Annotated in this window: 35 protein-coding genes and 1 pseudogene (1 of these 36 cut by a window edge); 16 read left to right on the top strand and 20 right to left on the bottom strand. The window is 72.8% G+C overall.

Annotation, left to right across the window (positions count from 1 at the left end; translation table 11 throughout):
• Positions 1-110 precede the first annotated feature (110 nt).
• Complete coding sequence (locus tag AB0L25_RS15855; RefSeq protein WP_500172534.1) at positions 111-737, bottom strand: MFS transporter; 627 nt, start codon at positions 735-737, stop codon at positions 111-113.
• Between the two features lie 204 nt (positions 738-941).
• On the opposite strand from AB0L25_RS15855, the gene AB0L25_RS15850 reads away from it, so the two are divergent.
• The 4 genes from AB0L25_RS15850 to AB0L25_RS15835 all read left to right on the top strand — a co-directional run bounded on the left by AB0L25_RS15850 (position 942) and on the right by AB0L25_RS15835 (position 8,405).
• Positions 942-1,361: a hypothetical protein gene (locus AB0L25_RS15850; protein WP_500172532.1), complete on the top strand. Its 420-nt coding sequence runs from the start codon at positions 942-944 to the stop codon at positions 1,359-1,361.
• 143 nt (positions 1,362-1,504) lie between these two features.
• The gene (locus tag AB0L25_RS15845; RefSeq protein ID WP_500172530.1) at positions 1,505-4,813 is read left to right on the top strand and encodes a protein kinase domain-containing protein; all 3,309 of its coding nucleotides are present in this window, start codon (positions 1,505-1,507) and stop codon (positions 4,811-4,813) included.
• A complete protein-coding gene (locus AB0L25_RS15840) occupies positions 4,813-7,107 on the top strand; it encodes an AAA family ATPase (RefSeq protein ID WP_500172528.1) in 2,295 nt (764 codons plus the stop codon). The genes AB0L25_RS15845 and AB0L25_RS15840 overlap by 1 nt, the downstream gene beginning before the upstream one ends.
• The gene (locus AB0L25_RS15835; RefSeq protein WP_500172526.1) at positions 7,107-8,405 is read left to right on the top strand and encodes a protein kinase domain-containing protein; all 1,299 of its coding nucleotides are present in this window, start codon (positions 7,107-7,109) and stop codon (positions 8,403-8,405) included. Before AB0L25_RS15840 ends, AB0L25_RS15835 begins: the two co-directional genes overlap by 1 nt.
• Before the next feature lie 39 nt (positions 8,406-8,444).
• Here the strand turns inward: AB0L25_RS15835 and AB0L25_RS15830 are convergent, their stop codons facing one another.
• Positions 8,445-9,122, bottom strand: coding sequence for a hypothetical protein (locus AB0L25_RS15830; protein ID WP_500172524.1), 678 nt, complete (start codon positions 9,120-9,122; stop codon positions 8,445-8,447).
• Positions 9,123-9,239: 117 nt separating this feature from the next.
• On the opposite strand from AB0L25_RS15830, the gene AB0L25_RS15825 reads away from it, so the two are divergent.
• Positions 9,240-10,628 carry a phospholipase D-like domain-containing protein gene (locus tag AB0L25_RS15825; RefSeq protein ID WP_500172522.1) on the top strand — a complete coding sequence of 463 codons (1,389 nt, stop codon included), beginning with the start codon at positions 9,240-9,242 and terminating at the stop codon, positions 10,626-10,628.
• Positions 10,629-10,897: 269 nt separating this feature from the next.
• Here the strand turns inward: AB0L25_RS15825 and AB0L25_RS15820 are convergent.
• Positions 10,898-11,047: pseudogene (locus AB0L25_RS15820) on the bottom strand (LysR substrate-binding domain-containing protein); the annotation flags it as partial.
• A gap of 42 nt (positions 11,048-11,089) precedes the next feature.
• Entirely contained in the window at positions 11,090-11,272 is a 183-nt protein-coding gene (locus tag AB0L25_RS15815) for a hypothetical protein (RefSeq protein WP_500172520.1), read from the bottom strand.
• 176 nt (positions 11,273-11,448) lie between these two features.
• On the opposite strand from AB0L25_RS15815, the gene AB0L25_RS15810 reads away from it, so the two are divergent.
• From AB0L25_RS15810 to AB0L25_RS15795, 4 genes are all read left to right on the top strand, one after another.
• Positions 11,449-12,597, top strand: a complete 1,149-nt coding sequence (locus tag AB0L25_RS15810) for a serine hydrolase domain-containing protein (protein ID WP_500172518.1) — start codon at positions 11,449-11,451, stop codon at positions 12,595-12,597.
• An 11-nt stretch (positions 12,598-12,608) separates the two neighbouring features.
• The gene (locus tag AB0L25_RS15805) at positions 12,609-14,081 is read left to right on the top strand and encodes an MFS transporter (protein WP_500172516.1); all 1,473 of its coding nucleotides are present in this window, start codon (positions 12,609-12,611) and stop codon (positions 14,079-14,081) included.
• Positions 14,082-14,176: 95 nt separating this feature from the next.
• Positions 14,177-14,674, top strand: a complete 498-nt coding sequence (locus tag AB0L25_RS15800) for a carboxymuconolactone decarboxylase family protein (protein ID WP_500172514.1) — start codon at positions 14,177-14,179, stop codon at positions 14,672-14,674.
• Between the two features lie 166 nt (positions 14,675-14,840).
• Positions 14,841-15,908 carry a glycoside hydrolase family 25 protein gene (locus AB0L25_RS15795; protein ID WP_500172512.1) on the top strand — a complete coding sequence of 356 codons (1,068 nt, stop codon included), beginning with the start codon at positions 14,841-14,843 and terminating at the stop codon, positions 15,906-15,908.
• An 88-nt stretch (positions 15,909-15,996) separates the two neighbouring features.
• Here AB0L25_RS15795 and AB0L25_RS15790 read toward each other — a convergent pair whose 3' ends face one another.
• Positions 15,997-16,608 (bottom strand): TetR/AcrR family transcriptional regulator, encoded by a 612-nt coding sequence (locus AB0L25_RS15790; RefSeq protein ID WP_500172510.1) that lies wholly within the window; start codon positions 16,606-16,608, stop codon positions 15,997-15,999.
• Between the two features lie 182 nt (positions 16,609-16,790).
• Here AB0L25_RS15790 and AB0L25_RS15785 point away from each other — a divergent pair, with 182 nt between their 5' ends.
• The 3 genes from AB0L25_RS15785 (at position 16,791) to AB0L25_RS15775 (ending at position 19,240) form a co-directional block, all read left to right on the top strand.
• On the top strand, positions 16,791-17,624 hold the full coding sequence (locus tag AB0L25_RS15785; protein ID WP_500172508.1) for a TauD/TfdA dioxygenase family protein: 834 nt from the start codon (positions 16,791-16,793) through the stop codon (positions 17,622-17,624).
• Position 17,625: 1 nt separating this feature from the next.
• On the top strand, positions 17,626-18,213 hold the full coding sequence (locus AB0L25_RS15780) for a nuclear transport factor 2 family protein (RefSeq protein ID WP_500172506.1): 588 nt from the start codon (positions 17,626-17,628) through the stop codon (positions 18,211-18,213).
• Between the two features lie 85 nt (positions 18,214-18,298).
• Positions 18,299-19,240, top strand: coding sequence for a TIGR03564 family F420-dependent LLM class oxidoreductase (locus AB0L25_RS15775; RefSeq protein ID WP_500172504.1), 942 nt, complete (start codon positions 18,299-18,301; stop codon positions 19,238-19,240).
• A 15-nt stretch (positions 19,241-19,255) separates the two neighbouring features.
• Here AB0L25_RS15775 and AB0L25_RS15770 read toward each other — a convergent pair whose 3' ends face one another.
• From AB0L25_RS15770 to AB0L25_RS15755, 4 genes are all read right to left on the bottom strand, one after another.
• The gene (locus AB0L25_RS15770; protein WP_500172502.1) at positions 19,256-19,516 is read right to left on the bottom strand and encodes an AMP-binding enzyme; all 261 of its coding nucleotides are present in this window, start codon (positions 19,514-19,516) and stop codon (positions 19,256-19,258) included.
• Positions 19,517-19,654: 138 nt separating this feature from the next.
• Positions 19,655-20,545: a class I adenylate-forming enzyme family protein gene (locus AB0L25_RS15765; protein WP_500172540.1), complete on the bottom strand. Its 891-nt coding sequence runs from the start codon at positions 20,543-20,545 to the stop codon at positions 19,655-19,657.
• Between the two features lie 220 nt (positions 20,546-20,765).
• Complete coding sequence (locus AB0L25_RS15760) at positions 20,766-20,900, bottom strand: hypothetical protein (protein WP_500172500.1); 135 nt, start codon at positions 20,898-20,900, stop codon at positions 20,766-20,768.
• Entirely contained in the window at positions 20,897-21,238 is a 342-nt protein-coding gene (locus AB0L25_RS15755) for a MarR family transcriptional regulator (protein ID WP_500172498.1), read from the bottom strand. The genes AB0L25_RS15760 and AB0L25_RS15755 overlap by 4 nt, the downstream gene beginning before the upstream one ends.
• A gap of 20 nt (positions 21,239-21,258) precedes the next feature.
• Here AB0L25_RS15755 and AB0L25_RS15750 point away from each other — a divergent pair, with 20 nt between their 5' ends.
• The gene (locus tag AB0L25_RS15750) at positions 21,259-21,534 is read left to right on the top strand and encodes a GNAT family N-acetyltransferase (protein ID WP_500172496.1); all 276 of its coding nucleotides are present in this window, start codon (positions 21,259-21,261) and stop codon (positions 21,532-21,534) included.
• A 31-nt stretch (positions 21,535-21,565) separates the two neighbouring features.
• Here AB0L25_RS15750 and AB0L25_RS15745 read toward each other — a convergent pair whose 3' ends face one another.
• The 3 genes from AB0L25_RS15745 to AB0L25_RS15735 form a co-directional block, all read right to left on the bottom strand.
• On the bottom strand, positions 21,566-22,132 hold the full coding sequence (locus AB0L25_RS15745; protein WP_500172494.1) for a hypothetical protein: 567 nt from the start codon (positions 22,130-22,132) through the stop codon (positions 21,566-21,568).
• Between the two features lie 325 nt (positions 22,133-22,457).
• Positions 22,458-24,182 carry a S8 family serine peptidase gene (locus tag AB0L25_RS15740; protein WP_500172492.1) on the bottom strand — a complete coding sequence of 575 codons (1,725 nt, stop codon included), beginning with the start codon at positions 24,180-24,182 and terminating at the stop codon, positions 22,458-22,460.
• Positions 24,183-24,573: 391 nt separating this feature from the next.
• A complete protein-coding gene (locus AB0L25_RS15735) occupies positions 24,574-25,482 on the bottom strand; it encodes a TetR/AcrR family transcriptional regulator (protein ID WP_500172490.1) in 909 nt (302 codons plus the stop codon).
• Positions 25,483-25,569: 87 nt separating this feature from the next.
• On the opposite strand from AB0L25_RS15735, the gene AB0L25_RS15730 reads away from it, so the two are divergent.
• Together AB0L25_RS15730 and AB0L25_RS15725 are read left to right on the top strand one after the other, a co-directional pair.
• Positions 25,570-26,514 carry an ATP-binding cassette domain-containing protein gene (locus AB0L25_RS15730; RefSeq protein ID WP_500172488.1) on the top strand — a complete coding sequence of 315 codons (945 nt, stop codon included), beginning with the start codon at positions 25,570-25,572 and terminating at the stop codon, positions 26,512-26,514.
• The gene (locus tag AB0L25_RS15725; RefSeq protein WP_500172486.1) at positions 26,511-27,329 is read left to right on the top strand and encodes an ABC transporter permease; all 819 of its coding nucleotides are present in this window, start codon (positions 26,511-26,513) and stop codon (positions 27,327-27,329) included. The genes AB0L25_RS15730 and AB0L25_RS15725 overlap by 4 nt, the downstream gene beginning before the upstream one ends.
• Before the next feature lie 44 nt (positions 27,330-27,373).
• Here AB0L25_RS15725 and AB0L25_RS15720 read toward each other — a convergent pair whose 3' ends face one another.
• Complete coding sequence (locus AB0L25_RS15720; RefSeq protein ID WP_500172484.1) at positions 27,374-28,198, bottom strand: MerR family transcriptional regulator; 825 nt, start codon at positions 28,196-28,198, stop codon at positions 27,374-27,376.
• A 321-nt stretch (positions 28,199-28,519) separates the two neighbouring features.
• Between AB0L25_RS15720 and AB0L25_RS15715 the strand changes: the two genes are divergently transcribed.
• The gene (locus tag AB0L25_RS15715; RefSeq protein ID WP_500172482.1) at positions 28,520-30,130 is read left to right on the top strand and encodes an alkaline phosphatase D family protein; all 1,611 of its coding nucleotides are present in this window, start codon (positions 28,520-28,522) and stop codon (positions 30,128-30,130) included.
• A 77-nt stretch (positions 30,131-30,207) separates the two neighbouring features.
• Here AB0L25_RS15715 and AB0L25_RS15710 read toward each other — a convergent pair whose 3' ends face one another.
• The 7 genes from AB0L25_RS15710 to AB0L25_RS15680 all read right to left on the bottom strand — a co-directional run.
• Complete coding sequence (locus AB0L25_RS15710; protein WP_500172480.1) at positions 30,208-31,647, bottom strand: arabinose isomerase; 1,440 nt, start codon at positions 31,645-31,647, stop codon at positions 30,208-30,210.
• Complete coding sequence (locus tag AB0L25_RS15705) at positions 31,644-35,405, bottom strand: glycosyl hydrolase (protein ID WP_500172478.1); 3,762 nt, start codon at positions 35,403-35,405, stop codon at positions 31,644-31,646. Before AB0L25_RS15705 ends, AB0L25_RS15710 begins: the two co-directional genes overlap by 4 nt.
• Positions 35,402-36,229: a carbohydrate ABC transporter permease gene (locus tag AB0L25_RS15700; protein WP_500172476.1), complete on the bottom strand. Its 828-nt coding sequence runs from the start codon at positions 36,227-36,229 to the stop codon at positions 35,402-35,404. Before AB0L25_RS15700 ends, AB0L25_RS15705 begins: the two co-directional genes overlap by 4 nt.
• A 52-nt stretch (positions 36,230-36,281) precedes the next feature.
• Entirely contained in the window at positions 36,282-37,238 is a 957-nt protein-coding gene (locus AB0L25_RS15695; RefSeq protein ID WP_500172474.1) for a carbohydrate ABC transporter permease, read from the bottom strand.
• Between the two features lie 3 nt (positions 37,239-37,241).
• Positions 37,242-38,522: an ABC transporter substrate-binding protein gene (locus AB0L25_RS15690; protein ID WP_500172472.1), complete on the bottom strand. Its 1,281-nt coding sequence runs from the start codon at positions 38,520-38,522 to the stop codon at positions 37,242-37,244.
• A 109-nt stretch (positions 38,523-38,631) separates the two neighbouring features.
• A complete protein-coding gene (locus AB0L25_RS15685) occupies positions 38,632-41,343 on the bottom strand; it encodes an alpha-L-rhamnosidase (RefSeq protein WP_500172470.1) in 2,712 nt (903 codons plus the stop codon).
• Between the two features lie 455 nt (positions 41,344-41,798).
• Positions 41,799-42,334, bottom strand: the 3' portion of a protein-coding gene (locus tag AB0L25_RS15680; RefSeq protein ID WP_500172468.1) for a DeoR/GlpR family DNA-binding transcription regulator. The gene runs 256 nt beyond the window's last position; the window shows 536 of its 792 coding nt (coding positions 257-792); its start codon lies off the right edge, out of view; the stop codon is at positions 41,799-41,801.

The following is a 42,334-nucleotide window of genomic DNA, read 5'->3' as shown; positions in this document are numbered from 1 at the left end:
TGTCCCGGCGAGCTTCCGCCGGCCTCCGACCCGGACCTCGTCGAGCGGGCGGCCGCCGCGAAGGCCGCGCTCGGCGACCGCGTGTTCGTGCTCGGTTTCCGTTCCGACGGTCAGCGGCCCTTGGCCGTCTCGCGCGGTGCCGCGGGCGCCGGCTCCGGCGATCGGCGGGGCATCCGCAGCGTGACGGCGGTCGGCCCGGCTCCGGCGAGCGCGATCAGGCCGGCACCGACGAAGGCGGCCGGGAAGCCGTCGGTGAGCGCGGGCAGGTTCCCCGGTTCGTCCGCGCCGAAGGAGGCGGCGACGGCGGTCATCGCGGCCAGCCCCAGCGCCGACCCGACCTGGTAGCCCGTGTTCACGATCCCGGACGCGAGCCCGCCTTCCTCGGGCGCGGCCGCCGACATCGCGGTGCCCGGCGAGGGGATGAAGGCCAGCGACATGCCGAGCGCCGCGACGAGCGAGGCCGGCAGCACGTCCACCCAGTACGACCCGTCCGGACGGACGAGCGCCGCGCCGACGCCCTGCAGCGCGCGGCCCGTCAGCTCGACGGCCACGGTCCCGGCCGCGCCCGCCACGGCGGATCCGGCGAGCAGGACGACCCGGCCGGCGGAGAACAGCCGTCGTGCCCCGAAAAGGTCGGAGAGCCGTCCGCCGAGCAGGAGCAGGCCGCCGAAGGCGACGACGTAGGCGTTGAAGACCCACGACAGATTCTCCTGCGAGAAGCCGAGGTCCTCCTGCATGCGGGGGAGTGCCACCCCGATGCCGGCACCCGCTGCTCGCCGGGGCGTCGCGTCGACCGGTACGGCTGAGCCCGGCGGGAATTATCGGCCGGATGTCACATTCGGGGCGCGAAAAGTGTCTTTAGGGGGACCGCGCGTGCCCCGGGCCATGCGATGCCAGGGGAATCCGCGAACACCGTCTCGCCGAACGTCGAGGAGTAGACGATGTCGTCGCCGTCCGCCCGCACCGCCGCCGCCCGTGAACCGGCCGCGTCCGTCCCGCCCCGCTTCTACGGGCTGCTGAAAGCGTCCACCGCCTTCGTGGCGGCCTGCATGCTGCTCCAGGGAATCACCGCAGGTCAGTTGCTGGACGGCGCCGAGAACGGGAGCGAGATCCACCGGAACGCGTCCGGCATCCTCGTCGTCGCCCTCCTCGTCACGATCGTCGCGGCGTTCCTGGTGCGGCGCGGCGGCGGATCGGTGCGGCCGCTCGTCGCCGCACTGGCGACGGCCGTGTTCACCGTCGTCCAGTTCTCTCTCGGCGAGAACGGTGCGACCGCCGTCCACGTTCCGCTCGGCGTCGCCCTGATGGGCTCCGGCGCCGCGCTGGTGGCGCAGGTCTGGGGCCGGCGCGACGGAAGGTGACGCCCGCCCGGCCGGGAGGCGAGGGCCGGTGAACGCCGGATGGCGCCGCGATGACGTCTTGGATCGGCCCGCTCCGCCGTGAACAACTTCCCGAACATCGTCGTCTATTTGAGGGGTCGGACGGACGAACCGGGAAGGGAGCCATGGGGATCGACGGGCCGCGGTGGCGGACGGGCGATGTCATCGACGGGCGCTACCGGGTGGTGGGGCTGCTCGGCCGGGGCGGCATGGGTACGGTCCACCGCGTCCGGCACCTGGACTGGGGCGTCGACCTGGCGATGAAGTCCGCCAGGCCGGAACTCCTGGACGGCGGCGCGGGCGAGAAGCGGTTCGTCGACGAGGCGCAACTGTGGGTGGGGCTCGGGCTGCATCCCAACGTGTGCACGTGCCACTACGTGCGGACGGTCGACGGCGTGCCGCTGGTCTTCGCCGAGTACCTGCCCGGCGGCAGCCTGGCCGGGCGGATCGCGGACCGGAGCCTGTACGCGGGTGAGCGCGCACTGGACGGCGTCCTGGACATCGCCGTCCAGATCGCGTGGGGCCTCGACCACGCGCACCGGAGCGGCCTCGTGCACCAGGACGTGAAACCGGCCAACGTGCTGCTCGACGGTGACGGGGCGGTCAAGCTGACCGACTTCGGGCTCGCGCGGGCGTTCACGGCGCCGCCGTCCGAGGTCCCGGTGCGCGGCGCGCGGGATCACGGCACCGGGGAGACGAGCGTCCTGGTGACCACCGGCGGGATGACCCCGGCGTACGCCTCGCCCGAGCAGGCGGCCGGACGGCCCGTCGGGCGGCGCAGCGACGTGTTCGCGTTCGCGGTGGCCGTTCTGGAGATGTTCACCGGCGGTGTCACCTGGATGGTCGGCCCGGCCGCGACCGAGGCGCTGGCCGCGTACCGGCCGGAGCCGGGCCTGCCCCGGCTTCCCGATGACGTCGCCGACCTGCTCGCGCGGTGCCTCCGGACGGACCCGGCCGGACGGCCGCGCTCGATCGGCGACGTCGCGGAGGCGCTCGCGGGGATCCGCGGGCGCCTCACCGGCGGGTCCCGTCCGGCTCCGCGCGAGGTGGACCTGCGCGCCGACGAGCTGAACAACCGCGCGCTCTCCCTGCTCGACCTGGGGCGGGTCGCCGCGGCCGTGCAGGCGCTGCGGCAGGCGTTGGGCGTCGATCCACAGCACCCCGCCGCGAGCTACAACCACGCGCTGCTGACGTGGCGCGGCGGCAGGGCGACCGATGAGGACGTCCTCGCCAGGCTGGAGGGCATCCGGACGGACGGCGCGGACTCGCCGGAGGTGCGCGAGCTGATCGCGCAGGTCCGGACGGAGCGGGGGGAAGGGGACGCGCGGGACGCGGAGGGCGAGGCCCGCCCGCTGCCCTGGGCACGGCGCGACGGCGGCGTGGCCGCGCTGCTGTTCACCGGCCGGGCCACGATCGCGCTGAGCCGTCCAGCAGGGGGAAACGGGGGCGCCATCCGGGCTGTCAGCGGCGGCCCGGACGGTCTCGTCCAGTCGTGGGACCTCGACTCCGCGCGGCTGATCGGCGGCCTGCACGGCCACACCGGCAACGTCGTGTCGGTCGACGTGACACCGGACGGGCGCCGCGCGATCTCCGCGTCGGAGGACGGCACGGTGCGCGTCTGGAACCTCGACGAGAGCCGCTGCCTGCACGTCTTCGACGTCCCGCCCCCGGACCCCGAGGCGCCGGACGAGCGCGCCCTGCACCGGGCCACGGCGGCGCTGAGCGCGGACGGCCGCTGGGCCGTCTGGGGCTGCGGCGGCACCTACGTCTACTGGAATCTGCGGACCGGACGTCAGGGCCCCCTCGCCACCGGATGGAGCGGCGGCCGGGTGAGCGCGGCGGCCGCCGCCGACCGGATGGTGCTCGAGCTCGACCACCGGATCCGGGTCGTCGACCTGTCCGGCGGCGCGCCCGCGCTCGGCCGGGCCGTGGACGCATCCCTGCTCGCCGCGCTGCACCTCAGCCCCGACGGGAACCTGCTGGTCGCCGCCGAAGCGAGGGGCCCGATCCAGGTCCACGACCTGACCGGCGGCCGGAGCCCGGTGACGCTGCGCGGGCACCAGGAGAGGGCCACCGCGCTCTCGCTGAGCGCCGACGGGCGCCACCTGCTGTCCGGTTCCGAGGACGAGACCGCGCGGTACTGGGACGTCCGCACCGGCCGGTGCCTGCGGACGTTCCGCGGCCACCGGGCGTCCGTGGCCGCCGTCCTGCCGCGCGCGGCGGACGGCACCGCGCTGTCCGTCGGCAAGGACGACACGGTCCGGACGTGGCGGCTGCCGAGCGGCCGGCGTGCCGCGCTGCACCTCAGCCGTCCGCGCCCGGCGGCCGAGCTGGGCCGGGCGGAGGACCGGGTGCGGGACATGGTGGCGGGGGCCGGCCGCGCGCTGGCGGACGGCCGGGACGCGGAGGCGCTGCGGCTGCTGGGCCGGGCGCGGGCCGTGCCGGGCCACGAACGCGACCCGGCGGTCGTCCGCGCGTGGCGCCGCGCGGGCGCGTCGGCCGTCCGCACCGGGCTGCGCGGAGCCTGGCAGGTGCGGGAGTTCCCCCTCGAGTGGGGCCGCTCGCTGGTGCCGGTGGGACGGTCGGGCGCGCTGGCGCTGGGCGGCACCGGCGGGCACATCACGATCATCGACGCCGCTGGGAAGGGCGCGCCGCGCAAGGTCCGGGCGCACGGCCGCAGTGACCGGCACCCGGCGGTCGTCCGCATGCTGGTGGCGAGCGACGACGGCGGCAGGCTGCTGTCGGCGGGCGAGGACGGCGTGCTCCGGCTGTGGGACGCCGCGACCCTGGAGTGCCTGCGGACGCTCCCCGTGGACGCAGACTCGATCGCGTTCGGCGACGGCGCGACCCGGGCCGTCACCGGCGGCCCCGACGGCATCGGGCTGTGGGACCTGGACGCGGGACGGCTCGTCCGGTCCGTGCCCGCGGCTGGCGCGGCCGTCCGGGATCTGTGCTGCCATGGCGGTACGGCCTTCGCCGTGCGGAACGACGGGCGGCTCGGCGCCTGGGACCTGGCCGGCGGGCGCCCGCTGTGGGAAGTCGAGGGTGACGCCCACGGCGTCTGCGTCAGCTCGGACGGCCGGCTGCTCCTCTGCTGCGGCGGCTACGGGAACGAGCTGTCGGTCCGGGACGCGGCGACGGGGGAGCCGGTCCGGAGGTTCGATCCGGCGGCGGCGGGCGACCACGAGCCGACCGGCGCGCGGTTCTTCCCCGACGGCCGGTTCGCGATCTCGACCGGTGAGGACGGTGCGGTGCGCCTGTGGGACGTCGGGAGCGGAGAGTGCCTGCGAGTCCTGGAGAAGGATCGCGACCGGCTCTGGCGCGCGGACGTCCTGCCCGGCGGCGACGAGGTCTTCGCGTGGGGCGGCGACGACGTCGTCCGGTTCTGGGCGCTCGACTGGGAACTCGCCGCGCCCGAGTCGGCGGGGGCCTGATGCGCAACGGGATCAGCGTGTCGGTGATGATGGGGCTCGCGGCGCAGGAGGCGAAGCGAAGCGGCGCGCCCTCGGTCGGGCCCTGCCACGTCCTGATGGGGGCGACCAAGCTGGCGAGGATCGACGTGAAGCTGGTCAGCAGATTCGACCGGGCGCAGCGGGACGAGCTCGCCGGTGTGGCGCGCGTCCTGCAAGCCGCCTTCGCCGACGCGGGGCCGTCCCCGGACGTCCTGCGCAGGACGCTGCGCGTCGCGCATCTTCGCGTGGGCGCGATCCCGTCGCCGCGCGGCGCCGCGCCCCCGGCCGACCCCCTCGTCACGGCGGCGGTGGAACGGGGGCGGGAACGCTCCGGCGGCCGGGCCCTCGAGGCGGACGAACTGCTCTACGAGATGCTGACCGACCTGCCGGACTGCTGCCGGGAAGTCTTCATGGACCCGTTCGGCATCGCCGACCCGGTCGCCGCCCTCTTCCCGAACGGCCGTCCCGCCGGCCCGCCGAAGGAGGCCGCACCGGACGGGCGCGCACCGAAGCGGAACGAGCCGAAGAAGGACGAGCCGAAACGCGACCGCGCACCACGCCCCGAACCGAAGCCGGAGCCGGTCGCGACCCCCTACCTCGACAAGTACGGCCGGGACCTGACCCGGGAGGCCCGCGAGGGCCGGCCGCCCGAGCTGATCGGGCGCCGCGCGGAGCTGCGGAGCCTCGCGCGGGTGCTGGTCCGGCAGCGCAAGCCCAACGCCGTCCTGGTCGGGCCCGCCGGGGTCGGCAAGACCGGGATCGTGGAGGCGCTCGCCGCCCGCCTCGCCGCGCCCGGCGCGCCGCCGGACCTGGCCGGTTCGCGCATCGTGGAGATCTCCATGTCGACCCTGCTCGCCGGGGCGAAGTACCGGGGCGACTTCGAACGGCGCCTCGGGAAGGTGCTGAAGGAGGCGGAGGCGTCGCCGGAGGTGATCCTGTTCATCGACGAGTTGCACACGGTCCTCGGGGCGGGCCGCAGCGGGCCCGGCGACGCGGCCGACATCCTCAAGCCCGCGCTCGCCCGCGGCCGGGTGCGCTGCGTCGGCGCGACGACGCCGGAGGAGTACGCCCGCCACATCGAGCGGGACTCCGCGCTGCGGCGCCGGTTCGAGGTCGTCTGGGTCGAGGAACCGAGCCCCGAGGAGGCCGTCACGATCCTGCGGGGCCTGCTCGGCGGGCTCGCCGAACACCACGGGGTGCGCATCGAGGACGACGTGGCGCGCGCGGCGGTCGACCTGGCCGTCCGGCACCTGCCGCACCTGCGGCACCCCGACAAGGCCATCGACCTCGTCGACGGGGCCTGCGCGGCCGCCCGGATCCGCACGCTCGGACCGGACGTGCCGGGCGAGGCGGCGCTCGTCCGGGCCGAGGACGTCGCCGCGCAGGTCGCCGAGCGCGCGCGGACGCCGATCGAGCCCGCGGCGTCCGGCGAGGCGGACCGGCTGCTGCGGATGGAGGCGCACCTCGCGCGGCGGGTGATCGGGCAGGACGAGGCGGTGCGCGAGGTCGCCGAGGCGGTGCGCGCCGCCCGGGCCGGGCTCGGCGACCCGCGGCGGCCGATCGGGGTCTTCCTGCTCGCCGGGCCGACCGGGACCGGCAAGACCGAGCTGGCCAAGGCCGCGGCGGAGTTCCTGTTCGGCGACGAGCGCCGGCTGGTCGCCGTCGACATGTCCGAGTACCAGGACCGCTACACCGTCAACCGGCTGCTGGGCGCCCCGCCCGGCTACGTCGGGCACGACCGGGAGGGGCAGCTCACCGGGCCGCTGCGCGAGCACCCGCACAGCGTCGTCCTGTTCGACGAGATCGAGAAGGCGCACGAGCGGGTCCTCGACGTCCTGCTGCAGATCTGCGACGAGGGGCGGCTGACCGACGCCCGCGGCCGCCGCGTCGACTTCACCGAGACGCTCATCTTCCTGACCAGCAACCTCGCCGACCCGGCGGAGCGGCTCCGGCCGGAGCTGGTCGGCCGGCTCAGCGGCGTCATCGCCTTCCGCCCGCTGGACGCCGCCGCGCTGGGCCGCATCGTGGACAAGCTGATCGACCGGGTCCGCTCCAGGGGCGCCGCCGTCGAGCTGACGGACGCCGCCCGGCAACTGCTGGTGTTCCTCGGCCTGGACAGCCCCTCGGGCGTCCGGACGATCGAGCGCGCGATCGAACGGGAGATCGTGCGGCCGCTCGGCGGCGCGCTGCTCGCCGGACTGTTCCGGGAGGGCGAGCCGGTCCGGGTCGACGCCGCCGGCGGCGAACTCGTGCTGCGCGGCGCGGAGGCGTCCTGATGGCGGCGAGCGTGAGCCTGACCGTGGTGGCGGGCGGGCCGTCCGGACCGTCCGAGTTCGTCTTCACCGAGCGCACCACCCGCGTCCTCGGCCGCGCCTCCGACTGCGACCCCCGGCTGGACGGCGACGGGCGGGTGTCGCGGCACCACTGCCTCCTCGACGTCAACCCGCCGCAGGCGCGGATCCGCGACTTCGGCAGCCTCAACGGCACCCGCGTCAACGGCGTCAAGATCGGCCAGCGGGCCGGGACCCAGACGCCCGAGGAGGGCGCGCGGCTCGCCTTCCCCGAGCACGACCTGGCCGACGGCGACGAGATCGAGATCGGCGGCTACACGCTCCGCGTCGGCGTCCGGGGGAACCCGACCAAGGTCCTGCACCACTGCGTCCGGTGCGGCCTCGAAGTGCCCGCCGACGCCGGCGACCAGGTCTGCCCGGACTGCCGCGCGGAGCCGTCCGCCATGCTGGAACTGCTGCTCGAGCTGGCGGGCAGCGGGGAGCGGCGGTCGATCGCCGGCCTGACGCTGCTGCGCGAACTGGGCCGCGGCGGCATGGGCGTGGTGCACCTCGCCCGCGACGCGTCCGGCGCGGAGGTGGCGCTGAAGCTGATGCTGCCGAGGGCCGCCGCGGACGACACCGCCCGCCGCCGCTTCCTCAACGAGATCGAGCTGACCCGGTCACTGCGCCACCGGCACATCACCGAGCTGTACGACGCCGGGTTCGCGGACGGCGTCTTCTACTTCACGCTCGAGTACTGCCCCGGCGGCGGCGTCGACAGGCGCGGGAAGATGCCCGTGCACGAGGCGGTCCCGCTCGTCCTGCAGGTACTGGACGCCCTGGAGCACGCCCACGGGAAGGGCGTCGTGCACCGGGACCTGAGCCCGTCCAACATCCTCCTCTCCGGCGGGGACGCCAAGGTGTGCGACTTCGGCCTGGCGAAGGCGTTCGACGCGCACGGCCTGAGCGGGCTGACCCGCACCGGCACGACGGCCGGCAAGCCGTACTTCGTTCCGCGCCGCCAGGTGGTGAACTTCCGCGAGGCGTCCCCGGAGCTCGACGTGTGGGCCGCCGCGGCGTCCCTGTACGCGATGCTGACCGGCCGTCCGCCGCGCCGATTTCCCGCCGGCGCCGACCCGTGGCTGCACATCCTGCAGTCCGACCCGGTGCCGATCCGCGAGCGGGCGCCCGCCCTGCCGTCCGGTCTGGCCGAGGTCGTCGACCACGCGCTCACCGAGCGTCCGCGGATCGGCTTCCAGACCGCGCGCGAACTCCGCCGAGCCTTGGAACCGTACGCGGGGTAGCCCGCCGTCCCCGGGCGACCCGTGAAGGGGCTCGCGGGTTCACGGCGCGGCCCGCTCGGGCGTACCGACCCGATCGGCCGCGGACGAACGCGTGCGGATCAGGACGAGGCCGTACCACGCGATCCAGCCGACCCACAGCAGCCATCCGGCCAGACCGAGGAGGCCGGGGTCGTCGAAGACCGCCGGGAGCAGGACGGCCGAGGCGAACTGGAGCCCGGCGGCGGCGAAGCCCAGGACGGCGTGCGCCAGCGACCATGCCTCGCCGCGGCGCCGTTCGACCGGCCACAGCGCCGCGGTCGCGGCGGCGCCGATCACGGTCGCCAGCAGCCACACGAACGGACCCGTCGCGCTGGTGAGCCGAACCATCCCGCTGCGGTCACCGAAGAAGTCGGCGACCTCTCCGGTGGGTGCGCCGATGAGGGGAAGTCCGGCCGGGGCGAGCACGAGGTTGGTGCCCAGGAGCAGGGCGGCGAAAGCGATCGCGGCCCAGCCGCCGATACGGGAGGCAACATCGACGTCTACTCCACCTTCGTCAACGAACGCCGCTGGACGCCCGACCGGATCGAACAGTGGTGGCGAGACGCACTCCCACGCGAACTGCTCAAGGAAAACGCGGCCCGGTAACCCGACGGCGTCCCGAAAGCATCGAATTGTTCTGACACAATCCCGCGCGCCGCTTTGGCGATCCCGACCGAAAGGGCAGGGCTCGCCGGTCATGAGTGACCGCGGTCATGACCGGCAGTCCTCATTCGGTCAAGATCTTGCCGTCGTCATTCGGATGGTCGACGCTCTGGTGGTCGCCACACGCCCGCCGTCCGACCGAACGGAACCTCCATGGCCATCAGATCATCGGTTCGGGCCCGCGGGGGCATGCGCACCGCAATCGTGACGGCCGCCGCGGCGGCGTTGCTGCCGACCGCGGCTCCCGCGAGTGCGGCCGCCCCGACCCCCGCCGCTCCGGCCGCCGCGCCCACGCCCATCGATCTCAGCCTGGTGGACGACTACTCGAAGTTCACCGAGGACGACAACACCGCCATCGCGGCCCACGCCAAGGCCCTCATCGACGCCGCGCCGAGCGGCGCCAACCTCCGGCTGCCGCTGTACTACTTCACCCAGCAGAGCATCGTGGACGCCCTGAAGAACGCGCGCGTCCGCGGCGTCAAGGTCAAGATCGTCATCAATGGCAGTGAGATCGGGATGCCGCAGTACAAGAGCCTGACGGCCCCGTTCGAGCCCTCGCCCGGCGCGGCGAAGATCAAGCTGGACGTGGTGACCTGCGGTCAGCGGGTCCAGGACGCCGCGGGCGGTTTCCCGACCCAGAGCGGCCGTTACATCTCCGACCGCGGTTGCATCGCCGACCGTCAGCGGGGCGATCACTACTCGCGCATGCACAACAAGTTCATGACGATCGACAAGGTCGAACTGTCGGGCGGAGGCATCGCGCAGAACGTCGTCTACGTCGCCTCGGCCAACCTCCACGAGTGGACCTCCTACGAGAGCGCCATCACGGTGCGGGACCAAGGGCTGCACACGTTCTATGCCAAGTACTTCGACGACATGTACGCGCTCGCCACGGGGAACCTGGAAGAGGACAACCACAACTACGGAAAGACCCGCAAGACGGCCGACGGAAAGTACGAGCTCTACACTTTCCCGCGCAAGGAGGCCGACGGCCAGGCCTTCACCAGTGGCTCCAGAGATCCGGTCGTGGCGAAGATCAAGGCGGCCGAATGCTCGCCCGACACCACCACCGACGTCATCAACGTGGCGAACGCCAGGGTCGCCCGGGCGCCGGTCGCGGACGCGCTGATCGCCGCGGGCAAGCGCGGCTGCACGGTCCGGGTGGTCACCGGCGACACCCGGTACAAGGACGAAGAAGAGACCGACCGGACCTATGAGGCGGTCCGGAAACTCGCGAACAGCCAGTACATCACCGGCGGCGTCAAGGTCTGCGGGCCGGAGAACGGCATCGCCTGGATGCACGAGAAATTCATGCAGATCAGCGGGGGAACGTCGGCCGGGCTCTACGTGGGCAGCCACAACCTCACCTATCAGGCGCTGCGCCAGCAGGACGAGAACATCCTCCGGATGGTCGACTCTCCGCTGAACGCGGGCTACACCCAGCGTTTCGAGCGGCTCCACGCCTACTGCCCGCCGGTGCTGCTGACGCCGGACGTCCTTTCCGGTGGGGCGGAAGCCGGCGCTGTCGAAGAGGTCTGGTAGCGGGACCGCCGATCAACGTGCGTCGTGCGGCGGCGACGACGTGCGCGGGCCGGGGTCACTCTCGGGCGGCGAAGTCGGGCGGGGCATAGGCGACGTCGGGGCGCCTGTAGTAGCGCATGACCTGCGCGCCGACGAGGAAGGCGCCCCGGCCGGCGCCGATGAGGGTGAGCACCTCGTTGAACGTGGCGGCCGCCCGGCCCGCCTCGATCGGCCGTCCGGCGGGGGGGTGCGGGGGTCGCAGTCTTCTCGCGCATTAGCGTCGGCCCGGTGGCGATGCCGTGTTCGTCGATCGGGAACGATCCCAGGACGATGTCGATCTCACCGTCGCGCAGCCACTGCATGGGGTCGACGATCTGCGCCTCGCGGAGCCGGACGTCGCAGTCGGGGTGACGTTCCCGGAACGGTTCGGCGGCCCCGATGAGCCGGGCGGACCTCCTCGTACAGCCGTTGCCCGACCGCGGTCAGCTCCACGCGACGGCCGGTGCGGGTTGAACAGCGGCACGTTCGTCCGGCGTTCGAGTTTGGCGATGGTCTGGCTGATCCGGGCGGGTGGACACGTGCAGCCGCTCGGCGGTGCGCCCGAAGTGCAGTTCCTCGGCCAGGGCGAGGAACGCCTCCAGCTCATGTCTTTCCAGCATGGCCACCCTCGTTAAGTCTCGCTTCACGATCCTTGCGCAGGTGCTCATTGATGCCCCCTCGTCCGGAGCACGAGTGTGGACCGCATCGACGAACCGGACGGCGACCGCGAGGGGCGCCCGGTCACACTCGCGGCGGCTCGTTCGTCATGGCTGCGAACCCAACGACGAAGCGGAGTGGAAAGATGGGCGATACCGAGATTCACGGCACGGTGGCCGACGGTTTCGAGGCGGTGCGCGAGGAGTTCGCCGCCGTGGTGGCCGAGGAGGACGGCGAGTCCGGCGCGCAGCTGTCGGCGTACGTCCGCGGCCGGCGGGTGGTCGACCTGTGGGCCGGGGACGGGGTCGCCGGCGACACCCTGACCGGCGTCTACTCCTCGACCAAGGGCGCGGCCACGCTGGTGGCGGCGCTGCTGGTGCAGGACGGCGCCCTCGACGTGGACGAGCCCGTGGCGCGGCACTGGCCGGAGTTCGCCGTCGCGGGCAAGGACCGGATCACCCTGCGGGACGTGCTGTCGCACCGGTCCGGGGTGATCGGCGTCGACGGCGGTCTGACGGCGGCCGAGCTGGCCGACGACCGGGTGATCGCCGAACGGCTCGCGGGGCAGCGTCCGTACTGGCGCCCGGGCACGGCCTGCGGCTACGGCGGGTTCGTGTCGTTCGCGATCCTGGGGGAGGTGGTCCGCCGGGTCACCGGGCGGACGCTGCAGGAGACCTTCGAGGAGCGGATCCGCGCCCCCTACGACCTCGACATGCACCTCGGCCTGCCCGCCGACCTGGAGGACCGCTACCGGGAGATCCGGCCGGGTCTGGCGAGCCCCGAGGAGCTCGCCGCCTTCTGGGCGAACGTCCCCGGCCCGCACAGCATCACCGGGATCGGGTACGGCCTCGATTCCACCCCGCCGCTGGACCAGGTCGGGTTCCTCAACACCCGGCGCGTGCGCGAACTCGGCCAGGCGTCCGCGGGCGGCGTCGGCAACGCCCGCGGCCTGGCCGCCATGTACGCGGCGGCGGTGTTCGGGCTGGACGGCCGCGCGCCGCTGCTCAAGCCCGACACCATCGGCGAGTTCGCCATGCTCCACTCGACGGACGGCGACCTGGTGACCGGCCCGCAGGGCCACTACGCGCTGGGCTTCCAGGCCAAGGGCCTGCGCTACCCGTTCCTGAGCGCGCTGTCGTTCGGTCACGGCGGCTCCGCGGGCGCGGAGTCCTTCGCCGACCCGCTCCACGGCATCGCGTTCGGCTACACGCGCCGCCGCTTCTCCTTCAACTGGTCCTACCCCGAACACGACCGGCTGGCCGCCGCCGTCCACCGCGCGGCCACCGCGTCCTGAGGAGTTCCCCGATGACCTCGCACGCTCGATCCCGCCCGGATGGGGGCGGGAAGACGAACCTCGCGCTGGTGGTGATCGCGGCCGCGCAGCTGCTGATCGTGATGGACGGCACCATCGTGACCGTCGGCCTGCCCGTGATCGGCTCCGGCCTGGGCATCGCACCGGCCGATCTCGACTGGATCCTGACGTCCTACGCGCTGGCGTTCGGCGGGATGCTGCTGGCCGGCGGCCGCGCCGGGGACCTGTTCGGCCGCCGCCGCCTGTTCCGGGCCGGGCTGGTGGTGTTCCTGCTGGCCTCCCTGCTGGGCGGGATCGCCCAGGACGGCGCCACGCTGATCGCCGCGCGCGTCCTGCAGGGCGTGGGCGGTGCGATCATCGCCCCCGCCGCGCTGTCGCTGCTCGCCGACACCTTCCCCGCGGGCCCGGAGCGCAACAAGGCGCTGGGCGTGTACGGGGCGATGGGCGGCCTGGGCTCGGTGGTCGGCCTGCTGCTGGGCGGCGCGCTCACCGAGTACCTGGGCTGGCGCTGGATCATGTTCATCAACGTCCCCATCGCGCTGGCGGTGCTGGTGGGAACGCTCGTCCTGGTCCCGGGCACCCGGGAACGCGGCGGCATCGACCTGCCCGGCGCGATCACCGTCACCCTCGCCCTCGGCTCCCTGGTGTACGCGATCAACCGGGCCGGATCCGACGGCCTGGCCGACGGCCAGACCCTGGCCTTCGGCGCCCTCGCCCTGGTGCTGGGGGTCGCGTTCGCCGTCATCCAGCGCAGCGTCCGCGCCCCGATGCTCCCGGCCGGGGTGCTGGCGGACCGCGGCCGGCTCGGCGCCAACCTGGTCATGCTGCTGATGGGCGCGGGCCAGCTGGCCACCTTCTACTTCCTCACGCTCTACATGCAGTCGATCAAGGACTACTCGCCCATGGTCACCGGGCTGGCCTACCTGCCGTTCGCGATCGGCATCGGCATCGGCTCCGGAGCCGTCGGCCCCCGGCTGCAGGCCCGCACGTCCCCCCGCACCGTCCTGGCCGCCGGCATGGCGGTGGCCGCCGCCGCGATGGTCTGGTTCAGCCTGCTCACCCCGGACCAGAACGCCCTCGCCGTCCTCCTGCCCGCCCAGCTGGTCGCGGGCATCGGCCTCGGCATCGGGTTCGTGGCCGCCACGATCGGCGGCGTCCAGGACGTCGCCCCCAAGGACTCGGGGATCGCCTCCGGCCTCATCAACACCAGCCAGCAGATCGGCGGCGCCCTGGGCCTCGCCGCCCTCGCCAGCGTCGCCGTCACCGCCACCGAGGGCCGTCCCGCCGGGACGCCGCTTGCGGAGGCGCTCACGCACGGCTACACCGCCGGCCTGCTCGGCGCGGCCGCGTTCTACCTGGCCGCCGTTCTCAGCGCCGTCGTGCTCATGCGGCCGCGCTCCGACCGCGACCGGCCGTCGACCACGCCCGAGCAGACGGCCGAGAAGGCGGCCGTCCCCGAGCGGTGACCCGGCCGCGGACCGGTGCCGATCACCGGTCACATCCAGACCCCGCCGACCGTCAGAGATGCGACGCATCACTGAAGACCGAAAGGAAACCCGTCATGACCACCACCACGATGAACGAGTCCGAGTCCCGGCTGCCCAACCCCGCCGTGCTCGTCCCCGAACTGGGCCAGGTCGGCCAGGCGCTGTTCAAGGCCGTCGGCAACGGCTCGATCCCGCAGACCACCATCGGCCTGGTGCAGCTGCGCGCGGGCCAGCTCGTCGGCAACACCTACCTGACCGTCCTGCACACCGGGAACCTGCGCAAGGCCGGCGAGACGGAGGAGCGCATCACCGCCGTGGCGTCCTGGCGGGACGCGCCGTACTTCACCGACGCCGAACGCGCCGCGCTGGCCCTGGTGGAGGCCGTCCTCACCCCCGCCGCGCACGGCGAGCGCGTCCCCGACGAGCTGTACGCGCGGGCGTCCGCCCACTATGACGACAAGGCCCTCGCCACCCTCACCATGGCGATCGGCCAGGTCTGCTTCTTCATCCCCCTCGCCCTCGTCGGCAAGCCGCTCCCGGGCGTTTCGCCCGCCGAGCAGTGGAGGCGGTGACCTGACCGTCCGCTGAACACGCCTGCCTGTGCGGCCGCCCCACCGGGCGGCCGCACAGGCAGACCTGTCTCGGACGGCCGCCGATTCACCGAGTCGTCACCCGCCGTCGTCCGGTAGGCGGGATACTGCCCGTTCCGGATCCCCTTCCGACCCTCAGGAGGCATCGTTGATCTACGGGGTGGACGTCGCGAGCTACCAGGGGAACCCCGACTGGAAGGCCGTCTACGCCGACGGGATCCGGTTCGCGTTCTCCAAGGTGACCGAGTCGACCGGTTACACGAACCCGACCTGGGCCCACAACCGCGCCGGGATGCTCGCCCTCGGCGGCGGCTTCCTGCCGGGCGCGTACCACTTCCTGCACGGCGGGGACGGCGCCGCCCAGGCGCGGTACTTCCTCGATAAGGCCGGCGACGTGTCCGCCTTCGCCGTCGCGCTGGACGTGGAGGCGTCCGGCGCGGACGCGGCGACCGCCCGAGCCTGGGTGGCCGAGTTCAAGGACCGCACGGGCGGCCACCCGGTGATCGGCTACTACCCGCGCTGGTACTGGGAGCAGACCGGACGCCCGGACCTGGGCTTCTTCGACACGATCTGGCAATCGCACTACGTGTCCGGGACGGGATCGCCGGAATCGCTGTACGCGAAGGTGCCCGCCTCGTGGTGGACGTCGTTCGGCGGAGAGCCGATCTCGATTCTGCAATTCACCTCCAGCAGCACGGTGCAAGGCATTTCGGGCCGCTGCGACGCCAACGCCTACCGCGGCGGCCTCGCCGAACTCAAGGCGCTCGCCCTCGGGCAAGAAGACGACATGCCCGAATATGTGAGCGTCGGGACGACCGCCCCGCAGGATCTCCCGCCGAACGAGTGGGTCACCGTCGACTTCGGCAAGGAGTACGCCGACGGTTCGCACCACCACGAGGACCAGGGCGGCCCGTCGATCGTGATCGGGCCCGCCCGCTACGCGCTGATGGCGAACATCCGTGTCACCGGGCTGCCGAAGGGCGTCGCACTGCAGGCCCGCGCGATCGAGAACGCCGAGGACGGGTCCGGGTACGAGGCCGGCCCGATCGCCGAGTACACCGCGAGTGACGGCGACACGTTCGTCCACTACGCACTTCCGGCCGACACCGTCCGGGCCGGTCACCGCGTGCGGTTCCAGGTCGTCCAGTACGGGACGGCGCCCGCCCGGATCGTCGGCGGTACCGCGAAGGCGTTCGCCTGGCCGGATCGACGGTGAGAGAAAAGGATCGAAGAGCTCCCCATCGCCCTGTGAGGCTGAGCATTCCACGAACCGGGGCGAACCGCTGGGACGATCGGCCGTCCGTTCAGGGGTTCGGGGACGTGGCCTCGCGGTCGGGACGGAGCGGTGAGGTGCGGGCCAGGTAGTCCTCGATGAGTGCGAGCACCTCGTCGTGGCCGTCGGTGATGCCGATCGCGCCGTCCATGGACAGGATGCGGGCGAGCGCGGCGGCCAGGACGGTCACGGCTGCGGGGCTCGGCCCGCCGGGGACGCCGCCGGGCCGGTCGCCGCGGACCCGCTCGATGATCTCCTGCTGCCGCAGCCGGAACCTGCGGGTGTAGTCGGCCAGTTCGGTGCGGACGGCCGGCCGGTGGTTGGCCAGGGCGATGAACTCGACGGTCAGGGCGCTGTTCTGGGGCTCGCTGCTGACCTGCCACAGGGCGCGCAGCGGATCGTCGGCCCGTGCGGCGTCCTCCAGCCGCCGGAGGGTGGCCTCGGCGCCGCGCCGGAAGACGGCCAGGAACAGTTCGTCCATCGTGCGGAAGTGGTAGTAGACGAGGGCCTGGTTGACGCCCGCCTTCGCGGCGACCTTGCGGGTCGTGACCGCGGCGTACCCCTCGTCCAGCATCAGCCGCGTCGCCGCCTCGAGCAGTGCGGTCCGGGTCTTGGAGTCCCTGGCCGGTGGGGTATCGCTCATGTCGCCCTCGATCGCGAAGTGGGACGGATCCGCCGGTGCGCGGCACCACGGTCACTGTATCGGGGCCTTGACCCGGGCGATGGGCCGGTGTTAGGCATGTGCCTAAGAAAGGTTTAGGCGACTGCCTAAGAAGGCGATGCCCCTGCCGGGCGCGTCCGTCGCCGGCATCTGAGAGGTGAGGGATGACCGTGAGGTTCACCGCGCTGGAGCCGTTCGGTGTCGAGGTCACCGGCGCGTCCGGCGGACGGCTGGTCGATCGGCGCGCCGCGGACGAGTGCCGGGCGGCCCTGGAGGAGCACGGGGTGGTGGTCTACCGCGAGCTCGACATCGGGGACGACGACCTGGTCGCCTTCACACGGCTGCTGGGGGAGCCGCTCGTGGCCAAGACCAGCGAGCACCGGCATCCCGAGATCGACACGATCACGCTGGACCCGGGGAGGACGAACGCCGCGCTGGCGGCCATCCGGCGGGGCAACTTCCACTGGCACATCGACGGGGCCACCATCGACGTTCCGCAGAAGGCCACGCTGCTCACCGCCCGGGAGGTCGACCCGGCGGGCGGCGACACCGAGTTCGCCAACACCTTCCTCGCCTACCGGGAGCTGCCCGAGGCGGAGAAGGCGCGGCTGGACGGCCTTCGGGTGGTGCACAGCTTCGCCGCGGCGCAGCGGCGGGCCAACCCGGACGCCTCCGAGCGGGAGGTCGCCGCGTGGGAGCGGGTCTCGTCCAGGATCCACCCGCTGGTGTGGACGCGCGGGAACGGGCGCAGGTCGCTGCTCGTGGGCGCCACCGCGGGCGAGGTCGTCGGGCTCCCGGCCGAGGACGGACGGGCGCTGCTCGACCGGTTGACCGCATGGGCGACGCAGCCGCGCTTCGTCCTGCGGCACCGCTGGCGGCGGGGCGACCTGGTCATCTGGGACAACACCGGGATGCTGCACCGGGCCATGCCGTTCGAGCCGACGTCCCGGCGGCTGATGCACCGCACCACCCTCGTCGGTGAAGAGGCGGTGGCCTGAGATGACCGGCGAAGAGTTCGAGGCGCTGCGGCGCGACGTCCGGTACCTCAAGGACCGGGCGGAGATCCTGGACTGCGTCGCCCGCCACGCGCGCGGCTGCGACCGCCACGACGAGGACCTGATCGGCAGCGCCTACCACCCGGACGCGGCGGACGAGCACGGGTTCGCCGTCAACTCCGGCGCCGACTACGCCGCCTGGGCCAATCCCGCGCACGCGACGACGTCGCGGACGCACCTGCACAACATCACCACCCACACCTGCGAGATCGACGGGGACGTCGCGCACTGCGAGAGCTACTCGCTCGTCGTGCTGCTGGGCAAGGACGGACGCACCGCGCAGATCATCAACGGCCGCTACCTCGACCGGCTCGAGCGGCGGGACGGCCGGTGGCGCATCGCGCTGCGGCGCTCCACCGTCGAGGCGATGTTCACCGCCGACGCCTCGGTGCTGAAGTCGTCCTTCTTCACCGGCCAGGGATATATGAGGGGCACCCGCGACACCGGCGACCTGTCCTACCGGCGCCCGCTGCTGCTGGACGACCCCGCCCCGGCCCGCTGGTCGGACGAGGCGGGGGAGAAGCCGCGATGACGGGTCCCCGCCGCGGAACCTCCCTGCCCCCGACGACGCCCCCGACGACGCCCCCGACGACGCCCCCGACGACGAAGGACTCCCCATGCGCATCGGCCTGACCGGCGGCGCCGCGACCCCCGACAAGATCATTGAGCAGGCGAAGCGGGCCGAGGCCGACGGCTTCGCCTCCCTCTGGTACGCCAGCGTCGTCACCGGCGACCCGCTGGCCCCCATGGCCGCCGCCGGGCGGGAGACCTCGGCGATCGAGCTCGGCACGGCCGTCCTGCAGACCTACCCCTGCCATCCGCTGCTGCAGGCCAACCGCGCCGCCTCCGCCGCCGCCACCATGGGACGTCCCGGGCTGACCATCGGCATCGGCCCGTCCCACGAGCCGATGGTCCGCGACGTCTACGGCATGTCCTACGACCGGCCCGGCCGCAACACCGAGGAGTACATCCGGATCCTCACCGCCCTCCTGCGCGGCGACGACGTCGACTTCCAAGGCGAGGACTGGTCGACCCGCAGCGCCGGCCGGATGGCGCCCGTCACCCACCGCGTGCCGGTGCTGCTGTCGGCGCTGTCGCCCCGGCTGCTGCGCGTGGCCGGTCAGTACGCCGACGGCACGATCCTGTGGATGGCGCCCGTGAAGGCGGTCGCCGAGCACATCGCGCCCCGCATCCACGCCGCGGCGACGGCCGCCGGACGTCCGGCGCCGCGCATCGTGGCCGGGCTCCCCGTCGCCGTCCACGACGACGTCGCCGAAGCCCGCGAAGCGGTCGCCGCGACCGCCGGAGCGTACGCCGGGATGCCCAACTACCGGCGCGTCATGGACCTCGGCGGCGCGTCCTCGCCCGCCGAGGCCGCCCTGGTCGGCGACGAGACGTCCGTCCGCAAGCAGCTCCAGTCGCTCCTGGACGCCGGAGCCACCGACATCTGGGTCAACATCGTCGCCGTCGGTCCCGACCACGCCGCCTCCCGCCGCCGCACCCGCGACCTCCTCCGCGAACTCGCCACCCCGCCCGACCGGCAGGCGGCGGGCACCTGAGCGGGCGGCGGCGCGTCACGCGGGGGACGCGGCGCGGAGGCGCAGTTCCCGTTTGAGGATCTTGCCGCTGGCGTTGAGGGGCATCTCGGGCAGAACGGTGACGGTCTCGGGCACCTTGTACTTGGCGAGCCTCGCCAGGCAGCGGGCACGGATGTCGTCCGGGGTGACGGCGGCGCCGTCGTGCAGGGTGACGTAGGCCGCGACGGTCTCGCCCCAGTGGTCGTCCGGGCGGCCGACGACCGCGACGGACGCCACCCCGGGGCAGTCGGCGATCACCTGGTCGTCACCGGCCCGGCGTCCCGGCGCTCGCGCTGGGTGGCCGACGGGCCGAGCACCGCGCGCCCTCCCGGGCTTCCGCCCCGTGGACTCAACGTGTCCTCCTCGTCCGTCCGAATACGCTCGCGAACGCGCGTCCTACTCGCGCTCGCGGAGTTCACGCTTGAGAATCTTTCCACTGGCGTTCGTGGGCAGCGAGTCCACGAGCCGGAACTGCGCGGGCACCTTGTACTTGGCGAGCCTGGCCGCGCAATGGGCCGCGAGCTCCTCCTCCGTCACCCGGGATCCCGGGACGACCTGGACCCAGGCCCGGCCGATCTCGCTCCAGTGGTCGTCGGGGACGGCCACGGCGGCGCTCTGCACGACGGCCGGATGCTCGGCGAGGACCGACTCTATCTCGATGGGATAGATGTTCTCCCCGCCGCGGACGATCATGTCCTTTTTCCGGCCGTGCAGATACAGATAACCGTCCTCGTCGAAATAGCCCATGTCGCCGGCGCGGAACCAGCCGCCGCGGGTCGCGCGCTCGGTTTCCTCCGGCATGTCCAGGTAGCCGTCGAACAGCATGTCGCTCCGGGTCGCGATCTCTCCGACCTCGCCGGCGGGGACCTCGTTGAGGTCGTCGTCGACGATCCGCAGCGCCACCCCGTACGCCGGCCTGCCGATCGAGGCGAGCAGCTCCGGGCGCCCGTCGAGCGCCCGGCGATGCTCCTCCGGGCTCATGACGGCCTGGAGCCCGGCCTCCGTGCCCGCGCCGAACGCCTGCAGGAAATCGCACCGGAACGTGTCCATCGCACGGCGCAGAAGCGCCGGGGACATCGCCGACGCGCCGTAGTACATGAGTTCGAGCCGCTCGTACTCGTGGTCGTGCACGTCGTCGAGCTGCAGCAGCATGCTGATCATCGTGGGGACCGGGAACACCGCCGTGAGCCGGTCCGCCGCGAGATGGTCCAGCGTCACCCGCGGGTCGAACTGCGGGACGATCAGCGACGTCGCGCCGCGCGCGATCCCGGCCAGCAGGCCGCAGATGCCGGTGATGTGGAACGCGGGCGCCGCGGTGTAGCGGACCTCTCCCGGACGGAGCCGGGTACTCGATGATCTGCTCGGTGACGATCGCCTTCATCATGCGCTTCGCGCAGTGTCAACGAACGCGTCGACGTCGGCGAACGGGCGACGCGCGGGCGCGGCTGCTGCGAGCAGCCGCCGTAGAGCCGGCTCGAAGGGCTCGCCGAGCCCGGAGCACCTCGTCTCATCGACCGGGCGTCTGCGAACGCAGGCGGTCCGCGTGCCGCGACTGATTGTCCAGCGCGCGATGCGGAAACGTCTCGATGACCTCCAGTTCGGCGGCGGTGAACCGGCGCAACTCGGTCAAGGCGTCGGTCACGATCGGCCCCCAGATTCTTCCTCCTCGGCGGCTTCGTGCGCCCGGTCGGTCAGGTGGACCAGGACGCGCCGCCGGTCCGCGGCGTCGCGTACCCGCCGAGCGAGACCGGCCCGCTCCAGCCGGTCGATGGCGGTGGTGGCCGCACCTCCGGTCAGTCCGGCGGCGACCGCCAGTTCGCTCGCGGTCAGCGGGCCGCGGGCGGTCAGCCGGCTCAGGCACCGCAGGTCGGTGCGGTTGACGCCCAGGCGCCGGGCCGCCAGCTCATCGATCAGATCGGTGGCGTCCCGCAGCTCCTGGACCGCCCGGGCGATGGCGCCGACCGTAGATTCCTTTGACAATCTAATCCTTCGACGGCTCGATGTTCGTCCACACCGTGATGACCGCCCGCGGCCCCGAAGGCCGCGGCGTGGGCTCGATCCTGCTGGCCCACGCCGAGCACCTCGCCAGAACGCACGGCGCCCCCGCCCTGGCCCTGGACCACTGGGCGGACAGCCCCGAACTCGCGCGCATCTACGACGAGCACGGCTACGTCACGGTCGCCGAATACACCGACGGGCACGAGGGAAACGCCGTCCGCAACCTCGTACGCGTCCGCCGCCTCGATATCGGAAAGTTGCACCCTTCGGCGTCCTGACCCATAAAAGCCGCTTCATCACCCTTCGGTGTCAGAAGCTCGACCATATGGTTTCGATGTTCAGGACTCGGTTGCTCCGCCGCATCAGGACTCTTTCCGTGGCGGCGAGAATGCCGGCGGAGAGCAGGACGGCGTTGAGCCACGGCGGCAGGCTGACCGGGGACCTGAACGATCCGACATGGTCGGCGACCAGCGAAATGCCGGTGACGATCTCGAGCGCCTGCGGGACGGCAAGGACGAGGTTGACCACCAGGATCGCGATGGCGAGGGCGCCGATCGTCCGGCTCAGCCGCGGATGCCGGCGGGCCAGCCTGCCGCGCAGGTCTTCGGCGGTCCCGGCCACCGGGGTGAGAGGCCGTTCCGGGCCGGAATCGAGGACCAGGTGCGCCCGCGTGACCCCGTACATCGAGGCCTTGACCTCGATCGTTCCGTCCGGGACCGCGAACGCCGCCGGGACGTCGCTCTTCTCCTGCCAGGCGCCGTCCAGGTACAACTCGGCCACCCAGCCGACGTCCTTCATGGTGACGTCCACCGTCCAGGTGCGGCCGGGACCGTCCGGCCCGTCGTGGACGATCGTGTAGAGCGAACGGTGGAGCATCTCTCTGCGCCGGAACGGGCGGAGCCGTCTCCCGTCTTCCGCACCGTCCTGCTCGGGCGTGGACGTACTTCGGCGGAAGAGGCCCATGAAGCGATCCACAGTCCCTCCCTTCCTGCCGGAGACACGGCCTTGAAGCGCCAAGCCGAACGCCTTCGAGCGTCGGCGGCGTGTGCTCGCTGCGTTCTTCCCCGCTGAGCACGCCGGTCACCTCCCGCCCGGGGACGAGCACGACCATCGCCCATGAAGCCGCTCGGTTGCCCCAGGCAAAACCGTGGCCCCCGACCTGGCGGGTCGGGGGCCACGGGCGCGGTTACGGACGGACGGGTCAGCGCCTCACGGCGTTGAACGCGTCAACGATGCCCGCGCCGTAAAAGCCGTTGTGGCGCTTCGAGCCCTCGCAGGCGTGCGTGGCCACGACTTCCTCGAACGAGCCGTCCGCCTGCTTGACGTACCGGGTGTAGGTGTACGAGCCGCTCGGCGGGCACGCGGTCGCGGTCGCGGTGCGGGTCAGGATCGACCGGACGGCCGCCGGGGGCAGGGTGAGCCCGCCGTTGGCCCGGTCGCGCTTGCCGTACCTGCTGACGATCAGTGCCGCGACGCCCGCCGCATGCGGCGAGGCCATCGAGGTGCCCTGGATCGACTGGTAGTACCCGCAGACGCCGCCCTTGCAGCTGCGCACCACCCGCGGGGTGTTGGGCGTGCCGTCGGCGTTCAGCTCGCCCCGCTCGCGCGCGATCGACTCGGGGTAGGCGGCCCAGATGCCGGCCTTGTCGTCGATCTTCCGGTCGGCGGTGTCGTACTTGTCGCCGCCGGGAGCGGCGACCGCGATGTAGCCGTTGCCGTAGCTGGAGTAGTAGGCCTTGCGCTCGCTGATGCCGGTCGAGGAGACCGGGATGACGTGGTCGCCTTCCCCGGGCAGCGAGAGGCAGCTCGGCGGGATCGTGCGCTCGTAGGGCTGCTCGCCGGGCTCGGACGCGAAGTCCGGGCTGGTCGCGTCGATGTTGGTCTTGGTGTAGTCGATCGCCTCGTTGCCCGCGGCGCCGACCAGGGTGACGCCGTGCCGGTGCGCGAAGTTCAGCGCCCGGTTCGCCGCCTTGATGATCGTCTGCTGCTCGGCCTGGTCGGCGGGGGAGTCCGCCGGGTTGTTCGCGCAGTTGAAGAGCCACGGGTCGATGTAGTAGCTCATGTTGACCACGTCGATGCCGTGCTTGCCCGCGTAGGTGAGCGCGTCCACCGTGGGCTGCAGGAAGAAGTAGCCGGAGTCCTGGCCCGCGCGCAGGTTGACGAGGGACACCTCGGGGGCGACGCCGGCCATGCCGAGACCGTTGCGGGGCGAGGCGATCGTCGAGGCGACGTGGGTGCCGTGCTCGTTCTCGTCCACGTCCGCCGGGTCGTTGCAGGACTTGTCCGGCTCGTCGGCGCAGGGACCGTCGACCTCCGCGCCGTTGGCGTCGACCGGGACGTCGGTGGTGAAGTTGCGGCTCAGCGCCCGGTTGAAGTTGGGCTCGATGTCGGGGTGGGAGCCGTCGATGCCGGTGTCGATGACGCCGACGGTGACACGCCGGTCACCGGGCTCGACCCTGTACGAGCCCTTGGCCGTGGCGTGGATCTGCTTCATGTCCCACTGCAGGCCGGCGAGGGGCTCCTCGCCCTTCTTCGCGCCCTTGACGGCGGTGCTGCCGGTGGTCTGGCCCCGGCCCTCCTTCTCCACGGCGAACTGCTCGGTGACCTTCCCGGTCTTGGGAGCCCGGCCGATCACCCGGTTGGCGGCCGCGCCGTCGAGGGCGCCCTGCCGCCGGGCCTGCGCCGCGAATCCGGTGTCGGTGGACCGGACGGTCGCGACACCGACGTCGGTGTTCTCGCGGACGATCGTCCCCCCGGCCGCCTCGACGGCGGCGCGGGCATCGGTGAGCGAGACGCCGTCCTTGTAGAGGACGACGTACTCGGAGGCTTGGCCGGACGCCTGGTTCGGCAAGGCCGAAGCTGGAACCGCCAGCGCGGTCGTCGCGGTGACGACGGCGCAGGCAGCGATGATCAAGGTACGCCGCAACGCACAACCTCCTGGCAAAAGATGGCGATACGCCCGAAATATGGGGGCGAGCCAGGAGACGTTACGGCGGTGACTGTTGAGGCTTGCGTACGGATGTATAACGAAATGAGGGAGTTTCGGTTCGGGTGTCGGACGGCCGGCGCGTGCGCCTCGCCGGCACCGGCTCGGACGGTTCGACGATTTCTCTGAGGCCCGCCGATTTGTGTCCGTTGCCGGGGGCTATGGTCCGCTTTTGCGGAGGTCGTTGATCTTGATTACAGGGCCAAGACACTTTTCGGCTGCATTCCGCCGCACCTTGTTTCGCGGCTCGTCGAGCCCGCCGCACGGCCTGGACGCGGGACCGTCCTGCTGCTCCGCGAGGCCATCGGATTCTGATCCGCCCGTCGGCGGGTCACTCGGGGGAGCCGGTCTCCTGCCGGGTGCGGTAGGCGCGCTGCCTGCACGCCCGCGAGCAGTACTTGCGGGGACGTCCGGTCGCGGTTTCGGGGACGGCGGCGCCGCACACGGGGCACGCGGGTGCGTCCGTAGTTTCGTCACCGGCCCTTGTGACGAAAGTTTCGTCACGGGGGTCGGGCGGCCCGCCGGGTGCGGAAAGGGCCGCGGCCAAGCAGTCGAGGACGCGCTCGAGCCCGTACCGGAACTGGTCATCGTGGTTCAGGTGCGGCTGGCGCGCCTCCAGCACGATCTTGCTGAACATCGGGTACTCCCCGCTCTCCACCAGCTGCCGGACGTGCGGGGAGTGCCGCGCCATCCACTCCGCCGCGGTGAGGCCGCTGCGGCGGACCTCTTCGGCCTGGCTCACCTCCCCGCGGGCGGCGCTCTCGACGTAGCCGGTCAGGATGGACAGGAGGCTGAGGCTCTCGTCGATGGAGACGTACGGGTCCAGGACCGCCATCACCCGTTCGATCAGGCGCAGCTGGTTGGGGCCGAAGCCGGGCAGCGACCGGTGCGCGGTGGCGACCCACGGGTGCCGCAGCCACATCGCGCGCAGCCCGTCGGCGTAGCGCGTCAGGTCGGCGCGCCAGTCGCCGGACGGCACGCCCTCGAGGTCGATCTCGCCCTGCAGCCGGTCGGCCATGAGCTCGACCAGGTCGTCGCGGCTCGGGACGTACCGGTACAGCGACATCGCGCCGGCGCCGATCTCGGCGGCGATCCGGCGCATCGTGGCGGCCTCGAGCCCCTCGGCGTCGGCGATGCGGATCGCGGCCTCGGTGATCTGGGCGCGGCTGTAGGCCGGCCGCGGCCCGCGGGCCGGGCGCTCGGGCCGCATCCAGATGTTCACGTACTCGGTGTCGGCCACTCGTGCCACCTCCCCGGTTGCGTACACGGTATCCAGTATCTTACGCTGCCCGCCATAACTGCTTACACGGTACCCAATGGAGGGATCATGGCGGATCCGATCGTGGTGGCCGAGGGACTGCACAAGTCCTTCGGCGACACCCACGCGCTGCGCGGCCTGGACCTGAGCGTCCCGAGAGGGACGGTCTGCGGGGTGCTCGGCCCGAACGGCGCCGGGAAGACGACCGCGGTGCGCATCCTGGCGACCCTGTCCGACCCCGACGCCGGGCACGCCCGCATCGCCGGACACGACGTCGTCCGCGAGGCCGACGAGGTGCGCGCCCGGATCGGGCTCGCGGGCCAGTACGCCGCCGTCGACGAGAAGCTCACCGGCCGCGGCAACCTGCGCATGTTCGGGCGGCTCTACCACCTGTCCCGCCGCGAGGCGCACCGGCGGGCCGACGAGCTGCTGGAGCGCTTCGGCCTGACGGACGCCGCCGACCGCCGGGTCGCCGGCTACTCCGGCGGCATGCGGCGCCGCCTCGACCTGATCACCAGCCTCATCCTGCGCCCCGAGGTGCTGTTCCTGGACGAGCCGACCACCGGCCTGGACCCGCGCAGCCGCGGCGAGATCTGGGACACCGTCCGCGAACTGGTGGCGGACGGCACCACGGTCCTGCTGACCACGCAGTACCTGGAGGAGGCCGACCGGCTCGCCGACGACATCGCCGTCATCGACCACGGGAAGGTGATCGCCACGGGCACCCCCGACGAGCTGAAGGCCACGATCGGGGACCGGCTCGACGTCGTCCTCGACGACCCCGGCGCGCTGCGTCCGGCGGCGGTCGTCCTGAACGCCCTGGCCGGGACCGACCCCGCGATGACGGGCGCCGACCGGCTCAGCGTCGCCCTGCCCGGCCCCGGCGTCCGGCTCGCCGACATCGTCCGCGAGCTCGACCGCGCCGGGGTCGCCGCCGCCGACGTGAGCCTGCGCCGTCCCACTCTCGACGAGGTGTTCCTGCGCCTCACCGACCGCGAGGAGCCCGTCCGATGACCGTCCTCACCCCGCCCGCGGGCCGTCTGCGCTGGACGGTCGTCGACGGGCTGACCCTGATCGGCCGCGAGCTGGGACGGCTGCGGCAGGAACCGGGGGAGATCGTCGCCGCGCTGATCTTCCCGGCCGTCATGGTGGTGCTGTTCGGGTACGTGTTCGGCAGCGCGATCCAGGTGCCGGGCGGCGGCGACTACCGCGAGTACCTCATGCCCGGGCTGTTCGCGATGGTGACCTTCACGGCGATGATCGGCGTCACGACGCGGGTGGCCGCCGACGCCTCCCGCGGCGTGATGGACCGGTTCCGCGCCATGCCGATGGCGCGGTCGGCGGTGCCGTTCGGGCAGACCGGCGCCGACCTGGTGACGGGCCTGCCCGCCCTGGCGATCATGGTGGGGGCGGGGCTGCTGGTGGGCTGGCAGCCGCACCGCGGCCTGCTCCCGGCGGCGCAGGCCTTCCTGCTGATGATGCTGCTGCGGTACGCGCTGAGCTGGGTGGGCGTCTACGTGGGGCTGATGGTGAAGAACGACCAGATCGCCGATCAGCTCGTGCCGCTGTTCCTGCCGTTCACGATGCTGTCGAACTCGTTCGTCCCGACCGACGGCATGCCCGCGTGGCTGCGGTTCCTCGCCGACTGGAACCCGGTGAGCGCGCTCACCGCGGCCGCCCGCGAGCTGTTCGGCAACCCGGGCGTCCCGTCCGGGGACGTCGCCTGGCCGCTCGCGCATCCGGTGGCCGCCGTCCTGCTCTGGTCGGCCGCACTGCTGGTGGTGTTCGTCCCCCTGTCCGTCCGCACCTACAAGCGCAAGGGCCGGTAAGGAGCGGTCGCGTGCCGCCCGGACGGCCGATGTCCCGAGCGCGATCACGGGACGGACGTCGCGCCGGGCGTCCGGACGCGATCGGTGCCGGCGGTTCGGGTTCCCGGGCCGAACAGGTCGGTGAGCATGGCGGCCCCTTCGCCGGCCGCGCGCACTTCGAGGTGCAGTTCGGGGCCGTCGAGATCGAGGCGGAACCCGAAGAACGGGCAGCAGCGCTGCTCGGCGGCGGCCAGCGCCGCGATGCCGGCGGCGCGGTCGGCGGGCAGGGTGAACCGGACGCCGTCGTCGATCTCCTGCCGTACCGCACCGTCGATCAGCCGCCGCCACCGGGCGACGCGCTCTGCGAGGTCGCCGCCGTCCAGCGAACAGGCGACGGGGGCGCGCCGCCGGCGTTCGACCTCGCCTTCGGGGACGTGCCGACCGGGCGGGAAGGCGACGTCGACGGGACGGGAACCCGGGGCATCGGGGGCGAGGACCCCGCACTCGGAGTCGCAGGGGCCGGGGCGGTCGGGCAGCGAGTCCAGGTGTCGCAGGGCCCGGTGCAGGGTGGCGGTGAAGGCGGCCAGCTCGGCGGCACGCGCCTCGGCGTCGACGATCCGGGCGGCGACGCGCGGCCGCAGGTCGGCCTTCACGTCCGAGCAGGCGCCCGACTCCCACACCCCCAGCAGCTCGGAGACCTCGTCCAGCGGCAGCCCGAGGTGCTTGGCCGCGCCGATGAACGCCAGGCGGTCCACCGCGTCCTCCCCGTACAGCCGGTACCCGGCCGGGGACCGCTCGGCGGGCAGCAGACCGGCCGACTCGTAGAACCGCAGGGTGGTGGCCGGGACGCCGGAGCGCTCCGCGAGCCGGGAGATCCGCATCGTGCTCATGGGCCGACGGTAAACCTTCCACCCGGCTCGAAGGTCAAGCCCCGCGCGATGCCGTCCCGGCGGCGTCGCGGTTCCGCCGCTTCAGGACGTCCGGGACGCGGCGCCCGGGCGGCCGGTGAAGCGGTGCGGTCGTCACGGGGCGTGTGGGACCGGCGACTGATCCGTTCACGGCTTGTTCACATCTAGCACTGCGATGTTCGCAAAACAAGTCGTTAACTTTGTGGTCGTTCTGTCATACGATCAGCGCTGGCCGGTCGCCGTCCCTTCCCGTCCCCCGACGGAAGGGCCCCGTGCTCCACCCCCGAAGTGCAGGAGGTCCGAATGTCTTCGCATGCCGCCCCGTTGTCCCGGCGCAGGTTTCTCGGATGGGGCGGGGCCGGTGCGGCCACCGTCCTGCTCGGCACCGGCGCGCTGGGCGCGACCGCCGCGCACGCCTACACGCTGCGCAAGTCCGGATTGTTCACGCTGGGCGTCGCGTCCGGCGACCCGTCACCGGACGGCTTCGTGCTCTGGACCCGGCTGGCGCCCGAGCCGTTCGCCGCCGACGGCAAGGCCGGGATGCCCGACCGCCGGATCAAGGTGGAGTACGAGGTGGCGCGGGACGAACGGTTCCGGCAGATCGCACGGCGCGGTGAGGCCGTCGCCTCGCCGGAGCTCGGGCACTCGGTGCACCCGGAGATCTCCGGGCTCGCCCCCGGACGCGAGTACTTCTACCGCTTCCGCGCCGCCGGGGAGATCTCGCCCGTCGGCCGCACCCGCACCATGCCCGCCGCCAGGTCGATGCCGGACGAGCTGTCGTTCGGCGTCGCGTCCTGCCAGGCCTGGCAGGACGGGTACTTCACGGCCTTCGACCACATGGCCGACGAGGACTTCGACCTGATCCTCCATCTCGGCGACTACATCTACGAGTACGAGATCACCGGCAACAACCGGCGCGGGGTGAGCGTCCCGCCGCAGTTCGGCACGGAGACGTTCGACCTGGCCCGGTACCGCCTCCAGTACTCGCTGTACAAGTCCGAGGAGCCGCTGCAGAGGGCGCACGCGCAGTGCCCGTGGATCCACACCCTGGACGACCACGAGGTCGTGAACGACTGGGCCGACGACACGGTCATCATGGGTCGCGACCCCAACCCCGACCCGGCCGAGTTCGCCGCCCGTAAGGCCGCGGGCTTCCAGGCCTTCTACGAGAACCTGCCGCTGCGCCGCGCCCAGCTGCCGTCCGGGCCGGACATCCGGCTGCACCGCCGGCTGTCGTACGGCAGGCTCGCCGACCTCACGATGATCGACACACGCAGCCACCGCGACATCCAGGCCTGCTCGTACGGCAACGGGACGGGCCGCTCCAGCTCCTGCGACGAGCGTCTCGACGCCTCCCGCACCATCCTGGGCGCCGAACAGCGCCGCTGGCTGCTGGACGGCTTCGAGCGGTCGCGGGCCCGCTGGCAGATCCTCGGCAACCAGGTCCCGATGACCGAGACGGACTGGGACTCGGGTCCGGGCAAGGAACTGTGGGTCGACCCGTGGGACGGCTACGTGGCCGACCGCAACAAGGTGTTGTCGGCCGCGCACGAGCACGGCGTGCGGAACCTGGTCGTGCTCAGCGGCGACCGCCACCAGAACTACGCCGTGGACCTCAAGCGGGACTTCGACGAGCCCGGTTCGCCGACCGTCGCCACCGAGTTCGTCACGACGTCCGTCACCAGCGGCGGCGACGGCGCCGACATGGACGACCTCGGCCGCAGGTTCCTCGCCGCGAACCCGCACATGCGGTTTTACAACGCCCAGCGCGGCTACATCAGGGTGAACGTCGGCCGCGATCGCTGGCGCAGCGACTTCCGCGTGCTGCCGTACGTCACCAGGCCGGGCGCGCCGGTCTCCACCCGGGCGTCCTTCGTCGTCGAGGACCGTAACCCGGGGGTCCAGCCGGCCTGACCGGGCACGCCGGCGCGCGGCGAGCGTCCGTGGGCGGGAGGTGGGGGCCCGCCGGCCCCCGCCTCCGCCCCGTCGGCTCAGACCTCGCGGAAGGGGATGCCGAGGAGGTCCGCGGCGGCGCGGTAGTCGCCGGTGCGGTGCCCCAGGGACAGGGACCAGTGATGCCCGATGCCGGTGGCCGACCAGTCGTCGACCCATTCCCCGGGGTCGCGGCCGAAGTCCACGCGGCTGGTGGTGTTGCCGATCTCGAGCAGCGGCCCCGGCACGACGGTGCCCTCACTGGCGATGAACGCGAGGGTGCCGTCGCGGTCCTGGCCCACGCCGAGCAGCGTGACGGGGCCGTGGCGCACGTCGAACTCGACGGAGACCCCCCAGCCCCGCTTGCCGTGGTACACGCCCAGGCCGCGCAGCAGCGGGTCGCGGCTGGCGACGGCCAGGTGGGCCGGGCCGTCGTGACCCATCTCGACGACGCCGTCCTCGAAGTTGAGGGACTGGATCTCGCAGAACGAGCCACCGGCGCCGACGACCTGGGTGACGAGCTGGGCGACGGACGTGCGCAGCTCGTACTCGCCGGTCGCGGGCAGCCCGCGGGCGGTCAGCAGCGACGCGCCGAGGATCATCCCGGCGCCGAGGCGCTCGTGCAGCTCGCCGTCCAGGCCCCGGTGGTAGTAGGCCAGGCTGTCCAGCTCGAAGTCCTCGACCAGCCGGTCGAGCCCGACCGAGACGCGGGCGCCCCAGGCGAAGTCGTCGTCGTTCACGCTCGGGTCGAGCGTGAAGACCTGCCGTGCGAGGTCCATTCTGGCTGCGGCCTCGGCGTCGGTGACCTTCTCCACCCGCTGGCGCAGGTCGTCGAACTCCAGCACCTCGACGTGGCTGCCGAACGTGGCGGGCAGCAGGGTCAGGTCGGTGGAGACGTCGAGCATGCCGGGGTACAGGTGGCCCATGAGCCCGTGGCGGGCGTGGCGCAGCGCCGCGCGGATCTTCGCGGCCTGGATCCACCGCCCGATGCGCGCCCACGCCGACTCCTGGGAGAGGTGGCCGGACACCGAGCGGAAGGGGATGCCGGCCCGGCGGAACACGTTGCCGACCTCGGGGACCGCGCACTGCCCGCAGTAGGCCAGCCAGTCGCCGGTGTCGAACGTCGCGTGGTCCATCTTCTCGGTCGGCTGCAGGTCGATGACCAGCACCGGGGTGTTCGACCGCTGGGCGATCGGGAGCACCATCGAGCTGGTGAGGTACGTCGTGAGGAACATGACGATCAGGTCGCAGTCGGCCTGCCGCAACCGCTCGGCGGCGGCCGCGCCCTCCTGGGCGTCGGAGATGAACCCGACGTCGGTGACCTCGGCGTCCATGTCCCGGAACCGCTCCGAGACGCGGCGGGCCGATTCCCGCAGTTGCGGCAGCAGGCCGGGGAACTGGGGCCAGTACGTGCCCAGCCCTCCGGCCACCAGGCCGATGCGGGCCTTGCGGCGGACGACGGGCGGCAGCAGGGTGCGGTCGGTGATCGCCTCACTCATCGGGCTTCTCCTCGTTCGGTGCGCTTCGCGGGCCGGGAGGCCCGGGCCGCCGTTCTCGGTGACGAAGGACGTGCGGTCACCTTCTCGGTGACGCGGAGGACGACCGGGCCCAGCAGGCCGGTGGTCCGCTGGCCCGCGAAAACGAAGTGGGTGGGGCTGGTGTCGTCCAGGTACGGGGCGAGGGTGCCGTAGACGACGATGTCGATCTCGTTGCGACCCTCGCGCAGTGCGGTGCCCAGGTCGAAGACGTACGGGGCGCAGATCCGGACGCCCGCCGGGGTCCCGTTCACGGTGACCTCGGCGGTGCCCCGGACGCGGCCGAGGTCGAGTTCGGCCGGTCCGGGGGCGGCGTCCAGGTCGAGGGCGCGGCGGTAGCGGACGCCGCCGCTGTACCCGGCCAGGCCCGTGTCCTCCCAGTCGCCGAGTTCGATGACGCCGGGGCCGACCTCGAACCGGACGGGTCCGGCGAGCGCGGCGCCTTCCCGGTGCCCGGGGTCGGTGCGCAGGCGTATCTCCGCGGTCCCGGCGGGCCGGTGGTCGCCGGGCAGTTCGAGGTCGACGGCGCCGTCGGCCCAGGTGGGCCGCAGCGCGATGCCGTCCAGGACGACGCCGGTGACCTCGGCCCGCGCGGTGAACCGCATCCGGGTCGCGCCCGGGGGCACGGTGCAGCGCAGCCACTCGGTGCGCCGGCCCGCGCCCGGAACGGCGAAGCCGGTGGGCAGGACGGTGCCGCCGTCCTCCCGGTCGTCCAGCCAGCCGGCGGCGGGGAGGGGGTGCGGGCGCCGGTGCAGGTGCAGGGCCGCCGGGTCGCCGTGCTGGGCGCGCCCGGCGACGACCCGCACCGCGGCCCCCGCACGGGTCGCCCGCCAGCCGGAGCCGGAGACGACCGGGCCGTCCACCAGGACGCTCGCGGGCGTCCGGTCCTCGGTGAGGACGACGGTGAGCCGCGAGCCGGTCCCGCCGGGGAGCGTGTAGCGGCCGACCCGGGGGGTGTCCTGTTCGGCGTACGGTTCGAAGCCGCCCTGGCGGCCGATCTCCACGCCGTCGACCAGGACCCGGCACGCGGCGGCGGACGCCACCTGCAGGACGCCCGCGCGGCCGGCCGGCAGCCGCGCGGTGAACGCGACCTCCGCGCCGGGGCGCGGGTCGCCGGTCGCGGTCATCCATTCGGGACGCGCGCAGCCGTCGGGGTCGGTGGTGACGGACAGGTGGCCGCGCAGCCGCAGGTCCTCCTCCGGGACGAGCCGCACTTCCAGCGTGTACTCGCCGGCGGGGAGCCGTGCCTCGGAGACCGCCAGGTACCCGTGGTCGTCCACGGGAACGACCTCTCCGTCCAGGACGACGGTCTTCGCGGCCGGGGCCCCGATCACCAGGTGGCCGCCCGGGGACGGCACGGTCATGCGCGTTCGCACGACCACCGGCCGTCCCGCCCGGGCCGGGCCGAAGTCGAGGAACTCCTCGGGCACGTGCCCCTTGGGGCCGAGGACGGCTCGGTGGATCGGGTCCTTGTGGATGCCCCTGGTGTCGGAGTAGACGACCGGCCGCCACTCGTGGCCGGTGTCGGTCCAGACGGCGTGCGGGCCGAACGTCGCGTGGACCGGCTTCCAGTCCTCGGCGGACGGTTCCTCGCCGGCCCGGTGCGACAGCCGCCAGCTCTCCAGGACCGGCATCTCGCCGCGGGGCCGGGCGAAGTCGCCCCAGGTGTTGTCGAGCGTCGGCACCAGTTCCATGTCCCAGGCGGAGCCCAGGACGATCTCGCGGCCGGGGCGCTCGGACGGCGGCGGCGGGGCGCCGTCCCCGTCACCGGGGAAGATCAGCAGGGCGGCGGGGGCGTCGTCGAACGGGACGATCACGTCGACCGACGACGGCCCCTGGATCGTCGGGAGGGGCCGCGGTTCGCCGCCGAAGGGGCCGGCCAGGAAGGCCGGTCCCGTGACACCGTGGACCCGCACCCGCATGTCCCGGTGGTAGCGGCCGGGGTCGAAGTCGTAGGCGACGTCCAGCCAGCCCAGGTCGATGCCGCGCTCGTCGGGGCTGCCCACCGACACGCGGCTGGCCATCGACGCGCTCGCCGTCACGAACACGACCGTCGCGCCGTCCACCTCGCGCACCAGGGCGGGCACGGGGGCCTCCACCCGCCGCGCGTCCCGCAGGACGGGCGCGAGGGAGCCGGCGTCGGCGACGGTCTCGACCAGGGACGCCAGGCGGGCCACGGCCGCGTCGGCCTCGGGATCGCCGACGCCGAGCCGGGGCGGCGGGCCGATCGCGACGACCCGTCCACCGGCCTCGATCAGGTCGAGGAGGCGGCGCGCGGTGTCGCCTTCCAGCACCGTGCACGCCGGCAGCAGCACCGTCCCGTAGGACTCGCCGGCCACCGCCAGCCGCCCGTCGCCGACCACGGCGCGCTGCACGGAGTCGTCGTCCACGACGTCGGCGTCGATCCCCGCCCGGTCCAGGACGCCCGGAACCATCTGGAACCAGGCCATGTCGCCCACCAGTGCCCGGTAGGTCTCCTGGGCCTCGGCGGCGAAGGAGTCGACACCGTCCAGCCGCGATCCGGCCTGGGCGGTCGCCGTGGGGAACAGGACGGCCACGTCGCACACGTGCCGCCCCAGCGACAGGGCCGCGCACAGCCGCGTCACGGCCTCGGCGAAGACGCGGTGGTGCCGCCAGTAGGGCTGGCGCCAGTCCGTGGAGGGCGGCGCCCACTCCCACCAGCCGGCCTTGGTGGTGTAGTAGGACGCGTGCGGGTTGTAGAGCGTGGCGCCCGCGCGCAACCACGGAAGGAGCCAGTCGAAGGTCTCTTCCAGCGTTCCGCCCCACCCGCTGGAGTGGAACGCCTCGATCCACACCCGGTCGCGCCCGTACAGGTGGGCGAGGGACGAGTGCACCCGCGCGTCACCGTGATGGTCGGAACCGGGGGCGCCGAACCAGCGATGGGTGCGGGCATAGTCGGCGTAAAGCCGGACGCCGTCCACGGGGTGCCCGGCGCGCGCGGGATCCTGCTGGTCGCAGCCGTGCATGAGCCCGTGCCGCCGGTGCCATTCGGCCAGCGGGCGGAAGAACGCCTCCTCGGCCAGTTCTCCCCGGGTCAGGTGGTAGTCGCGACGAACCCGCTGGTCCGCCTCGTCCCCTCCCTTCCACAGGGACGGCAGGTGCGGCGCGAGGTCGTAGCCGCGGCGGGCGGCGAACTCCTCGGCGAACTCCCGCGTCCAGGTGGGGATCGACGGCAACTCGTCCTGGAAGGAGCCGACGATCGCGGTGCCGAGCCGATGCCCCAGCCGCCGCTCGTACTCGCCGTGGACGCGGTCCAGCAGAGCGGCGCACGCCTGCGCCGACAGGTAGTCGAAGCCGCGCGCGGAAACGCCGCCGTCCCGGTCGAGCCACTGCCCGGCGTACGCGGGGACGTCCCGGACCAGGCGGGCCTGCAGATCGGCGCCCGAGAACCCGAGCTGGTCGTAGAACCAGAGCGAGACGCCCAGCTCCAGGGCGTCCTCGCAGACGCCGTCGAGCAGCTCCCACCACGCGTCGGTGAAGAAGGCCGGCTCGTCGGCGTCCGCGCCGAACATCGGACCGGACGGCGCCAGGTTCAGGATCACGAGGTTGTACACCCCGCCGGAGGCGAACCGCTCGAGCTGGTCGCGCAGGCGCCGCCGGTCCAGCTTCTCGCCGCTCCACCACCAGATCGGCGCGGGGGAGTGGCTGCGCGGCGGCGCGTCCAGCACCGCCCGCAGCCGCCGCGGGATCGCGGCGCTCATCCTTTCAGCCCGCTGGCGAAGCCCTTGATGACGTACTTCTGCAGCACCAGGAACACCACCAGGATCGGCAGCGAGGCCAGCACGAGCCCCGCGAACACCAGCCCGTTGTCGGAGACGTACTGGCCGACGAACGCGAAGATCCGCACCGGCACCGTCTCGCGCGTGGAGCCGCCCAGGTACAGCAGCGGCGTCAGCAGGTCGTTCCAGATGAACACCGCGTTGAGGATCAGCACCGTGCCGGTGATCGGCCGCAGCAGCGGGAACACCACCTGGGTGAACGCGCGGAAGTGGCCGGCGCCGTCGATCAGGGCCGCGTTGGCGTAGTCGGACGGCAGCGCCCGGACGAACCCCGTGTACAGGAAGATCGTGAAGGGCAGCTGGATGCCGGTGTAGAAGATGATGATCCCGGGATAGCCGCCGAGCAGCCCGGCCGCGTCCACCATCTTGAACAGCGGGATCATCCCGAGCTGGAACGGCAGCACGATGCCCAGCAGGAACAGCATGTACATCCCGTAGCCCAGCCGCGTCACCTGCCTCGACAGGTGGTAGGCGGCCAGCGAGCCGATCGCGATCAGCGCGATCAGGCTCACCACCGTGATGACCGTGCTGTTCATCAGCGCGGGGCCGATCTCGGCGCGCGTCCAGGCGTTGGCGTAGTTGTCCAGGTTGGGACTGGACGGCGGCGCCAGCGGCGACTCGGCGATCTGCCGAGGGTCCTTGAACGACATCGTGATCAGCGCGTACACCGGGAACAGGAAGGCCACGGCGGCGGCGATCATCACCAGCTCCAGGCCGAAGGTGCGCAGCCCGTACCTGGGGTTCATGCTGTGTCCTTTCCGAGGGCGGCCCCCCAGGCCGTCCGAACGGGTCCGCCGCTCATGCCGAGACCTCCCGGCCGCGCAGGTAGTAGATCTGCACCATCGACACCGCGGCGACGAACAGGGCGAGCACCAGCGCGATCGCGGTGCTGTAGCCGTAGTTGCCGAACACGAACGCCTGCTTGTACAGCACCGTGGACAGCGTCTCGCTGGCGTACCCCGGGCCGCCGTTCGTCGCGGCGTACACCTGGTCGAACAGCTTTAGGCCGCCGATGGTCGACAGCATCAGGTTGATGGTGACGGCGGGCGCCAGCAGCGGCCAGGTGACGTGCCGGAACCGCTGCCACCGCCCCGCGCCGTCGATCATCGCCGCCTCGTGCAGCTCCTCCGGGACGCCCTCCAGCCCGGCCAGGAAGATGACCATCGAGTAGCCGGCGAACTGCCAGATCACCATGCCGGCCACCGACCACAGCGCCAGCCCGGGGTCGCCGAGCCAGTCCTGCCGGAGCCCGCCGAGGCCGACCGCGCCGAGGATGCCGTTGATACCGGCCTCGGGCGCGGGGTTGTAGATGTACTTCCACAGGAACGCCACCATCACCGGGCTGACCACGGCCGGAGCGAAGAAGATCACCCGGAGCACCGACCGCGACTTGATCCTGGTGTGCACGCCGAGCGCGAGCACCAGCCCGATGCCGTTCTGCACGAACACGATCGCCACGGTCAGCAGCAGCGTGTTGACCAGGGACCCGCGCGCCGCCTCGTCATCGAACAGCCGGGAGAAGTTGTCCAGGCCGATGAAGTTGCGCTCGCCCAGGCCGTTCCAGTCGGTGAAGGCGTACACCGTGCCCGCGACGGCCGGGTACAGCACCACCAGCGCGTACACGGCCAGGGCGGGGGCGGCGAACCACCACGGCGGGGACAGGAACCGGCCGCCGCGCCGCCGCCGCCGGGCGGGCGGGGCCTTCGCGGTGCCGGTCTCCTTCGCGGCGGGGGCGGAACCGAGGGTGGAGGTCACGACTCAGGACTTCTTCCGGTAGGTCTCGTCCAGCTTGGCCAGCGCCTTCGGGACGGTGGTGCGCCCGCCCAGCAGTTCCTGGACGACGGCGAAGTGCGCGGGCTGGACCTCGGCGTTGGGCCAGGCCTGGTCCATGAACGGCACGGCCTTGCCGCCGTCGACGAACGGCAGGAACGACTCCAGCGCGGGGTCGATCTTGGAGGTGCCGTCCCGGGTCAGCGGGACGCAGGCCACGGCCTCGGCCCAGGTGTTCATGTTCTTCTGCTCGCCGAGGAACTCCACGAACGCCTTGGCCTCGTCGAGGTTCTTGCTGCGCGCGCTGACGCCCAGGCCGACCACCACGCCGGCGGGGATCCAGCACTGCTTCTCGTCGTCGGCGCCCGGCACCGGGAACATGCCCAGGTCGTCCGGGCCGGCGGCCTGCTTGCGGAAGTCCGGCAGCACCGCCGACACCTGGATCGCCATCCCGGCCTCGCCGGTGGCGACCATCGCCGTCTGCTGCTCGAAGGTGGTGCCGTTGGGGTTGTCGTTGAAGAACCCGCGCTTCTGCAGCTCCAGGTACATCTCGAACGCCTGCGCCCAGCCGGAGCCCGCGAAGTCGGCCGTTCCCGCCTTCATCTGCTCGTCGAACCGCGGGTTCTTCGCGTAGACGGTGGACGGCACCAGCGCGTAGGTGATCAGCTGGGTGACCCACTGGGTCTGCGCGCCCAGCGCGATCGGCACCTTGCCCTTGGCCTTGATCTTCTCGCAGACGTCCAGGAACCCGCTCCACGTCGTGGGCGGCTCCACCCCGGCGTCCTGGAACACCTTCTTGTTGTAGACGGCGCCGATGACGCTCGATCCGGCGGAGTAGACGAAGGTCTTGCCGTCGTTCTGGAAGGCGGGCTTGAGCGTCTCCGGGATCCGCTTGGTCCACGCCTGGTCGCTGAGGTCGGCGAGCAGCCCGGCCTGGGAGATCTGCACCATGCTCATCGCCGAGCCGTTGCCGGGGAACACCACGTGCACGTCCGGGGCGTTGCCCGCGCCGAGCCGGGTGCGCACCGAGGTCTGCACCTGGTCGGTCGGCGCGAACGAGGTGTTGAACTCGCTCGCGGTGTAGGCCTTGACGAGCGCCTCCAGGGCCTTCTGCTGGTCGGCGACGCCGACGAGCTGGAGCGTTCCGGCGCCGCCGCCCGAGCCCGAGGTCCCGCCGCAGGCCGCCAGCGCGCCCATGGCGGCGACCCCGCCGGTCAGCCCGAGGAAGCCGCGGCGGCTGAGAGAAGCTGTCCGAAGCGACGATGTCATGAGTCCTCCTCGAACCCCGCGGCCCTGTGCCGCGAGGGATCCGGCGGCCCGCGCGGGCCGCCGCAGGTGCCGCGGCCGGTGGCCGCGGCGGCCGTTCCCGCCGAGTCGGCTAGGGGACGGCGCTCGCCGGGACGTCCGCGGTGAAGCGGTAGTCACCCGAGGTCACCCGGCACAGGAGCGTTCCAGGCCCGGTGCCGAGGACCGTGACCCCGGCGGCGTCGGCCACCGGCGTCCCGCCCTCGCGCACGCTCGCGGGATCACCGGTGGGCACGTGGACGGTCGCGGTCGCGCCGGGCGGCACGCCCACCTCCAGCCGCAGTTCGCCGCCCGTCCGGCTCCAGGCGGCGCGGACGGTGCCGCGGACCGACTCGTAGGAGGCCCGGGCCCACTCCAGCCCGCCCGGACGGGGACGTATCAGCAGCTCGCGGTAGCCGGTGGAGCCCGGCGCCTGAGCCAGCCCGGCGACGCCCTGGTAGAGCCATTCGCCGACCGATCCCAGCGCGTAGTGATTGAACGAGTTCATGGCGGGGGCCTGGAACCCGCGCTCCGGCGTGTAGCCGTCCCAGCGCTCCCAGACTGTGGTCGCGCCGTGCCGCAGCGGGTACAGCCAGGACGGCGGGTCGGTGCGGCGCAGCAGCGCGTGCGCGAGGTCGGGACGGCCGATGCCGTCCAGCACGGGGGCCAGCAGCCCGACGCCGAGGAAACCGGTGCGGGGGCCGGGGCCGGCGGCCTCCACCAGCGCGGCCAGGCGTGCGGCGGCGCCCGGCACCAGCTCCTCGGGCAGCAGGTCGAACGCCAGCGCCAGCAGGTAGCCGGTCTGGGTGTCGCCTTCGATCGCGCCGTCGGCGGAGACGAAACGCTCGTTGAACGTCTTGCGGATGTGCGCGGCGAGCGTCCGGTACTTCGCGGCGACGTCGTCCCGGCCCAGCACGCCGGCCGCGCGGGCCGTGATGTCGGTGCTGCGGGCGAAGTAGGCGGTGGCCACCACCTCGCGCGGCGTGGGGGTCGGCGCGAGCCAGTCGGCGAAGTGCGGGCCCACGCGGTTCCGCCACACCAGGTCGGGGTTGTGACGGTGGACGAAGTCGACCCAGGCGCACATCGCGTCGAGGTTGCGCTCCAGGAACCGCTCGTCCCCGTACGTCCGGTACAGGTGCCAGGGGACCAGGACGCCCGCGTCGCCCCAGCCGGGCGCGCCCTGGTCCGCCACCCCGGCCAGCCGCGGCGCCACGTTGGTGAAGCAGCCGTCGGACGACTGGGCGCCGCGCACCTCGCGCAGCCAGCCCTCGAAGAACGCGGCGACATCGGCGTTCAGGCACGCGGTCGGCAGGAACACCTGCGCGTCGGCGAGCCAGCCGAGCCGCTCGTCCCGCTGGGGGCAGTCGGTCGGGACGGCGACGAAGTTGGAGCGCTGCCCCCAGCCGATGTTGGCGTGCAGCCGCTCGATGTCGGGATCGGAGCAGGCGAAGTCGCCCGTCCAGGGTGTGTCGTTGTGCAGGACGACGCCGGTGATGTCGGCGCTCGGCAGCGCGGCGAGCCCGGTCACCTCGGCGTAGCGGAAGCCGTGGTAGGTGAAGCGCGGCTCGAAGACGACCTCGCCGCCGCCCCCGCCGCCGACGAGGACGTCGGTCGCGTCCGCGGTGCGCAGGTTGTCGGTGTAGAGGGCGCCCTCCTCGTCCAGGACCTCGCCGTGCCGGATCACGACGCGGGCACCGGCGGGGAGGTCGCGGACGGTGAGCCGCACCCGGCCCGCGAAGTTCTGCCCGAAGTCGACCAGATGGCGGTCGCCGCCGACACGGGTGACGGCGCGGGGCGCCAGTTCCCGGACGGCGCGGACGGGCGGCGCGACCGACGCGGTGAGCAGGCCGTGGTCGGTGCCGGTGACCAGGGCGGGCGGCCAGTCCTCACCGGCGAAGCCCGGACGGTCCCAGCCGGGGGTCTCGCGGCGCAGGTCGAGGCACTCGCCCTTCAGCAGGTCGGCGTACCTCAGCGGCGAGCGGTGGGTCCGCCATGTCGCGTCGGTGCCGATGACCTCGTGGCGGCCGTCGGCGTGGTCCAGGTGCAGCTCGGCCAGCAACTGCGGGAAGCTTCCGTAGTGGGCGCCGAGACGGCGCGGATCGAACCCGACGAAACCGCTCCACCAGCCGTCGGCGAGGGTGGCGGCCAGGACGTTCTCGCCCGCGCCCACCAGCTCGGTGACGTCGTAGGTCTGGTAGTCGATGCGGTCGCGGTAGTCGGTCCAGCCCGGCGCGAGCTCGTGGTCGCCGACGCGCCGGCCGTTGATCCGCATCTCGTAGAGGCCGCGCGCGGTGATGTAGAGGCGGGCGCGGACGGGCGGCGCGTCCGGCGCGTCGAAGCGGCGGCGCAGCCGGACGGCGGGGGAGAGGCCGTGGTCGGCGAGCGCCAGCTCGCCCTCCTCGGGCGCGTCCACGACGTCGAGGGCGGCCGGGTCGTGGGCGATCCAGGACGCCCGCCAGTCCGCCGCGCCGAACCGGCCGGTCTCGAACCAGGAGGACGCCTCGGCGCGCGCGCCGTCCGCGGCCGTCACGGTCACCTGCCAGCGGTACCGCGTGCGCGGCTCCAGCGGCGGGCCCGCGTAGCGGACGCTCACGGCGGCCGGGTCGTCGAGCTCGCCGGTCTCCCAGACCGCCGTGCCGTCCTCGTGCCGGACGAGGACGCGGCAGGAGGCGGGCATGTCGCCCCGGCGGGCGGAGGCGAGGCGCCACGACAGCAGCGGGGAGCGTTCGTCGATCCCCAGCGGCTCGGCCAGGTGCTCGCAGCGGAGGCCGTAAGGAGTGAGAGCCTCGGTGGAATGGCCGGTCATGCCGCCGTCCTCGATCCTGCATCAAGTTCTTGGTATTTAACATCAAGAAGTGTGAGGTTGAGCGTAGAGATGCGGCTGATAGGTGTCAAGACATCACTTACGTACCGTTCCGAGCGCGTGACCTGGGTGTCCGGGAAGGGGTGCCCGCGCCCGCTCCCGGCGTGACCCGACGCCGTGTTGCTGGTCAGATCCACACTGGTCAGGACCGACGGTCACGGCCGCATGCCCGAGCCCGCCCCCGACGTGCGCGCGGCCGCCGACCTGGAGCGGTACATAGTGATGCGATAACAACAAGATCATGTGTTATGTGTGCCGCGCCGATCACCGTTCGCAGGCATGCACGCTCGTCCGCCATGCGCGGTGGATCACCTTGAGCCGGACGGCGGACGGCCGCGCGGCGTGTCCCTGTCATGACGAATCGGAGACCTGCGGCGCCGGTGGCGCCGTCCCCGCCCCTACCTGGTGACGGCCACCTCGTAGGCGACCTTGTGCTCGTCCAGCTCGCGCAGTGCCTCGGCGTCCGCGCCGTCGTCGACGATGACGCTGTCGAACACCGACAGCGGCGCGACCCGGTGCAGCGCGACGCGGCCGAGCTTGGAATGGTCGATCAGCAGGACGTTGCGCTGCGCGGACTCCAGCATGGCCCGCTTGACCGACACGATGTGCTGCTCCTGGTGGTAGGTGAACCCGGCGGACACGGCCGAGGTCGACACGAAGCAGAGGTCGACGTTCAGCGCGCTGATCGCGTCCACGCAGGAGACCCCGAGGAAGGAGTCGTGCAGCGCGTCGTACTCCCCGCCCAGCGCCACCAGCCTGATGTCGCGCTCGCGGGCCAGCAGGTTGGTGGTCTCCAGGAAGTTGGTGATCACGGTCAGCGGGGTGACGCCGCCCAGTCTGCGGGCCAGCGCCAGCGTGGTGGTGGAGTCGTCGAGCATCACCGACATGCCCGGCTCCACCAGCGCGGCGGCCTTGGCGGCGATCGCGTTCTTGG

This window comes from Spirillospora sp. NPDC052242 (genome assembly GCF_040679555.1).
Taxonomy (GTDB): domain Bacteria; phylum Actinomycetota; class Actinomycetes; order Streptosporangiales; family Streptosporangiaceae; genus Spirillospora.
This window is presented reverse-complemented; position numbering and strand designations above follow the sequence as displayed.

Coding starts and splice junctions, on each gene's coding strand:
- AB0L25_RS15855 (WP_500172534.1), bottom strand. CDS start 737: ATGCAGGAGGACCTCGGCTTCTCGCAGGAGAATCTGTCGTGGGTCTTC.
- AB0L25_RS15850 (WP_500172532.1), top strand. CDS start 942: ATGTCGTCGCCGTCCGCCCGCACCGCCGCCGCCCGTGAACCGGCCGCG.
- AB0L25_RS15845 (WP_500172530.1), top strand. CDS start 1,505: ATGGGGATCGACGGGCCGCGGTGGCGGACGGGCGATGTCATCGACGGG.
- AB0L25_RS15840 (WP_500172528.1), top strand. CDS start 4,813: ATGCGCAACGGGATCAGCGTGTCGGTGATGATGGGGCTCGCGGCGCAG.
- AB0L25_RS15835 (WP_500172526.1), top strand. CDS start 7,107: ATGGCGGCGAGCGTGAGCCTGACCGTGGTGGCGGGCGGGCCGTCCGGA.
- AB0L25_RS15830 (WP_500172524.1), bottom strand. CDS start 9,122: ATGACCGGCGAGCCCTGCCCTTTCGGTCGGGATCGCCAAAGCGGCGCG.
- AB0L25_RS15825 (WP_500172522.1), top strand. CDS start 9,240: ATGGCCATCAGATCATCGGTTCGGGCCCGCGGGGGCATGCGCACCGCA.
- AB0L25_RS15810 (WP_500172518.1), top strand. CDS start 11,449: ATGGGCGATACCGAGATTCACGGCACGGTGGCCGACGGTTTCGAGGCG.
- AB0L25_RS15805 (WP_500172516.1), top strand. CDS start 12,609: ATGACCTCGCACGCTCGATCCCGCCCGGATGGGGGCGGGAAGACGAAC.
- AB0L25_RS15800 (WP_500172514.1), top strand. CDS start 14,177: ATGACCACCACCACGATGAACGAGTCCGAGTCCCGGCTGCCCAACCCC.
- AB0L25_RS15790 (WP_500172510.1), bottom strand. CDS start 16,608: ATGAGCGATACCCCACCGGCCAGGGACTCCAAGACCCGGACCGCACTG.
- AB0L25_RS15785 (WP_500172508.1), top strand. CDS start 16,791: ATGACCGTGAGGTTCACCGCGCTGGAGCCGTTCGGTGTCGAGGTCACC.
- AB0L25_RS15780 (WP_500172506.1), top strand. CDS start 17,626: ATGACCGGCGAAGAGTTCGAGGCGCTGCGGCGCGACGTCCGGTACCTC.
- AB0L25_RS15775 (WP_500172504.1), top strand. CDS start 18,299: ATGCGCATCGGCCTGACCGGCGGCGCCGCGACCCCCGACAAGATCATT.
- AB0L25_RS15750 (WP_500172496.1), top strand. CDS start 21,259: ATGTTCGTCCACACCGTGATGACCGCCCGCGGCCCCGAAGGCCGCGGC.
- AB0L25_RS15745 (WP_500172494.1), bottom strand. CDS start 22,132: ATGCTCCACCGTTCGCTCTACACGATCGTCCACGACGGGCCGGACGGT.
- AB0L25_RS15730 (WP_500172488.1), top strand. CDS start 25,570: ATGGCGGATCCGATCGTGGTGGCCGAGGGACTGCACAAGTCCTTCGGC.
- AB0L25_RS15725 (WP_500172486.1), top strand. CDS start 26,511: ATGACCGTCCTCACCCCGCCCGCGGGCCGTCTGCGCTGGACGGTCGTC.
- AB0L25_RS15720 (WP_500172484.1), bottom strand. CDS start 28,198: ATGAGCACGATGCGGATCTCCCGGCTCGCGGAGCGCTCCGGCGTCCCG.
- AB0L25_RS15715 (WP_500172482.1), top strand. CDS start 28,520: ATGTCTTCGCATGCCGCCCCGTTGTCCCGGCGCAGGTTTCTCGGATGG.
- AB0L25_RS15710 (WP_500172480.1), bottom strand. CDS start 31,647: ATGAGTGAGGCGATCACCGACCGCACCCTGCTGCCGCCCGTCGTCCGC.
- AB0L25_RS15705 (WP_500172478.1), bottom strand. CDS start 35,405: ATGAGCGCCGCGATCCCGCGGCGGCTGCGGGCGGTGCTGGACGCGCCG.
- AB0L25_RS15700 (WP_500172476.1), bottom strand. CDS start 36,229: ATGAACCCCAGGTACGGGCTGCGCACCTTCGGCCTGGAGCTGGTGATG.
- AB0L25_RS15690 (WP_500172472.1), bottom strand. CDS start 38,522: ATGACATCGTCGCTTCGGACAGCTTCTCTCAGCCGCCGCGGCTTCCTC.
- AB0L25_RS15685 (WP_500172470.1), bottom strand. CDS start 41,343: ATGACCGGCCATTCCACCGAGGCTCTCACTCCTTACGGCCTCCGCTGC.